We start from the raw sequence: 56,526 nt of genomic DNA, 5'->3' as shown, positions 1-56,526 counted from the left end.
ACGTGATAACGGCGGTATCCCCGCTTTTTTAAACTACGGCGGGTTTCCCTACTCACTCTGCATATCATTAAATGACCAGGTAGTGCACGGTTTCCCCGGAAAACATGTACTGGTAGAAGGTGATTTAGTTTCTGTTGACTGCGGTGCTGTACTGAACGGCTTCGTAGGCGATTCGGCTTTTACATTTGCCATTGGCGAAGTAAGCGATACAGTAAAAAAACTCATGCGGGTAACCAGGGAGTGTTTGGACCTGGGTGTTGCTAAAGCTGTAGCGGGTATGCGGATAGGCGATATAGGTTACGCGATACAGGAACACGCCGAGAAGAATGGCTTTGGAGTTGTTAAAGAACTTGTAGGGCATGGCGTGGGGGTTAAACTTCATGAGAAGCCCGAAGTGCCTAATTACGGTAAACGTGGATCGGGTATTAAGCTTGAAGAAGGCATGGTAATTGCCATTGAACCAATGATAAATGCCGGCCGTGCCGGTGTTAAGTTTTGGGATGATGGATGGACCGTATCAACCGTAGATAAAAAAGCATCGGCTCATTATGAGCATACAGTTGCAATAGGTAAAGGAAAACCCGACATTTTATCAACGTTTGAATATGTTGATAATGTTTTAAAAGAAAAGAATAATAATTAAATAATTTTTATTAATTTTGCATCCCGGTTTTAGGGCGGATAATTAAGTAAAAATCAACAAAATATGGCTAAACAATCTTCGATCGAACAGGACGGTACAATTAGAGAGGCATTGTCAAATGCAATGTTCAGAGTTGAGCTGGAGAACGGTCATGAGATTATAGCCCATATTTCGGGCAAAATGCGTATGCACTATATAAAAATTTTACCTGGCGACAGAGTAAAATTAGAAATGAGTCCGTACGATTTGAGTAAGGGTAGAATAACCTATAGATATAAATAAACAAAGAGATGAAAGTTAGAGCATCCATTAAAAAACGCAGCGCAGATTGCAAGATCATTCGCCGTAACGGGAAACTTTACGTTATTAACAAGAAGAATCCTAAGTACAAACAACGCCAGGGCTAAGAACAATTAATTTTGAATTAGTGAATTAGTGAGTTATTGAATTTAAAAATCATCTCGCACAATCACTAAATCACTAAATCACTAAATAAAGAATATGGCAAGGATATCAGGTATTGATTTACCAAAGAATAAAAGAGGAGAAATCGGACTTACTTACATTTTCGGTATAGGCCGCTCAACAGCTCAAAAGATTTTGACTGAGGCAGGTATCGATTTTAATACAAAAGTACAGGACTGGACCGATGAGCAGTTAGCCTCAATCCGTGGAATCATCAACGATCAGATTAAAGTGGAAGGTTCACTTCGTTCAGAAGTGCAATTGAACATTAAACGTTTGATGGACATTGGTTGCTACCGTGGTACACGTCACCGTAAAGGTTTACCATTACGTGGTCAGCGTACTAAAAACAACTCACGTACCCGTAAAGGAAAACGTAAAACAGTTGCTAACAAAAAGAAAGCTACTAAGTAGTAAATAACGATTGGTTAGCGGCGGGTAGTTATATACTTTAAGCTTACCAGGAATATGTTAATTATACAAGCAGTTAATGGGTCCGAATTATTCACTAATTCAGTAATTCACTAACTCAATAATTCAAAAAATAAAATGGCTAAAAGTAAAAAAGTTACCAAAAAGCGCATTGTGATTGTTGAGCCGGTTGGCGAAGCACACATCAATGCTACTTTTAACAACATCATCATTACCCTTACCAACAAAACCGGACAGGCTATTTCATGGTCGTCTGCAGGTAAAATGGGTTTCAAAGGTTCAAAAAAGAACACCCCTTATGCTGCCGGTCAGGCTGCTGCCGATTGCGGTAAAGTTGCTTATGACTTTGGTTTGCGTAAAGTAGAGGTGTTTGTAAAAGGCCCTGGTGCTGGTCGTGAGTCGGCTATCCGTACTTTGCAAACTGCAGGTATCGAAGTTACCACTATCAAAGACATTACACCGCTTCCACACAATGGTTGCCGTCCGTCAAAAAGAAGAAGAGTTTAATTAACAGATTTTAAAGCTAAGATTCTGCAGCTACAGGCTGTAAGATACTTTAAAAATACACAAAATGGCCAGATATACAGGACCTAAGTCCAAAATTGCACGTCGTTTCCGTGAGCCGATCTTCGGTCCGGATAAAGCGTTAGAACGTAAAAACTATCCACCGGGAATGCATGGCGCTTCAAAACGTCGTGGAAAACAATCTGAGTATTCAACTCAGTTAATGGAGAAACAAAAAGTTAAATACACTTACGGTGTATTAGAGCGTCAGTTCGAAAACTTGTTTCACCGCGCTTCGGCTAAAGAAGGTATCACAGGTGAAAACTTGCTGAAATTTTTAGAAGCCCGTTTAGATAACGCTGTTTATCGTTTAGGTATATCACCTACACGTTCAGGCGCCCGTCAGTTGGTTAACCACAAACACATTAACGTTAACGGTGCTGTTGTAAACATCGCATCATATGCATTAAAAGCTGGTGACGTTATCTCTGTACGTGAGAAATCTAAAACATTGGAAGCTATTACTACATCAGTAGCAGGTAGAAGAATCAACAAATACAGCTGGTTGGCTTGGGATGCAAATGAATTAACAGGCACATTCCTTAACTATCCTAACCGCGATGAAATTCCTGAAAACATTAAGGAGAACCTAATCGTCGAGTTGTATTCAAAATAATAAAAATAATTATCCAGGGGATGGTTGGCATATTCTGTCAATCATTTTCGTGGTTAAAATCATTTCAATTAGTAAACAATAAATAAAGGATATAAATGGCAATTTTAGCATTTCAAAAACCAGACAAGGTTATCATGCAAAAAGCAAATGATTTTGATGGTACGTTTGAATTTCGTCCGTTAGAACCAGGTTTTGGTGTAACCATTGGTAATGCTCTGCGTCGTATCTTACTTTCATCACTCGAAGGTTATGCAATTACTTCAGTACGTTTTTCGGGAGTAACGCATGAGTTTTCAACCATCAAAGGTGTTGTTGAAGACGTAACCGAGATCATCTTGAACCTTAAACAGGTTCGTTTTAAAAAGACTGGTGAATCTGGCGACAGCGAGAAAATATTTGTTATTATAAATGGCCAGGATGCTTTTAAAGCCGGAGACATTACTAAATTCTCCAACAACTTTACAGTATTAAATCCTGATCTGGTTTTATGTAACATGGACTCATCAGTAACGCTTGAAATTGAGCTTACAGTTGGTAAAGGCCGTGGTTACGTGCCGAGCGAAGAGAACAAAAATCCTGATGCAAATGTTGGCGTTATCGCTATCGACTCGATCTATACGCCGATAAAGAACGTTAAATATACCATCGAAAACTATCGTGTTGAGCAAAAAACCGACTATGAAAAATTAGTATTGGATATTGCTACTGATGGTTCTGTTCATCCTGAAGATGCTTTGAAGGAAGCTGCAAAGATCCTTATTCAGCACTTTATGTTGTTCAGCGATGAAAACATGATGCTTGAAGCACAGGCTAAAGAAGAAACTAAAGAAGTTGACGAGGAAATTTTGCACATGCGTAAGATCCTTAAAACCGAATTGGTTGATCTTGACCTTTCTGTGCGTGCATTAAATTGCCTTAAAGCTGCAGATATCCGCAGCCTGGCCGATTTGGTATCGTACGATGTTGCTGATATGTTAAAGTTCAGGAACTTTGGTAAAAAATCATTAACTGAAATCCAGGACCTGGTTAAATCAAAAGGTTTATCTTTTGGTATGAACCTGTCTAAATTTAAGTTAGACGAGGAATAATAAAAAGAATCAAGAGTCAGGAATCAAGACACAAGAAAAGTCCTGATTCTTGACTCTTAATTCTTGAATCTAAAATAAAAATAGCGAAGGCATAATTCCGAAGGCTTGAGTAAATCGCCGGACGGTATGCACGTGAAATAATTTAAAACAATGAGACACGGAAACAAAAACAATCACTTAGGCCGTACTACCAGCCATCGCAAGGCGATGCTGTCGAACATGGCGACTTCGCTTATCTTACACAAGCGTATTACTACAACATTAGCTAAAGCAAAAGTTTTACGCGGTTATATCGAACCACTTTTAACTAAATCAAAAAGCGATACTACTCACTCTCGTCGTACAGTGTTTAGCTACCTGCAAGATAAAGATGCTACAACTATCCTTTTCCGCGAGATTGCTGAGAAGATAGCTAACCGCCCAGGTGGTTATACCCGTATCATCAAGTTAGAAAACCGTTTAGGTGATAACGCCGAAATGGCGATCATCGAGTTAGTAGATTATAACACTGTTTACGGTGTTGATACTGCTGCGGTAACAAAAAAATCAACACGTCGTCGTGGTGGTTCGGCTAAGGCTAAAACAGCAGCACCAGTTGCAGCTGAGGAAGCAGTAGTTGCTGAAGAAGTTAAAGAAGCGCCGGTTGCAGAAACTGAAGCTCCTGCATCTCCTGAAGCTGAAGAAAACGCTGAAAAAGGAGAATAATTAATTTCTCTTTTAAATATTAAAAACGCCCTGTTCATTTGAGCAGGGCGTTTTATTTTGACATGATTTTCTGAATTGAACAGGATTGAAAGGATTCTATCTGTCAGATGGTGATCTGTCAAGTCTATAGGTCAACAATCCTTCTACATTCTCCACTTGCTCAAATTGGCATTTATCCAGTAAGCGGCACGATGGCAGGTTATCGGCATAAGTATGCACAATGATGGCTTTTACAAATTGGTGGGTAAATGCCCATTTGATCATCACCTTTAAAGCCTCGGTGGCAAACCCCTTGTTGTGATGATTTCCATCTATCATATAGCCTATTTCCGCTTCGCCGTTTTCGTTTGGATAGCCCGCGAAGCCCATGCCGCCGACGGGGGTGTTTGTACTTTTAAGCACCAGTTCCCAATCGGTATACCATAGGTATTTATCGCGGTAGGTGAGGGTATTGGGTAGCCAGAAGTTATCCAGCGCATCGGTAATTTCATTATTGTACAACGGGTCGACCAGCATATTTGATGGGGTTAGCCCGATAGAGATTTCCAATAGGGCACGGTTTTGCCGTAGCAGCAAGAGTTGCTCGTGTGTTAACGGTATCAGTTTTAACCGTTCAGATTCGATAAAAAACATTTGATTTGTTTGGAATTAAATAACAATAGTAAACCAGTTCTCTTTTTGAACAGTGAATGTTAAGCTTTGCTTGCAAAGCTTTTGTTATACAATTCCAGGCGAAGTAATTAGCCTGATTTGATTTATGGGTAACAGAGGCGTTTTGTTTGTTGGGATAAAGATGGGAATTTAGTTTGTAAATAACTAATGATGGAAAGGTTGTTGGCGACGCAGAATTTGCGTTAGGGGTAGCAGCGGGTACCGGCTTGAGCTTAAGGCCTGTGCAGTATGAGCGGATGACCCGGCCGCAGGCAACGCCCTTGTTGGTTTCTATTGGTAATGGCCTTTAAAGGAGTAAATAATTATTATGTCATCAATTACCTCGTAAACAACACGATGTTTAACATCAATTCGTCGTGGCCATTTACCTGAATATGCATATTTCAGCGGTTCCGGCTTACCTATACCGGTGAAAGGTGTTTCTTTGATAGAGGAGAGAAGTTGTTCAATTTTCTTTACAATATTCGATTGGCCACTTTTTAAGAAAAATTTAATGTCTTCTTTTGCTGCATCAGTTATTCTAAGTTCCATATATCAGCAGGTTCTATTTTTGTAGTCCGGCCCGCTTTAAAATCTGCCTCACTTTTCTCCATTTTTGCAATAAACTCTGGGTTGTACGATTTATCTTTGCTTTTTTCAGTTTTAAAGTCAACTTTAAGCGCTTTCATAATTGCCTTTAATGTTGCCAGCTGTTCTTTATCTTTAGGTAGTACTATTAAAGTTTCCATATACAAATTTACATTTTATTAAATAAAATTCCGAGACCGTTTTTGACTAAAGGATACCTCTTTCTCCTTTACATTTCACCACAGACCATCACTTTTCTGCCAACCTGTCACCATAGTTTATGACTTTTCTGACGCTGTAATTGTCATGATGACTATATACGCTGACAAATGAATATTGGCACAAACGTTGATAAATAGCTGTTGTAGTAAAATTTAATAAATCAGAAAAAACAATCATATGTCTAAAATAATTGGAATCGACTTAGGAACAACCAACTCCTGCGTGTCTGTAATGGAAGGTAACGAACCTGTAGTTATAGCAAATAGCGAGGGAAAACGTACTACGCCATCCGTTGTAGCTTTTATTGATAACGGCGAGCGTAAAGTTGGTGATCCGGCTAAACGTCAGGCAATCACTAACCCTACAAAAACCATTTCGTCTATCAAGCGCTTTATGGGTAACCAGTTTAACGAAGTTACCAACGAGGCTGCACGCGTACCTTACAAGGTAGTTAAAGGAGATAACAACACCCCGCGTGTTGAAATTGGCGACCGTAAATACACTCCGCAAGAGATTTCGGCCATGATCCTTCAGAAAATGAAGAAAACTGCCGAAGACTTTTTAGGAACTGAAGTTACTGAAGCCGTTATTACTGTACCTGCTTACTTTAACGATGCACAACGCCAGGCAACTAAGGAAGCCGGTGAAATTGCTGGTTTAAAAGTTCGCCGTATTATCAACGAACCTACTGCTGCTGCCTTAGCTTATGGCTTTGATAAAGCGCACAAGGATATGAAAATTGCGGTATTTGACTGCGGTGGTGGTACACATGACGTATCTATCCTTGAATTAGGTGATGGTGTATTTGAAGTAAAATCAACCGATGGTGATACACACTTAGGTGGTGACGACTTTGACCAGGTAATTATTGACTGGTTAGCTGACGAATTTAAAAGCGACGAAGGTATTGATCTGCGTAAAGATCCAATGGCTTTACAACGTTTAAAAGAATCGGCCGAAAAAGCTAAAATTGAGTTGTCAAGTTCTGCACAAACAGAAATTAACTTGCCATACATTACCGCTGCCGATGGTATGCCTAAGCACCTGGTTAAAACGTTAACCCGTGCTAAATTTGAGCAACTGGCAGATAGCCTGATTAAACGTACTATTGAGCCTTGCAAAACAGCGTTGAAAAATGCAGGTTACAGCACATCAGATATCGACGAAGTTATCCTGGTAGGTGGTTCAACCCGTATCCCTGCTATTCAGGAAGCTGTTCAGAAATTCTTTGGCAAAACGCCTTCAAAAGGTGTTAACCCTGATGAGGTTGTAGCTATCGGTGCTGCTATTCAAGGTGGTGTATTAACAGGCGAAGTTAAGGACGTGTTGTTGTTAGATGTTACCCCGCTTTCATTAGGTATCGAAACTATGGGTGGTGTAATGACCAAATTAATTGAATCGAACACTACTATCCCTACTAAAAAATCTGAAACTTTCTCAACTGCCAGCGATAGCCAGCCATCTGTTGAGATCCATATATTGCAAGGCGAGCGTCCGATGGCTGCGGGTAACCGTACTATAGGCCGTTTCCACCTGGATGGTATTCCGCCAGCACCTCGCGGTGTGCCACAAATCGAAGTAACATTTGATATTGATGCAAACGGTATATTGCATGTATCTGCTAAAGATAAAGCAACAGGTAAAGAACAAAAAATCCGTATCGAAGCTTCTTCAGGCTTAACTGATGCCGAGATCAAGAAGATGAAAGACGAAGCTGAAGCTAACGCCGATGCCGACAAAAAAGCACGCGAAGAAGTTGAAAAATTGAATGGTGCCGATGCCCTGATCTTCTCGACAGAAAAACAATTGAAGGAGTATGGTGATAAAATATCTGCCGACAAAAAAGCTCCGATTGAAGCCGGTTTGACTAAGCTGAAAGAAGCTTATGCTGCTAAAAACTTTGATGCAATTGATGCTGCTCAAACTGAATTGAACGCTGCATGGGCTACTGCATCTGAAGAGATGTACAAAGCTGCAGGCGACGCTCAAGGCGGACAACCAGAAGGTAACGCAGGTGCAGGTGCTCAGGACAATGCCGACACCGTAACCGATGTTGACTTTGAAGAAGTAAAAGACGAAAAATAATCATCAAGTTTCGTTAACTATATAGTAAAGCCCGGTTGGAGAAATTCAGCCGGGCTTTGTTGTGAGGCTATTGCTTACGGGCGAGTAGGGGGCACCTACGGAGCCCACTCTTTTTTCTTTATCTTGCTACAAACACGAGACTCCTCCGGAGTCAAGCTTCATCGATTTGTATCTTTCTAAAAAGGCTGCAGGTTTTAATATAATTCTGTTATAAATTTGCAGGTACGATATTTTAGGCTCCAGCGGAGCCCCGTGTTTATAGCTAATTTGACATGTGCTTTTGGCTCCGTAGGTGCCTCCTATAAAATTATACATGCCTACTCAATAAACTCGAATAGATATTGTTCCTCAAAGGGAATTTCGAATTTGGTCAGCAATTCTAAATACTCGTCTTTGAATGATCGCTTTTCATGGTGTTTTTCTTGATTCAAAACATACTTAACAACAGCATCGATATGTGAATGTGAATAGGAGAAAACGCCGTAGCCTTCTTACCAGGCAAATTTACCTTTGACCCAATTTTTACTATTGATAAACTCGTTACTCTCCACTTTTATCTCTTTAACAAAATCTGAAATAAGGATGGTGGGTTTAAATCCAACAAATACATGTGTGTGATCGGGCATACAATTAATAGCCAGTAATTTTGCTTTCCTAACTTGAACCAGGGAAGTAATATACTTGTGTACCTCTTCCTTGTTGTTTTTAGATATCAAGCTTTGTCTGTCTTTTACGGCAAATACAAATTGAAGATAAATTTGAGAGAAAGTATTTGCCATTGTGATACTGATGTATATTATCGACCAATTTATGTAAGATCGGCAGCATTTCAAAGTAGGTTTTAGTATAAGTTTATAGCACTGTCTGTCATAAATAATCTTATTTTTACTCCATAACTAAAGGCAAATAAATATCAATGTCAACAAAACCAATAGTAACCGGCCTGATGGCCTATGGCATGTCGGGCCGTATTTTTCACGCGCCGTTTATAGCAACTAATCCCGGCTTTACTTTTAAAGCTATTGTAGAGCGCCATGAAAAAAAGGCCGGCAAAGTATATCCGGATGTAATCAGCTATAACACTATTGAAGAATTGCTGAATGACGCTGAAATTGAGTTGATTATTGTAAATACACCAAACGATACACACTTTGATTACGCGGTGCGGGCGTTAAACGTCGGTAAACATGTGCTGATAGAAAAACCGGCGGCAGTTACTTCGGCAGAAGTAAAGGCACTATTTGATTTGAGCAGGCAACTCGGTAAAAAAGTAATGATCTACCAAAACCGCCGGTACGATAGTGGTTTCATCTCTGTAAAAAAGGTGATTGAAAGTGGCCGCCTTGGCGAACTGATAGAAGTGAATTTCAGGCTCGACAGGTACCGTATGTCTATCGGGACAAAGCAATTTAAGGAGACTAAAGAAACGCCGGGTAACGGCTTAACGTACGATTTGGGCGCGCACCTGGTTGATAACGCCATTAGTATTTTTGGCCGGCCGTTAAGTTATGTGAAAACTACAGCCGCACATCGTCCCGGCTCGCAGGTAGATGATTACTTTCACATTCACTTAAGTTATCCAAATCAACTGAACGTATACCTGACATCCGGCCTGCTTATTGCCGAGCATCTGCCGGGCTTTGTTGTACACGGTACATTGGGCAGTTTTGTAAAGTTGCGTACCGATGTGCAGGAGGCTCAACTGGATACCGGAATGATGCCGGATGCAGCAGGTTTTGGTGTTGAGCCCGAAGGTAGCGAGGGTAAACTGGTGTTGATGGGGCCTGATAATGAGAAAACAGTAGAGTGGGTTCCGTCAGACAAGGGTAATTATAATGGTTTATTTGATGCTGTGTATCATACTGTACGCGAAAATGCGTTATTCCCGATAACTGAGGAACAAATAGCCTGGCAGATTGAATTGCTGGAAAGCTAAAAATATCGTAACTATGCTTTAATGAAATATTATATCAACATAATGAAAAGAATATGTTTGTTGTTTTGCCTTATTGTAGCCGCGGGCTGCAGCCAGGCCCAAACCATACCTGCCAATAGCAAAATTGCCCCATATCATATATTAACCACCGACAGTGTTTATGTTACCCCCGCCGACCTGAAAAAAAACAAGCCGGTAATGGTAATCTATTTCTCGCCCGATTGCAGTCACTGCCAGCACTTGATGTATGATTTAAAACCCGAACTGGATAAGCTGAAAGGGGTGCAGATTGTAATGATCACCTTTGTGAACCAGTTGAAGGCCATACAGGTATTTCAGCGCGATTTTGATTTGGCTAAATATCATAACATCATTATAGGTACCGAAGGGTATACTTATGTTGTGCAACGCTATTACCACGTGCAAACCACGCCGTACATTGCCATTTATGATAAAAACGGAAAACTTGCCCAGGCTTATGATAAAGTGCCAAAAATTCCGGTACTGATGGATGCGATTAAGAAAGTGTAACTTTTGATTTGAAAATTTGAAGATTTGAGAATTTGAAAATGGTTTATTAACTAAATCTTCAAACTATTTTACGCTCATAACAGTGTGCCCAAAATCGATATTAAGCGAATTGAAAATGCCCTTATAATTCAATCATAAGGGCATTTTCAAATCTTCAAATTACCAAATTTTCAAATTGTTATTGTTGTTGCTGTTGTTGTTGCTGAATGATCTCCAAATGCCTTTGATAGCTGTTTTTAGGGGTACTATCTGTGGTACGATGCAGCAATTCGTTATCATGATGGGCTTTATGATCTATACTTGTAAAAGTATTTTCGTCGTCATCTACACTCACGGCTACTTCCAGTTTATGGCCCGATGAGCCTTTATAAACACCCTTTACCGGCGAGCAATCCGAAAAATTACGGCCAACAGCCAAACGCACGTGGGTTTCGTTGGCGATACAGTTATTGGTAGGGTCGATGCCCAGCCAGCCATAATCGGGTATGTAAGCCTCGGCCCAGGCATGGGTGGCGCCTTCGCCGCGCATGGTGCTGCTATTGGTGCAAATGTAGCCGCTTACATAACGGGCTGGTATTTTTAGCAAACGCAGCATCACCATTAAAATGTGTGCAAAATCCTGGCAAACACCAGCTTTCAGCTTCCAAACCTCATCAAGCGTGGTTTCAACGCTGGTTACTCCTTTAATGTATTCAAAATTTTGGTACACGTAGCCGCAAAAGCGCAACGCTATCTGGAACGGGGTATCATCCAATGCTCTTTCCTGCTCAACAATAACCTGTAGTTCGGGCAGGCCTTCAAAATATTCCTGCTTCAAAAAGTCGATATAAGGCACCATGTATTGAATATGTTTAAGATATTCCCACTGCTGATCGGGAAAAATATCTGTAACAGGTAGTGGTCGTTGCCTGGTTGTAACGCTTAATTTTGAATTGATAACCATTACAGAATGCGGTTCGCTGTAGGTGAAGCTGCCTATTTCATTGCCATAATAATCAATATGGGTATCTACAACCGGGCTGCCGGTTATAGATAACTCATGGTGTGTTACATCCTGGTACTCGTCCTTTATCGGGTAAAGTACAATCTGGTTGGCGCTGTCGCGTACCATCCCTTCATAGCTGTACTTGGTAATATGTTGTATCTTAAAGTCGGGCATGTTTTTTTGAATTAGTTAATTTGAGGATTTGAAAATTTGAAAATGACCTCTTAGTCAGTTAATCCAGTCTTCAAATCACTCCTTATTCTTCATCTTCAAATTTTCAAATTCTCAAATCTTCAAATTATTAAGAGTTTGCAAAGTAATATTCATTTAATGAGTTACCAATGCCATAAAGTTCTTTCCTGGTTTGCGTTAAAAACAAATGCAGGCCCTCATCGCGGATGCTTTTTACCGAACTGTACTTGATCCGGCTTTGCAACCTGCCTATCTGGAACGACATTTCGCGGAAGGTATCTACATTGCTGTCATTTTTCAACCTGTCAAAATACCGGTGTATGTTATTTACCGAATAGATAACCGAGCGGGGGAAGTCGTTATTCAAAGCAACCTGCTCCAGTACGTTTTCGGCCTCAAAACCCTCGCGGTATGTTTTCAGGTACAACTCATATCCGCCTAATGAAAGTAAAAGATGTTTCCAGTAGGTAGTGTCTGTCAGCAAATCGGGATTATCGCTTACCGAACTGAATTTGGTATCCAAAATATCCACCGATTGTATGGCCCGCTCCAGGTACTTGCCAATATTCATAAAGCTGCGGCCTTCGCCACGCTCCATGGTGATTTCGGCTGTGCCGTAGTAAAGCATTACTTGTTTTATCAAGATATCAAGCACGCCAATAGGGTCCTCGCGCTGTAAGGAACGCTCCAGGCGCGAATCTTTTACCGTATGGTAATACTCGTTAAGGCATTGCCAAAGGTCCTTAGAGATGTGCTCCTGCACGCCACGGGCATTTTCCCTGGCCAGGGTTATAATGTTCAGTATCGAGTTAGGATTGTTTTTGCCCGTAACCATGTATTTTAAAACTGCCCGGCTATCATTTTCCAGTTTGTCAATTTCCGCCTCTTTAATTCCGGCAAAAATCCTGATCACCGGCTCCCAGGTAAACTCCTGTACGGTATCCTGCGATGAGGCATAATTAATTTTGAGCATCCGCAGCATACCATCGCTGCGCTCAATGTAACGGCTTAACCAATAAAAACTTGCTGCAACCCTGCTTAACATATTAGCCCCCTAACCCCCTGAAGGGGGAATGATTTTTTAATAATGAATATCGAATGTCCAATATCGAATGATGAATTAAATTATTAATGAAGATAGGTTTTACTTCGATGTTCATTATTCAAAATTCGATGTTCGGTGTTAATAGTCCTTTTTTCCTTGTCTTTTTATACTTCGTCCTAACCTACGCCAGCACCCACGTATCCTTACTGCCTCCCCCTTGCGAGCTATTTACTACCAGTGAGCCTTCTTTTAAAGCCACACGGGTTAGGCCGCCAGGTACAATCTCAATGCCATCGGGGCCATACAATGCGTAAGGCCTTAAATCAATGCGGCGGGGCTTTAACGAACCCTGCATATAACACGGCGCTGCCGAAAGGCTGATGGTAGGCTGGGCTATAAAATTACGGGGATCTTTCAGGATCTCTTTTTTATACTCTTCAATTTCTTCTTCCGATGCCGCGTGCCCCATCAGCATGCCGTAGCCGCCGCTGCCGTTGGTTTTTTTAACTACCATTTTATTCAGGTTTTTAAAAACATGCTCGCGCTCGTCGGGGTTGCCCAACTGGTGGGTAGGTACGTTTTTCAGTATCGGCTCTTCGTTCAGGTAATAACGGATCATATCCGGCACGTATACATAAACCGCTTTATCGTCGGCCACGCCGGTGCCAATAGCATTTACAATAGCTACATTGCCTTTGCGGTAAGCCCCCATGATACCCGCTACACCCAGCATACTCGCGGGGTTAAATACCAGCGGATCTAAATACTCATCGTCAACCCGGCGATAAATTACATCTACCTGCTGTAAGCCTGTGGTAGTTTTCATATAAACCTTATGGTTGTTTACCACCAGGTCGCGCCCTTCCACCAGTTCAACGCCCATCAGCCGGGCCAAGGTGGTATGCTCAAAATAAGCCGAGTTATAAATTCCCGGGCTCAATAATACTATAGTAGGATTGGAGATTTGCCTTGGCGATAGCGCCAGCAAATTTTTATACAATATCGTTGGATACTCTGTAACACTCCTTACACCGCACTGGGGCAGCAAATCGGGGAATAAACGTTTGGTTATTTCGCGGTTTTCCAGCATATAGCTTACGCCCGACGGGGTGCGCAGGTTATCTTCCAGTACATAAAAAGTACCATCTTCATCGCGGATCAGATCGATGCCCGAGATATGTACATAAATATCATAAGGTACCTTCAGTTGGTACATCTCGCGTAAAAAGTGCGGGCACGAGTAAATGATATCAATAGGCACAATACCATCCTTTACAATAAACTGGTTATTGTATATATCCTTCAAAAAATGGTTTAACGCAGTAAGCCGCTGTTTAATACCCTTCTCTACAAAAGCCCATTCGCTTGCGGTAATAATGCGCGGGATAATGTCAAACGGAAAAATCTTTTCAATGCCTTCGCCACTGTTGTACACGGTAAAGGTGATACCCTGGCTCATAAAAAGACGCTTGGCCAGTTCYTCTTTTTTGTTCAAATCGTCGGCCGATTCCTGCGAAATATATTCTATTACCTTACGATAATGCTCGCGAACATTGCTGTCCAGGCCATACATTTCGTCCCAAACACCACTTATCGGGTTGTATTTATCAAAATAAGCTGATTCCTGCATATGAAATTGTGAAGATTTGAAGATTACTAATCAGTTATTTTTTAAAAATGTAATTTATGAAGTGTTTTTGATAAAAAAGCAAATTATTTTGAATTTTTTGCGATTATTTTAATTGATTTTTCATTTTTAACAAAGTTTATGTATTGATATGGTAATTTAATTGATAAAAGTTGTTTTAAACACCTGATTGTCTTTGTCTAAAATATCAATCATCAGCATTGTATCTTTGCATAAACCTTATACAATTATTCATGTTATCTCAAATCATTAAAAAGTATGGCCTGTTGTGTGGAGCACTATTGCTGCTGCTCCCGGCTTGCGACAATAACAAACGGTCGAAGGGCTCATTGCCTGCTAAAGCAGCAGCCAAGGTCAACGCAGTTAATACTGCGTCAGAAAGTTTCAATATATTCTTCAATAGGTTTAGCACCGATTCTGCGTTTCAAATATCAAGGATCGAGTTCCCGCTAAAGTTAACGATAATTGGCGGCGAAGGTGAAGGCGATACCACAAAATTTCTCCAAAAAAAAGATTGGTGGTTTCAGGATCCGCAAAAACAAAAAGATATAATAGTAAGACCTCAGCGGATTGACAAAACGACTGTGGCCGTCCATCTGCTAATAGATGAAACAGGATTTTCGGTTTATCGCAATTTTGTAAAGCGGAAAGGAAAATGGTGGATGACTTCAATTAGAGACGAATCTGATTGAAGTTTTATGTTTTATGGCGTTTCAGCCGCTGGTAGAAGCGGCTGCCGGGCTATTCATTGCAAGTCCTCGCAAGCCTTCGCTCACATCCCTGCCATGCTCCGGGCTTTTCATTGCTATCCCTAACGCTTAATAATTGATGGCAACGATACCTTTGCTTTGTTAAATAATATTCCAATTTCGGGCATATCAAAAATATTCTGCTTAATTTGGTGGTAAGCTTACAATAAAGCCTGCCATATTTAAACTAACCTGCTTCGGGATTTTCGGTTTTTGAACATGAAAACTATTTTAGGTATCATTATTTTACTGGCAAGTTACCAGGTTACATTGGCGCAAACTTCTGTTTTGGCGGATAATGCCGACGACGGCTGTAAAATAAAGTTCGAAAAGATTAAATCAAAAATTGATGCCCGGCGAAAAAAATACGAATTCAATGTACAGGAATACAAGGACGGCCTGTTTTGCAGCGAATGCGGCCGTACCAAAAGCGAAATTGAAGAACGCGCCCATCTAAGCTTTAGCCAGCATATCCGGGATGGAGCCACCCATAACCGCCGCGCCCTTATTGCTACAAAACAGCTGTATCATGACCTTTATAATGATTACCTCATCGATTTTAATGATCTTAAAAAGGAATATGACGATAAGTATAACGATTGCGGAGGCGATAATTCATCGCTGGCATTACAAACGATTACCGATCAGCAGTTTCAATTATATGCACTTGAACTTAATGGGAACATAGTTCAGTATAATACACAGTCGGAATTGATGTGGATTGATTATAATTTTTATTATGCCTGGGTAATGCGAATCGATATTATCAGGTGGCAAACAGTTACAATTAGAACAACCTCATTTGCCTGGAACAACCATAAGGTTAAGTCCGGCAATGCCGGCGATGCTATTTCGCAGGCAGGTAATATGTTAAATAATTATATACAAACATTGGTTGATAAACAACGTGCTATTTTCCTGGGACAAGGTGCCCGGTTTTCTTTAACCCAGGGTAATGTGTTTGCGATTAAACAAGAGAAATAAGGGGCTTGTCCGCTTGCAACTTTGTAAACTAAAAACAATATATCTCAATTTTTTTCAAGACGGGTCAAAGTGTTGCGTTGCGCAACAGGTGAAACAGTAAAATATGGCATCTGTATAACAATCAGTGCGTTATCAATTGTCATGATTTACAAACCGCAACAAAATCGCAACACCTGGGCGGACCGGCCTTAAAATCAGCTCAAAAAAAGGCCCGGCAGAAATCCACCGGGCCCTTACTATATTCAAGCATATAGCTTAGTGTTTTACTTCATTTACTTCTTCTTCCCTGAACAATTTAGCGCTAAAGAAATCATTGTTCATGCGGGCAATGTTAGTAAGCTTAATTTCTTTAGGGCATTCGGCTTCGCAGGCGCCGGTGTTGGTGCAGCTGCCAAATCCTTCTTCATCCATCTGCGCTACCATTGATTGTACGCGGCTGTAACGCTCTGGCTGACCCTGGGGTAATAAACCCAATTGGGTTATTTTGGCAGATACGAATAACATAGCCGAAGCATTTTTACATGCTGCAACGCAGGCACCACAGCCAATACAGGTAGCCGAGTTAAATGCCTCATCGGCGATAACTTTAGGGATTAGCAGTGCATTACCATCGGTAGTTACGCCGGTATTTACTGAAACATAACCGCCGGCCTGCTGGATCCTGTCGAACGCTGAACGATCAACAGCCAAATCCTTCACAACCGGGAATGCCGAAGCGCGCCATGGTTCAATGGTGATGGTTTCGCCATCATGAAATGTGCGCATGTGCAGCTGGCAGGTGGTAACACCCCGCTTTGGCCCGTGCGGGTGACCGTTGATATATAACGAGCACATGCCGCAAATACCTTCGCGGCAATCGTGGTCAAAGTTAATAGGCTCATCACCTTTATGGGTCAAACTTTCGTTAACAACGTCAAGCATTTCCAAAAATGACATATCAGGCGAAATACCTTCAGCCTTGTAAGTCACAAATTTGCCCGATGTCTGAGCGTTTTTTTGACGCCATACTTTCAGCGTCAGGTTCATATTTCCGTTACTCATCTTTTATTAGATTTGAGATATGATTTAGTGAGTATCAAGTCGCAAGTATCAAGTATCAAGATTTTTTTGTTTTCTGTCTTGATACTTGATACTAACTACTTGCTACTAAGCATAATTTCGTTGCGATAAATGAACTGCTTCAAATACCAGTTGTTCTTTGTGTAATTCTTCCGGTTGGTTTTCGCCTTTAAATTCCCAGGCTGCTACAAACGCGAAGTTTTCATCGTCGCGCAATGCCTCGCCATCTGGTGTTTGCGACTCTACCCTGAAGTGGCCGCCGCATGATTCGTTGCGCATTAACGCGTCGTCAACCATCAATTCGCCAAGCTCGATAAAGTCGGCTATACGACCGGCCCTTTCCAATGAAGCATTTACCTCTTCGTTTTCGCCCGTTACAATGGCGTTAACCCAGAAATCGGCTTTCAATGCCTTAATTAAATCTTTGGCTTTTGTCAAACCTTCGGCTGTACGCGCCATACCGCAATATTCCCACATGATGTGGCCAAGCTCGCGGTGATACTCGTTTACAGTTTTGTTGCCTTTTAAAGCGAGTAATTTATTGATATAAGTAACTACATCCTTTTTAGTAGCTTCAAATGCAGGGTGGGAGGTATCAACCTTTTTAGGGCCAATTTTAGCCAGGTAATCGCCAAGGGTATAAGGAATCACAAAATAACCATCAGATAAGCCCTGCATCAAAGCCGAAGCACCCAGGCGGTTTGCACCGTGATCGCTGAAGTTACATTCGCCCAAAGCATATAAACCAGGTACGGTTGTGCTCAGGTTATAATCAACCCAAAGGCCACCCATGGTATAGTGCACCGCGGGGTAAATACGCATTGGCTGTTTGTATGGGTTTTCATCTGTAATCTGGATGTACATATCAAACAGGTTACCATATTTGGCCCTAACGGTGTCTTCGCCCAAACGTTTGATGGCATCGGCAAAGTCAAGGAATACAGCGAAGCCTGAGCCACCTACACCTTTACCTTCTGCAACCATTTCTTTGGCGTTACGTGAGGCCACATCGCGTGGTACAAGGTTACCAAAGGCTGGGTACTTACGTTCCAGGAAGTAATCGCGGTCGTCCTCTTTTACCTGGTCGGCTTTGATGGTTCCTTTGCGTAATTGCTCGGCAATCTCAACAGTTTTTGGCGCCCAAACACGGCCATCATTACGCAACGATTCAGACATCAGCGTAAGCTTTGACTGGTGATCGCCGGTTACCGGGATACAGGTCGGGTGAATTTGGGTATAGCAAGGGTTACCAAAGAAAGCGCCGCGTTTGTGGGCCCTCCAGGCAGCCGTTACATTTGAACCTATAGCGTTTGTCGACAGGTAGAAAACGTTACTGTATCCGCCTGTACATAATAATACCGCGTGACCGGCGTGAGTATCGATAGAACCGGTGATCATGTTACGGGTTACAATACCCTTAGCATGGCCATCAATAGTAACCACATCAAGCATTTCGGTACGGGTGTACATTTTTACTTTGCCGGCGTGTATCTGGCGGTTTAATGCCGAGTATGCACCTAAAAGCAATTGTTGTCCGGTTTGGCCACGTGCATAAAAAGTACGTGATACCTGCGAACCACCGAATGAACGGTTATCCAGTAAGCCGCCGTACTCGCGTGCAAAAGGAACTCCCTGTGCAACGCACTGGTCGATGATATTTACCGATACTTCGGCAAGGCGGTACACGTTACCTTCGCGGGCACGGTAATCGCCACCTTTTATAGTGTCATAAAACAAACGGAAAACACTGTCGCCGTCGTTTTGATAGTTTTTTGCAGCATTGATACCACCCTGCGCCGCAATTGAATGCGCCCGGCGTGGGCTATCCTGGAAACAAAAAGCCTTTACGTTATAACCAAGCTCGGCCAATGAGGCTGCTGCTGCTGCGCCTGCCAAACCGGTACCTACAACAATGATATCGTATTTACGCTTATTGGCCGGGTTAACCAGCTTCAGGTCAAATTTATGCTTGCTCCATTTTTGGGCTAATGGGCCTTCTGGAATTTTAGCATCTAAACTCATTTCTTTTATATTTTATATTAGTGAGTGGTTGGTTTGGTGAGTTGTGAGTGGCGAGTTGTGAGTGGTGAGTTTGAAAGGGTGTTTACTTTCCAACTTAATCAATCACTTAACTTAATTAACCATTCAACTTAATCAACCTAATCAACTCATTTAACTTAATCAACCTTTAACTACAAAATAGTACCATACCGGCATGGCGGCAAATCCAAGCGGGATAATAACCGCGAAGAACCAGGTACCAATGGCATATACTATAGGTGTGTATTTACGGTGTACCCAGCCCAGTGTGCGGAAAGCACTCTGGAAACCATGTAACAGGTGGAACGATAAAGCCCCCATAGCAATCACGTAAAATACCACATACCACCACTGGCTAAAGCTGTATACTACCCGTGCATGCAAATCTTTTACCCTTACAACTTCTACATTGTTTTCTACTGATACCGAATGGCTGAAATCTTCTGAAACCGGTGTGTAAGCAGATTCGGTTGTTTTACCTGTTGCCAGGTCAGTACGGTACTCCTTAAAAGCAATATCGTTGGTGTATTTATACTTGAACCAAAAATCGCTCATGTGGATAACGATAAATAACAACAGGATAGAACCCAAAAGCCCCATGTTTTTTGACGACCAGGTAGCATCAGATTTTGGCTGAATTGCATAACCTACCGGGCGTGATTTGCGGTTTTTAACCGTAATAATTAATGCGTAAAGCGCATGTACCGCCATAGACAGGTATAGGATATACGCAATTACTTCAATTGGTGCAAAATGTGTAAGAAAGTTGGCATACACATTAAAACCAAAACCATTATCGCCGCTAAATAGCAACAGGTTGCCCCCAAGGTGTACAATAATAAAAGTACACAAAAACAAGCCTGTTAAAGCCATGATCAGCTTTTTGCCCAGCGATGAGTTAAAGGTTTGTTTAATTTCGCTCATTATGAATTAGATTTATTTTGGCAAAAGTATCTATTATATGCCAAAAGATATAAATGCATCCGGCTTATTAACTGCTAAAAAGTTATTTAGAATCAATCTAAGAAATTGCAATATGATTACACAAAATCTGTGCTTTAAATGAAGGGCAAGGAGCAGAATATCAGGCTATCGCTACTACTTTATCTTTCAATACCGCGAAAATTTTGTCGGCCTGCCGGCTGCGGATGGCTATTTTGCCGGTGAATTTACCAAATGATGGAAAGATTGCCTGCCTTTTACCAAACGCAAAACATGGCAGGGTAATGCTTTGCCTGCCTTTGCCGCTCAGGTTTACCCCGGGGTGGATGTGACCGCAAAAAACGTAACCCGCCGCAGTTTGCAACTTATCATCGGGCAGGGGATGGTGCAGCATCAGGAAGGGGCCAAGCAGTAACTCATCATGCAGTTCGATATTGAGTTTTTGATAGTTACTGTCGGCTATTATATCGTGGTTGCCTTTTATCAGGATGATTTGCAAGCCGGGGAACTGGCTGCGCCAAAGGATAAACCAATCCCAATCGTTATTCATATCGCTATGAAATAAATCGCCAAGGAAAAGGAGTTTTTCGGGCTTGTATTCGTGTACCAGGTCTGATAAGGTGGCCAAATCACTTTGTTCCATATCGCGGGGTACGGCAATGCCCGCCTTGCGGAAATGCCCCACTTTACCAAAATGCACATCGGCTATAATTAAAGCCTTTTGCTGCTGCCAGTAAATAGCTTTTTGAGGCAGTAATAAAAGATCCTGGTTGAGTAAATTAAAGGGGGTAGCCACACTGATCATCATAACAGGAACAAAGTTAAAATTTATTTTTCGAGATGTAGTCAGTAAGTGCTTAGGAGGTACCCGTGCAAAAACACGAAGCATTGGTTTATTTTAAGATAAGATCGCTTTATGTTTTCTTTGCCTTAGTATCTGCTATGATGAAATTTGTTTAATGCGCTGTAACACAATAGTCACGGTTGTCGTAATTGTATAAAATCAATATGATGAAATCTTATAACCTCGTAGCTTTATTATTTTTTGCTGTAATGGTAAGCAATTGTTCAAAAGATAAAACTAACCTTGTAACCGAGCAAAAGTTACAGGGCAATTATACAGGTTGGGTTGTTAGCGATGGTATAGAAACAACCACCATTATCGGCAATGTTAGCGTTCAACTATCGGGCGGCAATTACCAGTCGGCCTTTACAAGCTCGCCATTCCCGACGGGCAGCAGCAAGGGAAGCTTTACGTTAAATAATAACCAGGTTATTTTTGTTGATAGTTTGGCGCATACGGCAAATTTTGACTGGGGCGTTTTACTGAACGGAACTTACGCAGCTCAATTTAAAGGCGATAGCTTGATATTGATTAAAGGCAACAAGCTTCGCTCTTATGCTTACAGGTTAAAAAAGCAATAGCCTGATATAGCGCATATTTTCCGGTCTTTAATTTAAGCTATCTTATTGTATGTTAAGCAATGTTAACAGATGGCATTGGTTGATGGCAGTGTAATTAGTTTTACCTTCATCAATCAAATTAACATGAAAAGAAAACTTAAGGTCGTATTATTTTTAATTGCACTGTCACTTACCGGGATCATTATTTTTCAGGGGTACTGGAGTTTTAATGCGTACAAGGAAAACAAAAAACTATTTGAAAACAAAATAGATGCGGCCATGCAGCGGGCGCTGGATAGCTGCAAACGGGATTACTTTGATTCGCTAAGAACGGTATTAGTAAAAAGACTTTCTGAAAGCGCCACAGCAATAAAAATTGATAGCCCATCACAAATAAATACTGCTGCTGCCAGCGGTGGTTCTACTTTCAGTACCGGCCCGTTAGTTACACCGTATGCTATCCGGATATCTGTTCATGGCTCAAGAAGCAGCGCCTCTTTTCAAACAAGTTCTAAGATATATAATTACTACAAATCGAAAATAAAACATACTAATCCAACCGTGCCGGAGGTACTTACAGAAATGTCTTTTTATGTTCCGCCTTTGATGACCGAGGTGATTCAGGATTTTTTTATTTACGACGGCATGAACCCACCGCCGGCTGTAAGGGCATATATAAACGCCAATTACAATAAGCCAGGTTTTAAATACCCGATTACCCAAAATGGCATCTTTGAACAGCCACGCAATTATAAACAGGCAGATAGTTTAAAGATAGGGAACTACTTACGCAGAGAATTGGACAAAATGCATATCAACGCGCGTTTTGTAATAAAGCTAACCAGCAAGCCCACAGCATCAAAATCAGATAACGTTTTTCTTAGCGAAACTAACGAATACAAGTACCAATACCATGGGTTCACGTTTTTATTAACTAACTATACACTGCAGTATCGCTATACTTTATACGCCAGGGCCGCTTTTCGTAATCCACAGTATGTGATTATGAAGGGCATGCTGGTAACACTTGGCCTATCTGGTTTGTTAATATTGTTCACCATTTTCTGTTTCCATTATATTATAAAAACCCTAAATCAGCAAAAAGCACTTGGTGAGCTCAAGGACGATTTTATCAATAACATGACCCACGAGCTGAAAACACCAATAGCTACCATTACTGTGGCTATTGAGGGGATGCAGAAGTATAATGTATTAAACGATCCTGAAAAAACAAGACGTTACCTGGAAACCTCGCGCAATGAATTGAGCCGTTTAAACGAACTGGTAAGCAAAGTACTTGATGTGGCCGCTTTTGAGAATAAGGAAGTGAAACTTATCAAAGAAAAAATTAAGATTGACGAGCTTGTAAATGAGTTGATAACGGCAGAAAGATCAAAAACGGATAAAGCTATAACCATTACTTATAAAAACGAAGCAGGCATAATTGATATTACTGCTGATAAGCTGCATTTTAAAAATGTATTGATCAATATTTTGGATAATGCGGTGAAGTATAGCTCCGAACCTGCCGTTATCAACATAACCCTAACCAAAAGTAATAACATGGCGGTATTTACTATTCAGGATAATGGTATAGGTATAGCGGCCGCCCATCTTAACAGGATTTTTGAAAAATTTTACCGGGTGCCTACAGGTAACGTACACAACGTAAAAGGTACAGGCCTTGGCTTAAACTACGTTAAATATATTGCAGAGGCCCATGGCGGCAGCGTAACCGTAAAAAGTGAAGTAAATGCAGGCAGCGAATTTATAGTATCAATACCTTTATAAAATGGATAAAACACGCATCCTGTTTGCAGAAGATGAACTGGCGTTGGCGCATATTGTACGTGAAAGCCTTGAGGAGAATGGCTTTGAGGTTAACTTGTGCGCCAATGGCGAACAAGCGCTGCAAAAGTATAAAGGCAGCAAACCTGATATTTTAGTACTTGATATTATGATGCCAAAAATGGATGGCTTTGAGGTTGCCAGGCGGGTACGCGAAACAGATAAACATACACCCATTATCTTTTTAACGGCACGTTCGCAACCGAAAGATGTGGTGGCCGGGTTTGAATCGGGCGCTAACGATTATTTAAAAAAGCCATTTAGTGTAGAGGAATTGATTGTGCGTATCAAAGTGTTGTTAAGTGATAACCGCTTGCTTAAAACCACCCGCTCGTTAAACGAAAGTTACCAGGTTGGGAGTATTACTTTTATACCTGTAAAAAACAGCATCAGGAAGGGTATCTATAACCGGCAGTTAACAAGCAGGGAAAGCGACATTCTGAAACTGTTATGCAAAAGCGGGCACCAGGTTTTGGCCCGCAAACAATTGCTGGATGATATTTGGGGCGACGACAGTTTTTTTAATGCCCGCAGCCTTGATGTATTTATCAGCAAACTGCGCAGCCATTTAAAAATTGACCCGAATGTGCAGATCATTACCGTGAGGGGATTGGGATACAAATTGGTTTGGTAAATAATATCGAACACCAAATGTCCAATATCGAATAATGAAGAAAGAACTTCGATGTTGGATATTAAAAATTCCGTTCCCTCAGGGTCTCTTTGAAAAAGGACCCTGAGGGGATTGTCGTTTCACATTCCATCCCCATTGGTTATTATTCCACCTTTCTTATTACTTTTACAATGTATGAGTAATACCTTTAACCGACCCATCCGAGTTCTTGTTGCCAAGGTAGGGCTTGACGGCCACGACCGTGGTGCACGCATCATAGCTACTTCGCTGCGCGATGCCGGCATGGAAGTAATTTATACCGGCCTGCGCCAAACACCCGAGATGGTGGTGAACACCGCCCTGCAGGAAGATGTAGATGCTATTGGTATCTCCATACTATCCGGAGCGCACATGACGGTTTTTCCTAAGATCCTGAAATTGATAAAAGAAAAACAGATGGATGATGTGCTGGTTACCGGCGGGGGCATTATACCCAACGACGATATGATTGCACTGAGAGAGCAGGGGGTAGGTGAGCTTTTTCCGCCCGGGACAAGTACGCAGGACATTGTAAAATATATTACCGATTGGGTGCACCAGCACCGCAATTTTTAAATAGTTATACCAATGGGATTTGAAACCATATTGACTGAAACGAAAGATAGAATACAGTATATTACTATAAATCGTGAAAGTAAGCTTAATGCCCTTAATAAGGCTACCCTCGCCGAACTGCATACCGCGTTTTTTGATGCATTTAACGACCCTGCTACCGGCGGCATTATTATAACCGGTGCCGGGGCTAAGGCCTTTGTTGCGGGCGCTGATATCAGTGAATTTGCAAACCTGGATGTTGCCGATGGTACAGCCCTTGCCCGCGATAATCAAACCCTGGTATTTGATTTGATAGCTAATGGCAACAAACCCGTTATTGCCGCTATAAACGGTTTCGCCTTGGGTGGCGGATTGGAACTGGCTATGGCCTGCCACATCCGCATAGCTGCCGAAACAGCCAAAATGGGTTTGCCCGAAGTTACCCTTGGCCTGATACCTGGTTACGGGGGTACCCAACGCCTTGCTCAATTAGTGGGTAAGGGGAAAGCTTTAGAAATGATACTTGCGGCCGATATGATCACCGCTGATGATGCATTACAATATGGCCTGGTTACCCATGTAGTTGCCCAGGAATTGTTATTGGCAAAAGCCGAAGAACTGATGCTTAAAATAATATCAAAAGCGCCATTGGCGCTCGCCGCCGCTATTCGCTCGGTAAACGCCGGTTTAACCGATGGCACTAATGGATACGAAACCGAGATTGACGAATTTGGGAAATGCTTTGGCACCGAAGATTTTAAAGAAGGTGTTGCTGCTTTTTTAGAAAAGCGCAAAGCGGAGTTTAAGGGGCGATAATAGATGTGAGATGTTAGATATGAGATTTGAGACAGGCTTTTCCAGCGGCCGTGTCTCCACGGCCCGCTATTTCACATGTTATACGCAAACGGATAGCATATTGGAAAGATGACTGTGAGGACACAGTCATCGGGCATGGATCTTAAAATCAAAAATCCAAAAAATCTGATAAATCTGACGAATCCCGGTTCAGATAAGTGCATTAGGGATCGTCGCGGATACCGGCCAATGTGGCTAAGGCCTGTGTAGTATGAGCATAGAGCCCGGGCCGCAGGCAATGCCCGGAAAAAGAGTCAAGATATTAGAGTCAAGAATCAAGAAGTTTAAAACGCCGGAAAAAGAGTCAAGATATTAGAGTCAAGAATCAAGAAGGTTTAATTTGACTTTTTTCCGCCAATGCTGCATTTTACGCAGAAAGTACCTTTCTGCCACCCCAAACCCCATGTTAACCCAGTATTAATTCTGACAGTAAAAAAGCAATTGGCTAGCTATTTTACAGTGTCCTGACCATTGTACAGTATTGGTCAAAAAATAAATTATTGTCAATCAAACGGTTAAATACTCATGACTTTTGGATGAAAAATCATATATGTTTTGGTGCTTTAATTTGCCTTGTGTTTAAAACAAAACAAAATCAAAACACAACAATTGTTATGAAAAATTCATTCAAAATTTCAGCTTTAATTTTAGCATTTGCCGGTTTAGGCCTTGGCGCATCGGCTCAAACAACACCTACCACAACAACTTCTACTACTACAACCCCAGGGGGTATTCGTTACAGCATTGGCGTTGATGCGGGTGTTCCTGTAGGTAGCTTTAAAGATAACTACAAATGGAATTTAGGCGGGTCGGTACAGGCAGATATCCCGGTTTACAAGCAACAGTTATTTGTAACTATCAATGCGGGTTATAACAATGTTTTTGGTAAAAAAGATATTGGCGGTGTTCCAAATCTTGATGCTACTGATTTTCATTTAATACCTGTAAAAGCCGGTTTAAAATTCTTCCCTATTGAAAACTTTTATGTACAGGGTGAAGCAGGTGCTGCGTTTTTGTTAAACAAATCTGATCTTGGCGCCAACAAATCAACAGCGTTTGTTTATGCACCGCAAATTGGTGTTCAGTTCCCGGTAAGTGCAAGCAGCTTTATTGATGCAGGCGTGCGTTACGAAGCAACCACCAAATATGCAACCGGTGTTGATGCAAGTAAAGTAAACTTTATAGGTGTACGCGTAGCATACGGTTTTTAATATCGATCCTACTTTTACCTACAAAACAACAAAAGGGACGGCCATTATGGCCGTCCCTTTTGTTGTTTTGGGATATTTTTTTTAACTATGGTGACAACTATAATTCAATAAAAATCGTACAATAGCTACATTGTTTGTAATTTAACAACTTTATACATTTTACCACCCGTAGTAACCGATATGAAAAAAATCCTCATCATTGATGATGAAGTTAATGTAGCCTTACTGCTATCTAAATTTTTAACGCGCAATGGCTTTGATGTAAGCACAGCATCAAGCGGTACCGGAGGGATGGAAGCGCTTAAAGTTGGTGATTATAACCTGGTACTGTGCGATTTCAGGCTGGAAGATACCGATGGGCGCGAAATGCTTCGCAATATTAAAACACATTACCCTAAAACCGGGGTTATTATTATAACCGGCTACTCGGATATAAAAATGGCTGTCGAACTTATTAAAATGGGCGCGTATGATTATATCACCAAGCCGCTATATCCGGATGAAATATTAAATACCATCAATAAAGCATTTGAAACACACTATGCTTTAGTTGAGGCCGCCGAAACCACCACCGGAGCTGTAAACGCCGATAAATCAAAAAGTAAGGAAGCTAAAAAGCAGGTATTTGCCAGCGAATTTGTGGCCGGCACCAGCAAAGCGTCAAAGGAGTTACTGCGGCAAATTGAGCTTGTAGCGCCCACTAATTACAGCGTAATTATTTTAGGCGAAAGTGGTACCGGTAAAGAGTCGGTTGCTAAAAGTATCCATCTGAACAGTCCGCGCCACAATCAGCCTTTTATCGCTATGGATTGCGGCTCGTTAACCAAAGAACTGGCAGCGAGCGAATTTTTTGGGCACGAAAAGGGCTCGTTCACCGGTGCTTTGTATACCAAGATAGGCCACTTTGAAATGGCCAACGGCGGTACATTGTTTTTGGATGAGGTGGGCAACCTATCATACGAGATACAGGCCGCCCTGCTACGTACAGTACAGGAGCGCAAGGTTAAACGGATTGGCAGCACAAAGGAGATTGATCTTGACGTGCGCATCATTATAGCCACTAACGAAAACCTGCAGGATGGTATAAGCAAGGGCAAATTCAGGGAAGATTTATACCACCGCTTTAACGAGTTTACCATTTACATGCCGCCACTGCGAGATCGTGGTGCTGATATCATGTTGCTGGCCGAACATTTTTTAAGGATAGCTGCTAACGAATTAGGCCGCAATGTAGAGTCGTTTGCTCCTGAAGTTATTGATTGTTTTATGAACTATCGCTGGCCGGGTAATATCCGCGAGCTTAAAAACGTGATCAGGCGGGCCGCATTACTGGCCGAAGATAGCGAGATTACCATGAAGGCCCTGCCGCTGGAGATCTCGAACTTTAAAACGCCATCGTTTGAGCATTCGAATCATTCGTCGCCGTCATCTTTTGATGCGCCGGAGGCTAAAGAAAACCGGCATGATTTGAAAAATGCCGCGCTTGAGGCCGAGTATGAAACAATCATCCGCGTTTTACGGGAAGTGAATTTTAATAAAACCAGGGCAGCCGAGATATTAAAGATTGACAGGAAAACCTTGTACAATAAAATGAAGGCCATCAACTTAAAGTAATACGATGGATTTGCATGAACAGGAAAAAGATGGGGAAGATGACCAGCTGCGCAAGCTGAAGCACGATATAAGAAACCAGCTTTCAAACGTGCACCTGGCATTGGAACAATTGAGGTACGAGCTGCCGCATTTAAACGAGGAGGGTTTGTTTTATATAGAAATGATTGACACAAGTGCCAAAAAGATAAACGACCTGTTAAATGATGCGGAGTAAACAGGTTACAGCCAAAATACTTTTTCGAAACGCTGAAACTTTTTAGCGCTTTTTTTGTCTCAATTTTAAGAATAGAATCAAGAACCAAGAGTCAGGAATCAAGACAACAGTTTGCGATTTTCCTTTCTTGACTCTAATATCTTGATTCTTATCACCAATGTCAATTTTTAACTACAAGCAACGTAACAACATTATTTTGGCCAGTATAATAGTGCTGGGATGTTTTTTGCTGTATGCGCTTAGCGATTTATTCAGCAGTATACTTGGCGCTGTTGTATTGTACGTTATTTTCAGGCCGCTTTATGTTAACCTGGCCGAGAAGCGCGAATGGCCAAAATCGCTGGTGGCCCTTATTATTATTTTTACGTCGTTAGTAATTATCGTTATACCCTTCCTTATCCTGAGCATTATGGTGGTAGGGAAGATATCCAGCATTAATATTAAAGACCTGCCTATTGACCAATGGACTACAAAAATTGATGCTTTTGCCGCGGCTAACCTTAATCAGCCCCATTTTGCCGAAGATACGCTGCAAAAATTAGGTGCTTTTGGCACCAGCCTGTTCCCATCTATACTCAGCAGCGCGGCAAGCATTATACTTACCCTGCTTGTTTTGTACTTTATTTTGTATTTTATGCTTACGCAAATGCGTGAGTTTGAAGCAGGTTTGTTAAAATACGCGCCTTTCAGAGAACAGCATGCACTAAAATTTGCAGCTGCCCTACGCGATTCTACCTATTCCAACGTTTTAGGACAAGGGATAATAGCCATTACGCAGGGAGTGCTGCTGGCCAACGGGTTTTTAATATTCGGCATTCCCGACCCGGTTTTTTGGGGAGTTATAGCCATATTTATTTCGTTTTTACCAGTTGTAGGTGCGCCTACATTGTGCATACCGGCCAGTATTTTATTGTTTGCGCAGGGGCATAACTGGCAAGGGGTTGCGTTGCTTGCTTATGGGTTATTATTTATAGGCAACGTTGATAATTTTTTACGGATGATTATCAACAAGCGGGTGGCCAATACGCACCCTATTATATCTATCATCGGCGTTTTTATTGGGCTGCCGCTTTTTGGAATATTAGGCCTGGTTTTTGGTCCGCTTTTGTTATCTTACTTTTTATTATTGCTGGAGATATATGAAACTAACCGTATGGCTGCCGATAGGCTGGAACGTATTAACACAGCAGCAGAAAACTGACAGGTATTGAATAGTTTTGTAAACACATAGCCAAAAAATAACTGACAAAAAGACTATTTACAAACAATTAGCGTACAAATAATACAATTAATGATATTTGGCAAGGTATTAGTATTAATGAATCAAATGTTCAACTTTAAATTTATATTACAATGAATGATAACACAAAAGTAGTTGTTGCATTGCTTGCGGGCTTGGCAGCAGGGGCGGCTTTAGGCATTTTATTTGCACCCGACAAAGGTGGAGAAACTCGCGACAAGCTTACAGAATCATTAAAAAATCTTGGCGATTCGATTAAAGAAACAGCCGCGGCCGAAATTGACAACCTGGTTGGCCTAAAAGACAAGGTGGTTGAAAACATTAAATCAAAAATCCGCGGTGCCGAAGAAGAGTACCAGGACGATTTGGAACACGCATAATTTTAAATCGCCCGGATAATTCATGCTGATGCGTTATCCGGGTTTATAAAATTATAAAACAAACAACCTATGGAAGCCGAAAAAGAGACCCCACCACCATTACCACCAATTATTGACCAGTTAAGGGAATACGCCGAAACACGGTTTAAACTTTTAAAATACGAGGCCATTGAAAATGGTACGTCCATTTTGGCAAGTGTTATTACCGATGTTGTTGTGGTGATAGGTATGGTGCTGTTCTTTGTATTCGCCAGCCTTACGTTGGCATTTTACCTGGCCGAATTATGGAACTCCAACTGGATGGGCTTTGGATGCGTTGCCCTTATTTATTTAATTATCGCCATCATTATTAAGTTGAATAAAGGCCGCATAGAAAAGCCACTGGCTAATATTTTTATTCAAAAAATATTTAAAAGGTAAACATCATGAGCTACCAGATAAGAAGTATAAACGATTTACAGGACGAGATTTTCCGGCTCAAAGCATTGGAGAGCCAGCAAAGCGTGGCTTTAAAAGCGAGGGTCAGCAGCCCTTCGGCCATATTTTCATCTGTTATGTCGTTGTTTCCGCGTTCTGTTGATAGCGATGGCATTCGTAATCCAGGCCTTTTTCATCCCGATATTATAAACCTGGTATCAAGGTTTGTCATCCCGCTTGCTTTAAATAAAACGTTGTTTAGGAAATCTAATTTTTTGGTTAAAGCCTTAGTGGGCCTGGTATCGCAAAAAGCGTCGAATTACGTTAATGAAGATTCTGTTTCGGGCGTTTGGGGCACAGTAAAAGGCCTTTTTGAAAAGTTTACTAAAAAGAAAAGTAAGGACGATTATAAACCCGAGCCTTATAAAAAGCCTGCTGCCGGCGCAGTAGTGTAAAGCTATTTTAAACACCATCCCACTCAATTAACAGAAAAACCTATTTTTGCACTTTATTTTATAGAGTGGGAAAAGATAAGTTAAAACGATTTGCAGAGATTGATACCTTTAGCAATGTATTACAGTTGGATGCCGGCAAGCCTTTTAAAGGTGAATGGAGCAACGGTTTTTTTAAGAACAATAACCCGGTAGTTTTGGAGCTGGCCTGCGGTAAAGGCGAATACACGGTAAACCTGGCACAGCTTTTTCCCGATAAAAATTTTATTGGCATTGATTATAAAGGCAACCGCATTTGGCGTGGCGCCAAAACCGCTATTGAAGATGGTGTGCCCAACGTAGCCTTTTTGCGCATCCAGATAGAAAACCTGCTGGATTATTTTGCCCATGGAGAGGTAGACGAAATCTGGATCACTTTTCCTGACCCTCAGCCGCAGTTAAGCCGCGAAAAAAAGCGATTAACCTCTCCACGCTTTTTAAATAAATATATCGAAATTCTGAAACCCTCCGGATGCGTAAATCTTAAAACCGATAACGATGGCTTGCATGCCTACACGGTCGAGAAGATTGAAGAGTTAAAATTAAAACTACACATCCGCACAGAAGATCTCTATCATTCGCCCTATGCCGATGAAGTGCTATCAATAAAAACCTACTACGAAAAAAAATATTTGAAGGATAACAAGAACATTAATTACCTTAAGTTTTCGTTTGAATAGCGTTTAAAAGCTAAAAGCTTAAAGCCGAAGGCCTAAAGCTTTGAAAGCCAAAATGTGCCAATAATAATACCAGGTGACTTAAAGCTTTTAGCCTTAAGCATTCGGCTCTAAGCTTTTTTAAAATGGACGATATTAATTTTTTTGATAAAGTATACCAGGTTGCAAGGCTAATACCTAAAGGCAGAGTAACATCATATGGGGCTATCGCCGCTTATTTAGGCACCAAAGGTTCATCGAGGATGGTTGGTTATGCTATGCAGGCTGCAGGCAGGGCTAATCCGCCGGTACCGGCACACAGGGTTGTAAACAGGCAGGGCTTACTTACCGCAAAATTTCATTTTGGCGGTAATACGATGCAGGAAATGCTGGAAAGTGAAGGTGTGAAAGTGGCTAACGACCAGGTGCAGGATTTTAAAAAAGTGTATTGGGACCCGAATATTGAGTTGGCTTTATAGGTTAATGGTTTGAATTATGATGTAATAGACCCACAGTATGGTAAAAAGCTCTATAACAGGAATTATAATTGCCATTACAGGATTGTTTTTTCCCTTCAACCATTTGTAAGTTAACCAGCAAATTCCGACTGGAATAATGATGCTAAATATAGAGGCAAACAGAATCAGTGTGAAATCGAATTTGGCTTGTCTGAAACTGTGGCTCATAATAATATTATTTAACCATCTCCAATAATTCTATCCTGTTCCCAAATGGGTCTATAAAAGAAAACCGTTCCCTGCCGGGGATTACGGGTTCTTCCATAAATTCTACGTTGTGACTTTCTAAATGCTTACGTGCCGCAGCAATATCGGTCACCTCGAAAGCGTTGTGCCTTGATGTGCGGGGCATGGCCTCTTCGGTACTTAAATGTAGCTGAATATTGGCAATGTTAAACCAATACCCTTTCGATCTGAACTTGGGCCGCTCAATGAACTCAAGGCCAATAATATCGGTATAAAAAATCCTTGCCTCCTCCAGCCTTTCGGGCGGAACGACAATCTGGAAATGGTCGGCACGTTTAAAATTAATCATTGAATATTCAGAAAGGGTATCATTTGGCGTAGGCTAATTGCTCTTATTATTCGGACTGGCTGCGTGGCAATCGCTTACAACCAAAAATCGGCTAAAAATTGTAAACAGCCAACTCCTTGTTAAAATTGGCCTTTATTTTGCTTTGGTTAAAATATCTATCTAAAAGTAAATGTTATGGCAAAGTATTCAGAAAAAGCAGGTGAAAAAGTGGAGAAAACCATGCACGAAATGAAAGAGGGTAAACTTAAGAGTGGCAGCGGTAAAAAAGTGACCAGCAAAAAGCAAGCCGTAGCCATTGGTTTATCAGAAGCACGTAAAGAGGGCGCAAAGGTGCCTAAAAAGAAAAGCTGATATTTAAAAACAACAAAGCCATCAACTGTAAAGATTGATGGCTTTGTTGTTATAATTGATTAAAATGGCTACTTAAAATCGGTAGCTATCCAGCTGGCCAGGTTGCCTTCTTTATTAATCTCTATCAGTTTTTCAACGTCCTCATCCTTTTTGTGCGATTCTTCTACGCTGTATTTGGATAGCATTGCTCTTAATGCTACCAGGTTGGCCGTGTTTTTATCAAAATCGGTTTTATGCTGTAAAGCAAATTTGGCGTATTGCGAAGTGTAAGTAAATAACAGTTCGGGATTAAGATCGCTAAGGCTATTTACAGCTTTATTGATGGATACCGAAACGCTGTGCGAGCCCTGTACCCAGGCTAAAATAAATAAGCGGGCCGCCTGCCTTTTTTCGCGTTTGTCTTTCCAGCCGGTTTGTTGCAGCCAGTCGGCAGTGTTTATAACCTGTTGCTCGTACATGTCAAAGTCGGCGTCGGTTTGTAGTTCGTAATGCATGGGCACATCAAATTTTTGCGCCGTTGCTGTAAGTGTAAAAGCTGTAATAATGGTAACCAGAGACAGAATTCGTTTCATATTTTAATTGCAGTGTTTAATAAATGAACATAGTACTTATGTTCAAACTTCCTTATAAAGGATTTATTGCTCATTTAGTTTTAGTGAATGAATCCATAATGTCCATTAAAGTAACAGCCTCGTCAATGGAGCAGGGGTTAGGGCCTTCGTTTTTAAAGTAAGCCACAACTTTTTCGATCATCGGCTGCTGAATATGTTGCGGGTGCTTAAAAGTTACGGTTTCATCTTCTGTATCCGTTTTCCAGCTCACATAATTGCCAAAAAACGGGAAAGTTATTTTCCCTTTTGTGCCGATGATCTCGCAGGTATCGGTGGTTAAACTCTCGGCTACGTTAAAGCACCAGGAGCCATTGACTACCACTTTATTTTTAAACTGGATTTGGCCGCAAACATGATCGTCGGCCGGTGATGATGCCGATTGGTTGAGCGAGAAGCCATGATATTTTTCAGGTTCGCCCAAATAATATAGCATCAAGTCTAGCTGGTGCGGGGCAAGGTCATGAAAATAGCCACCGCCCGAAAACTCGGGCTGCACTCTCCAATTAGCTTCGCTTTCGGCAATCAGTTTTGGCTTGCGGCTTTGCCACATCCGGATTTGCACTGTGCGTACATCGCCAATTTTTTGTGTATCCAGCAAATCCTTCACCATTAAAAACATAGGCACCGCCCTGCGGTAATGCGCTACGGTAAGTTTTGAATTGCTTTGTTTTACGGCAGCAGCCATAGCCCTGGCTTCATCGGCATTACGGGTAACAGGTTTCTCCACATACACATTAAAACCTTTTTCCAGGGCAGCTAAAGCATACTCCAGGTGCGACGACGGGGGAGTAGCAATGTAGATGGAGTTTGCACCGGCTTCGGCCATCATTTTATTAGCATCACTGTACCATTTGCCTACCAGGTGGCGACTGGCATAGTCGGCTGCTTTTGCCGCATCGCGCCGCATAACGGCTATCAGGTCGCTGTCGGCCACTTTTTTAAATGCCGGCCCGCTTTTAAGTTCGGTTACGTTGCCGCAACCAATTATACCCCAGTTAATAGTTGCCATAGGAATCCCTCTCTGTCCCTCTAACTCTCCCCTTTATAGGCTACTGTGTGTACACATCTTTTAGGATCGTATCACTAAATGAAAACGTTGTCATTTCGAACGAACAGGCAGGGCTTCTGAGCGCTGGCGTGAGGAGAAATCTTATACGTCATGCTTGCCAACTTGCGCGGTACGATGCAAATCGTATAAGATTTCTCTTTCGCTCTCCCGCACAACCCCGCACATGCTCTATCGAAATGACAATTTTCTTTACTTAGAGAGATGTGTACACACAGTAGCTTCAGAGGAGGGTTTTAAGAAACTATATTTTTAATTAATAATCTAATTATTGTTCCCCCTTCAGGGGGTTAGGGGGCCTATAATATAGCCTCTATCTGCGCCAGTTCATCGGCCGAAAAAACAATATTGTCCAGCGCCTTTAATGAATCGGCCAGTTGTTCGGCGCGGCTTGCGCCAATCAGTACCGATGTAACGCGGTTATCTTTCAGCAACCAGGCCAATGCCATTTGGGCCAGTGTTTGGCCGCGCAGCAAGGCAAGGTCGTTAAGGCGTTTTATCTGGTCCAGGCGTTCGTCTGTTAATTGCGATGCCTGTAAAAAGCCTGTTGATTTTGCCGCCCTTGAATCTTCGGGGATGCCGTGTAAATATTTGTTGGTTAACATCCCCTGTGCCAATGGCGAAAAAGGGATACAGCCCACACCTTCGTTGCCCAGCACATCCATTAAACCACCCTCAACCCAACGCTCAAACATGGAGTATTTGGGCTGGTGGATAAGGCATGGTGTGCCTAATTCTTTTAATATTTTAATGGCTTTAGCTGCAAGATCGGCAGGGTAGTTGGAAATACCTGCATATAAAGCTTTCCCCTGGCGAACGATGAGATCAAGCGCTGCCATAGTTTCTTCCAGCGGTGTTTCAGGATCGGGGCGGTGGTGGTAAAATATATCCACATACTCCAGGCCCATACGTTTAAGGCTTTGGTCAAGACTCGCCACTAAATATTTTTTTGAACCCCAATCGCCATAAGGGCCATCCCACATGGTGTAGCCGGCTTTGCTGCTGATGATCATTTCATCGCGGTAGCCGCGGAAATCTTCTTTTAAAATACGGCCAAAATTCTCTTCGGCTGAGCCAGGCGGCGGGCCGTAGTTATTGGCCAGGTCGAAATGGGTAATGCCGCTATCAAAAGCCAGGTGCAAAATTTTTCGATAGTTTTCGGTAACATCAACGTGCCCGAAATTGTGCCACAGGCCCAGCGAAATAGCCGGTAATTTAATGCCGCTATTGCCGCAGCGACGGTATTGCATTTTTTTGTATCTGTCTGCAGATGGTAGATATGTCATATATATAAAAGGTAAGGATAGAGATGGTTTTATCAGGAGTAAAAATAGAATTTTAATCAGAATATTTTGTCTGGATCAGAATTTGCAGGATTTAAGAATTTTCAGAATCATTTCTGTTTCAAGCTGTTGTGTTGTGCAACAAGTGAAACAGGGGGAATATTATCTATCTGAAAATCAGTAAATTACGAATTGTCATATTTGAAAAATCGCAACAGGAAAGAAGAATTAACCCGCCATATTGAGTTGAAAAAAATCGTGAAATTCTGGAAGCGGGAATGATGGCGAAAAGAGGGCTGTCATTATAAGCCCGTTGAACAATAGCGGGCAAAGGTCTTTCCACGCGAGTCTTCGACAGACTACCCATGACAAGTTGTAAAACGGAAGTCATCCTGAACTTGTTTCAGGATCCCACAGGACAGGTGGCCCGCATGGAGTAAACTTAGCATGTGGGGTGCCGAAACAAGTTCGGCATGACATTGGGGATTAAATCGTTATCATTTCCCCTTTCAGAATTTTGCGAAATTTTATCATTCAGCCTGACAGGCTCGGGGACTTCGGCTAGTTTTTATATTCTGTAAATTTTCAAATTCTGCAAATTCTGAATCACACAACCTCCGCTACCACAAAAGTACTCCCACCCACAAAAACCAGGTCATCATCGCCCGCGTTATTTTGAGCGACCAGTAGCGCCTCTTTAACCGATATATATGCTGATCCCTGCAAATCAATGCTTTCGGCCTTGAGCTTTAAGCTTTCAGCTTCCAATCCCCTTTGGATATCAGGCTTGCAAAAATAGTAGGTGGCATTTTTGGGCAGCATGGTTAGCACCTTGGTGGTATCCTTATCATTCACCATGCCTATCACAAAATGCAAGTGTTTGTAATTGACAGATGCAATGTTTTGTAAAACCTCCTGTATGCCATCGGGGTTGTGGCCGGTATCGCAAATGGTTAGGGGTTTTTCGGTTAATGTTTCCCAACGGCCATGTAAGCCCGTGAGAGTTTTTACTTGCGATAAGGCTGTACGAGTATCATCATCACTAATATTAAAACCCTGAATACGTAGCTCATCAATAGCAGTTAACACAGTCTTTACATTTTTGAGCTGATATGAGCCGGTAAGATCGAGCTGGATGGCGAGTTGTGAGTTGTGAGTTGTGAGTTGTGAGTTTTTTGTGGCGGTTAAATCGAGCAGGTTTTCTTTTTGACTTTTGATTTTTGAGTTTTCAATTTCCCAAATGTCAGATGCAAATAAAATATCAGTACCGGCTAATCGGGCTTTGTCGATAAAGATTTGCGCCACTTCTTGCTGATTTTCGCCGATAATAACCGGAACGGCAGGTTTAATAATACCTGCTTTTTCGGCTGCTATTAGTTGCAGCGTATTACCCAGGATATTCATGTGGTCCCAACCGATGTTGGTGATAATGGAAAGTAACGGGTTGATAATATTGGTCGAATCCAACCGGCCTCCCAGTCCAACTTCAATAATGGCTATATCTACCTGCTCTTTTGCAAAAACGTCAAATGCCAGTCCTACGGTCATTTCAAAAAAAGAAGGTCGGATGTCGTCAAAATCGGGTTTATGGTCGGCCACAAAATCAATTACCGTTTGCTCACTTATCATTTGTCCGTTAATGCGGATGCGTTCGCGGAAATCTTTAAGATGGGGCGATGTATACAGGCCTGTTTTATAACCCGCGGTTTGCAATACGGCAGCGAGCATGTGCGATGTAGAGCCCTTACCATTGGTACCGCCAACATGAACGCTTTTGAATTTGTGCTGCGGATTTTCCAACCGTTTACAAAGCTCGATGGTATTATCAAGGTTAGCTTTATATGCCGAAGCCCCATCGCGCGTAAACATGGGGAGCTGGGTATATAGGTATTGGATGGTTTGCTGGTAGTTCATTTGTGTAGTTGGCAGTTATTGGTTAGCAGTTTGCAGTAAGTTTGGGTACAGTAATTATATCTGCTGCAAAACTATTAATTGGAGGTGCGAACTGCAAACTGCCTGCTGCAAACTGGAAACTGGAAATCAATTTACCTTAAACACAAAAACAACCGTGCCCTGTTGAGTATCAGGTGCCGAATCGAGGGCATTTAGCTTGGAGTTTTTTACAGCGTCTTCACATTTTTGTAATAGCGCTGCATCGGTAATGGTGGTGCCTCGGGCGCCGGCGCGGGCGTATACCACGTTGCCATCTTTATCAACCCTTATATCAACCATAATTTTGCCTGTTTGGCGATTGTCGTCGCTTACGGATGGGCGGCTTACAAAGTTACGCTGGGCCATGTTAAGGTTGCCGCCGTTACCAGATCCTGTTCCGTTATAATTGTTAGTTAGCGTAGTGCCCGTGGTTTTACCCTGGTTGCCCGGTTTATTGCCTGTTCCGTCGCCTTCGCCGGTGCCGGTTGTGGCTTTGCCTTTATAAAGGGCATTTTGGTTCACTACAGGTTTTGCAACCGCTTTAGTAGGTTGTGGCGTAGCCACAGCAGTTGTTGGTTTTTTTGTTGGCGCGGCAACTTCGGGCGCATCCTCAGTGTTTTGGGTAACTACAGTTTTTTCGCTGGCCTGCGGCGTTGGCTTGTCCTCGGACGGCGGGGCAGGAGTAACCTTATCCGGTTTGGTATGATTAGCTTTTTCGGCCACAGAAGGCTCTTCGGTGCTCATATAATCATTGCCCATACCTTCATCAACAGTACCGTAATTTACCAATATCCCGCCCGTGCCATCTTCTGGTTTTGGCGGGTTTTTAAACACGATAAAATAACATGCCGCCATCAGCACAGCCATAATAATGCCCGTTGCTAAAAACGCCTTTGGATAGTTATTTTGCTCTTCCCTGTATTCCATTTTAGTATCAAGTATTTAGTATCAAGTATCAAGACAACGCTTTGTTAGTATCGGGGAAGTATCAGACTGCTACAATATTCATTGTATGCCAATTAAAAAAGTCTTGATACTTGATACTTACTACTTGATACTATCTATCCCTTCGGTTCCGTTGCTAAAACCAGTTTTATGTTTAATTTTTGTGCTATATCCAATACTTGTACCACATCTTGTATGGCTACTGTTTTATCTACCGATAAAACAATGGTTAATTCTTTTGCCATCGATTTATAGGTTGATAACTCGTCCATCAGTTTATCTACCGGGACGACCTTTTTATCAACGGTGTATACCAAATCTTTGGTAATGGCTACGTTGATTGTTTTTTTGGAGATAGACTGCCCGCTTGATGATTTTGGTAAAACCAGCTTAACCACATTTGGATTGGTAACCGTTGACGCGATGAGGAAAAACAAAAGCAGGAAGAACATGATATCGTTCATAGCCGAGGTGTGTACCTCGGCCGATGCGCTTTTATGTCTTTTTCTTAAATTCATTTGCTTGGCTCCTCTAACAGGTCAATAAATTCAATGGCATCAGTTTCCAGTTTCAGGATCACCTTATCAACCATCATATTTAAAATATGGTAGCACACATAGGCCACAATACCCACAAATAAACCGGCGGCAGATGTTACCATTTTTACATATAAACCACCAGATATAACACCCATACTGATGTTATCTGTTTTAGAAATATCGTAAAAAATTTTAATTACCCCGGCAATAGTGCCCAGGAAACCAAACATCGGCGCTATACCTGCTACAATGCCCAAAATACCAATGTTTTTTTCCAGTTTGGATACTTCCAGTTTGCCAATGTTTTCTATGGCGCCTTCAATATCTTTTATCGGGCGGCCAATGCGCAGCAGCCCTTTTTGCAGCATGCGGCCCAATGGTGTATTGCTGTTGCGGCAAATAGCGATGGCCGATTCCAGGTTGCCCGAATGGATGCTCGACCGTACCTGTATCATCAGGTTCGACTCATTCCGGGATGCTTTGCGGATGGTGAAATAGCGTTCAAAAAATATAACAAGCCCCAGTACAGCCAGTATGCCTATAGGTATCATAACCCAGCCCCCTTTTATCAGCAGGTCGCCAAAACGTAAATCTTCTGCGGGCTGCGTTAATTGAGTGGCTGCGTGGTTAGCGGTATCTGCTAAGTGTTTTGCTGTATCTGTTACTGCCTGTATTAATAATAATGTCATTTTTTAGGGTTGTATGGTTGTATTGTTATTTTATCGTCGCTTATTTTTCCGGTAGAAACAATTTTTTGTTTAGCATCAACAGCTTCGTCCCGTACAAAATAAGTACCTAAACTTAATTTAAAAAGCCTGCCCGGCACATTTTCAAGTATGTGGGCAGTAAATCCTAATTTTTTATATTGAATAATAGTCTTTTGAGCATCAGCCTTTTTCTTGAAGGCACCGGCTAAAAGTTCATATCGTACACGAGTAAGGGTATCATTAACCGGTGCTGCCGCTTTACTTAACGCCGAATCAGGTTTTAAAATTGCCTTCCCTGTAGTGTCGGCCGTTTGTGCCGTTTTTTTTACAGAATCGGTATCGCTTTTTGTAACAGGAGTTGCCTTTGGTTCCGGTTGCAGTTGCGTTTCCTGGCCCTTGTTCAGATGCAGCCACTGTGGTTTAAATTTGTAAACAGTTAAAGCGGCGCTGGCCAAAATGATTATAACTATCAATATAATCGCCCAGGCGCTTATACCGCGCCGTGGTTCCGGCTCGTCGTCAAAATATTCTTCGGGTTGATTAACAGTTTCCTCCGATAGGATTTCACGGATTGGCCGCGGCAGTGGCATGGGCTCTGGAGGCAATGCCGAATCATCGGCAGGCACTTGTATGGGCGGCATTGGCGGCACCTGAACAGGTTCGGGCGTTTGAACCGGAATTTCGGTTGCTTCGGGCTGGTTTATCTTTTTTATGCTGATAGGTCCGTACCCATAAAAAGAAGCGTTATCGGTGTTGCTTACTTTTGATTTAAAGGCTATTTTGCCTTTATCCATAAAAAACCAACCCAAATCGGCAAAAGGTACTTCCTGTAAAGCTGCCTCTTGTTTTAAAGAGCTGATGTATTTATCGGTAAAGTATTTAGATGACGCCAGCGAAATTTTTTTCTTTTCGGCTATATATTTTGTTAAGGTATCATCACCATCGGCAACTTGCGGGTCAAACTGTATTTTATAACCAGGCGGGTAAAACTTACGCTCGGCATCGTTATACCAGGCACTTACACGTACATGCACAAAATGGCCAAGGCCAGGCACGCTTATCTCGCCCTGCCGGCCTAATAGTTCGCTTAAGTAATTGGCTATATCCATTTGCTAAAATACGGTTTACTACAAGTTGATATCTTAAAACGAGAAACCAACGCCGCCAAAGATATTAAATCCGTAGTTAGGATAGTATATCCAGTTTTGATAACCTGAGTTTAAAATGTTATTTGCCTGTGCAAACACGGTAATAACCGGTGTTACACGATATTCAACACCGCCATTTAAATCAGCAAATGACGCAATTTCGCGATTTTTCATTAACAGGGTTGTATTTGGCGTTGGAGTTCCCAACGGCCCTGGTGTTATGCCGAATGGCCTGTCATAGGCGGTTCCCCTTATCAATAATGAGCCGGTAATGCTTACTTTGTTGTTAATATGGATGGCGGTACCTGCCGTCAACAAAAACTTAGGCAGGTTCCAGGCTTGTTCTTCTGTCGCCATTTTATAATCCTTAAACTCAACACGGCCAAAAATGTTTACATCTTCGGTTGCTTTAAAGTCAAGCTCGCCATTAAAACCGCTTACACGCGACCGGCCTTTATCATATATCACATCAAATTTATAGCCTTGAGCGGTTTGGGTGCTTACAAATAAGGCCATATCTTTCACGCTGTTGCGAAATATAGCCGCTTTGAAGCTAAGCCCCGGCGCCAATGTGCCTTTTAAGCCCGCGCTGATGTCCAGCTGATCCACCGAATTTTGAAGTTTTATATTTTGGTTGATATATGGGTTCACATTTGCAAAATCGCGTAATGATGCGCGGTTTACATCGCCCTTGGCCTCAACAAACAAGCGCACATATTTGGGGATTACCTGGTATTCCAGTTTTGCGGCCGGGAATACAAAAAAGCGGTCAAAATCGCCAAATTCTTTAGCTATCGTTACACCCGCGTCTATTTTATAATTGGTGCCCTGGAATTTGATATAAGGGTTTAACCGCAGGATACTGTTGTTTAAGTTGTAAGCACTATCTTTTGGATTGGCCAGATCAACCGAAGCGCCAAGGCCGGTGTAAAACTGTTTAATAGTTTGGTTTACAAAGCCCGAAAGCATAATATTACTCTCGCGCGCTTTAAACGCATCGCCAAATGAATAACCGTTTAGTTTTACCGCGTAGGTAAAGTCGTTTTCAACATCCTTAAAGTTTTTGACCAGTTCAACTTCGCCGCTGATATCATTAAAATATTGTTTTTGCGGGTTAAAAGTTAAGGGAATAGAATCGGGATGGCCATAAAAATAAACACCACGGCGCTTATAATTGATACGGCCGCTAATGGTATTTTCTGAATTGATGCTTTTGATAAACACACCAACTTCGTCTTTACTTTCGGTTTGCTTATCCCATGAGCCCGATTGCGAAAGGTGTTTCAGGAAACCGCCAACCTGCAGGGCCTGGTCGCGGCCATTGCCAAAATAGGCCTCTCCAAACAAGGTTTTCATGCTGCCAATGCCTGCTTTAACATAGTTGTTAAGCAATACCGAATCCTGCTCGGCGGGTCTTTTTTGGGCATCAAGGCGCTTAATTTCCGAATCCTGCTCCAGTTTTTTATCCAGCGGGGCATAGGCTAAGGGCGCTTTAAAAGGTACTTTATCCTCCAGGTCGGGGTTGCGGCGAATTTTTACCGCATCGGCCAAAACCGGTTTATAAGCTGTGGTTACCACAATCTCTTCTGATAAGCTGCCCCCGTTTGCAGGGTTATTGGCGTTGGCGCCGCCTTTTTTGGTAGTATCCTGGCTGGCTTTGCTAACCACATTGCCTGGTTTTTTTGTTCCGGCATCTGTAGATTTTTTAACCGTAGGTTTTGCTGTAGCTTTTTTTGCAGGCGCCTTGGCTTTGGCGGTTTTTACTGTTGCCTTTTTAGCGGGTTTCTTTGTTTGCGCTTGTGCAGGAACAAAGTATAATGCTATTATTAAGGTAAGCAGCGTATAGGTGTATCTTAAGTTCATTGCTTGTCTTCTTTTATATTACTCTTCGTTATCCTGTTAGTTTTGAGCCGGCGTTTTGGTGGTATCTGCCGGCGCTGCTTTATCATCGCTGGTATCAGGTACTACAGGCGCGGCGTTTTTGCTTGCTTTGCCACCATTTAGTACATCCAGTTTTTGCTTGGCCGTTGGCAGTATATCATCATCTGCCTTATAATTATCAATAATACTTTGCAGGGTTGCTTTGGCCTGGAAGTTATCTTTAAGCGCCCTGTAGTTATCGGCCAATAAAATATAAGTTTTAGCTACCCAGTAATCATAGTTCGGCATTTCCTTAGCCAGGTCAAAACACATTTTTTGCGATGTTTTGTACCTGCCTTTTAAATACTCAACCAGTGCTACATTATATTTAGCTTCGGCTGCGGCAACTGTTTTGGTATTGGTTATGGTGTAGTTTAATTCCTTAATGGCGGTGGTTGTATCGCCCCTTTGCAAATAAGCCTTACCTGCGTATAAACCTGTACGGAATTTATCTTCCTGGGCGGTTTTATCATTTTCCCTAACCAGTTTCACATAGTTTAGCGCATCATCCGGCATTTTCATTTCGGCGTAGCATAGCAGCAGGTTATTAATAGCGAAGGTGTAATCGGCCTTATATTCTGAATTGGTTTCCAGCCGTTTCAGGAATACTACTGCTTCGTTATATTTTTGCTGGCTGATGTAGAGCTTGGCCATTGCTATTAATGATTTTTCGCTGTATGCGCTTGTCCAGTCGTTTAATATCAGGTTATAATCCACTACGGCTTCCTGCGTCCTGTTCAGGTTGGTTAAGCTTTGCGCCCTTATAAATCTTGCCTGCTTTTCGTAAATCTGTTTGCCCGGGAACTTATCAAAGTAAGCGTTTACGGCACCTAAGGCACCTTGCCAGTCGTTTTTTAAATAAAGGTTGTTGGCAGCAGTTATCATAATGCTTTCCTGGTCGGCCGCGGTATAGTTACCTATTGGCGTGGTAGCCGCATAGCTAATAAATGTTTGGGCATCACCTTTATCTGTATAAATTTTTTCTATTTGCTTAAGCGCCTGTTTAGCCTCATCGGTCGATGAATAATCCTGGATCACTTTTTTAAATGATTCAACTGCCAGGTCATCATTACCGGCATTGTAATCAATTAAACCAATAGTAACCAGCGCCCGCGGAATATAGCTGCTGCGCGGATATTTCTGGATCATCGCCTGCAAATCTGTCTTCGCTTTATCCCCGTTTGTTTTCAGGAAATAAGTATAAGCTATCTCGAACGACGCATCATCGGCATAGTCAGAATTTGGGAATTTGTTCAGCACATCGTTCAGCGTGCTTATCTTGGTATCCAACGAGCCTTGTAACCCCTGGATCATCCCACGCTGAAACAATGCGTAGTCTTCGCCCTGGTTATGCCTGGCAATAATGCGGTTGTAATAATCAAGCGCTTTGCCATAGCTTTTAAGCACAAAGTAGCTATCGCCAATACGGGTTACCGCATCGTTTTGGGTGCTCTCATCTTTTACGTCGCCGGCCAAAAACTTTTCAAAATAGTTAGCGGCTTTTTTATACTGCTCGCCATAAAAAGCGGCATAGCCAACGGCGTAGTTGGCATAGTTGGCCACTTCGGTTTCCTTAGCCTCGGGCATATCCAAAAACTGCTCAAAGGTTTCAACAGACTCGGCATATTTGCGTACTTCGTACATAGCCTCGGCCATCCAATAAGTGGTAAGGGCCGCGGTTTTTGGGTCGATAGGGTTTTTCAGCGAGCGGAGGAAAATACCTATGGCGTTTTCAAAGGCACGCTCGTTATAAAATTCCAATCCCCGGTAATAGGTAACTTTTTGATAAGCTATTTGTGCGCTTTGCGATTTATTAGGAATAGGCTCTAATATTTCGACTGCCTCTTTGTAATTGCGGGAGTTTAACAATTCTTCGCCCAATAATACCTTCATCTCATCAATGCGGCGCGAGCGGGGATAGTTTTTAAGGTATAAACGCGTAGCGGCAAGGGCGTCGGTATTAAAGTCGAGCTCGTACGATAGCTTGGCGTACTCGTACAACGCATCCTCCTGCAGTTGCTTATCATAATTAAGCTTTGATGCGTTAAGGAAAGCGTTGCGTGCGCTTTGCTTGTTGTTCATCTTCAGGAAAACATCGCCTAAGGTATAGTTGCCGTTTTGGCTGTATACATCTTTTTGCTCCACCAGTTTTTCAAGCTCGCTTGCGGCCTGGCCGTAATTGCCTACTTTGTACAGGGTGTAACCTATCTGGTAGCTGTCCTGGGTGTTTTGGGTGCGGCCCTGGTCGCGGTCCTGGAAACGGCCATAGTATTTAACGGCATTGTCAAAATTGGCCTTAGCAAAGTACGATGCAGCAATAATGCGCAGCATTTCGGTCTCGTTTTGCTGGTGGGTGTTGTTAACAATTGGTACCGCGTAGCTTATTACATCATCATAGCGCTTGTCTAAAAAATAAACTGCCGAAATGTAATAGGGATAGCTGTTTTCGTATTTCTTTGATTTTTTTAGCCGCTCAAAGTTTACCAATGCCAGGTGATAATCTTTGTTAAGATAGGCTATGTAAGCAAAGTAATAAGTAGCATCTTCGGTAAATTCGGTTTTTTTGGTTTTTACTTCCGCAAAAAGCAATTGGGCTTCTTTATAATTACCTAACGAAAAATAAGCATAGCCTTTGCGGAACTTGTACTCGGTATTATCATGGCCGTTAAGTTCGCCGGCCTGTACTTTATCAAACCATTCAATTGATTTTTCGTAGTTGCCCTGTTTAAAATATGATTTCCCTATCTGGAAATAAGCCAGTTTGGTAAGCGGGTTTTCGGGATGCTCTTTGATGAAACGCTGAAACATGCTTTCGGCATCATCATTATTAAGATTAAGGGCGCAAAAGGCTTCGTAATACTGGCTGTTTTCTTTTACCAGCGACAAATCCGACTCGAACTTGGGCTGGTTGGTAGTTTTAAGCCTGGCAGTCTCCAATAGCCGGAATTGCTCGGCGGCAGATGCATATTTTCCTTTACTCATCAGGTCGATGGCGGTATGGTAAGAGCGGTAAACCTGGGTAGATGGATTTTGCTGTGCCAGAGCGGTTGAAGCTATAAAAACAGGAATTAGCAGGGGGATGTATCTTTTTTTGATCATAAAGCGCATACTAACGATGGTGCTAAAATAGCGAAACGAAAATGGCTAATTAACACAAGTAGTTAACAAATGTGGAAAACACGTTTATAAAACGAAGGTAATACTAAAGATGATATGTGTGTGGAAAACTTTAAAATTGTTGATTGATCCACAGCCACGGATGTTGAACCAAAAATAACCAATTAGCATAAGTAGCCGCAATTTTTTTAAATTTTAAACGTGTTGAATAATATGTTTGTGTGTGTATGTTGTTTGGTTTTGGTGCCGATTGGGATATATCGGTTTGTAAGTAAAAAGATTAACCTGTTAGCCATTTTGTTTTTTCCGTTGATTTGTAATGCACAAAAAATAAACGGGCCAATTGTTTTAAGCAGCGGGCAATTTTTGTTGCCCGCCAACGAGTTTTACATTGCCGGGGTGGTAGATGACCGGGACGACCGCAGTGCTGTAGCCAGGCTTTTACCTGCTACGCGGCTAACCCCGGCCACACCCAAATACATGGCCGACCTGGAAGGAGGCACGCTATCGGCAGTTAAAGAATATGTAAGCAAAAGCCTGCCGCCCGATAAAACATTAAGGCCGGTTATTATCCACATCAAAAAATTAATGGTAGATGAAACTTTGCAGCCCGGAGGTAAAGTTGAAGGCAAATTGAGTATTGTTTTATCATTTTGGTTAAAAAAGGAGGATGATGACCTGCGGCTGATTGATTACCGCGGAGGTACAAACTATACCAGGGGCACAGGGCAGCAAATGGATGTAGGCGGTTTGTTAAGTAATTCGTTACGGGCAGGCCTGCTGTATTTTAATAGCTGGATAAATAAGCAGGCTGGTGGTAATATTAAGCTGGCCAAAGGAGTAAAACTTATTTTTAGCGATTATACCGAGCAGCCCGAAGGCGACACCATTTACTACTCGGCTAAGCGGCGTTTAACATGGGACGATTTTCAGCAAAGGCCCCTTGCCAGTAAATATGAAGCCGAAGTTTTTCCAAGTATAGCTTATGGAGAGCATGTGGAGGTTGTTAAGGGAATAATTAACGTGCACATAAGCCTAAAACCATATTTGCCCAAAAGCGCTTGCTGGGTAAAGGATGGAGGCCGTACCCCTTATAATTTAAATCACGAACAAAGGCACTTTGATATAGTAAAGCTGGTGATGGAGCATTTTAAGCAACATTTGCTCAAAGAAAAACTTACGGTCGACAATTATGACGGGCCGATTAACGTGGACTACCTCGATTCGTTCAGGGAAATGAACGACCTGCAAAAGCAATATGATGACGAAACAAACCATGGGCTTAATGTAAGCGTGCAGGAGGAATGGAATAAGAAGATTGATAAAGAGTTTTTAAGTATCAAGTCGCAAGTATCAAGTATCAAGATTTTTTGAGGTAGTTGGTAACCAAACCCTGCAACTCAATGCAACTGTCTTGATACTTGATACTAACTACTTGATACTGCCTTCCGTTTCATTTATTTTTGAAAGTTTAAAAACTTGTCTATATTTGTGCATGGAATTGGCAGAAGCGAAGCTTAAATTTATTGAAGCCTGGGGAAAGTTGGGTTCGGAGTGGGGCATAAACCGTACTATGGCGCAGGTGCATGCCTTGCTGATGGTATCGCCCGAGGCTTTGACAACCGAAGATGTGATGGCCGAACTGAGCATATCGCGTGGCAATGCCAATATGACCCTGCGCGATTTGATTGACTGGGGCCTGGTTGAAAAACAACACAAAACCGGCGAACGGAAAGAGTTTTTTTATGCCGAAAAAGATACCTGGGTAATTGCACGCCGTGTGGCCGAAGAGCGTAAGAAACGCGAGCTTGACCCGGTGCTGAAGATCCTGGCCCAGCTAACCGAAGTTAAAGGCGATGAAAAAGATCCGGCCTATAAAACCTTTAAAACATCAATAAACGACATTAATAAATTGGCCAAAAACGTAAATACAACCTTAGATACCATGCTGAAAGCCGAAGAAAGTTGGTTTTTTGGGTCGATATTTAAAATGTTCAAGTAACATTTTTTTTGAGATCAAATTTCAATTTATCCTGAAAATACAATAAATAATATACACAGTAAATCACAAAATCATGAACTACTTTATTTTAACTTACCTTGTTTACCTGCTGGTAAGCATTGCATTAACCGTTTGGGTTGCCAAAGTGCTTTTTAAAAATGGGCGTATTTTTTTGGTGGATATTTTTCACGGCAATAATGAATTGGCCGACTCTGTAAATAAACTGCTCGTAGTTGGCTTTTACCTTGTTAATATTGGCTACATGAGCCTGGCATTGAAAGAAACAGGAAGCATAGGTAGCACGCAGGTGGTAGTGGAGGTGTTAAGCTATAAGTTGGGATGGATAATTTTAATTTTGGGCGGCATGCACTTTTTAAACCTGGTTGTGTTTTTTAAACTACGTAACCGTGCAAAAAGGGATAAGGCTTTTAATGTAAATATTCAATAAATATAATGGAAACAGGTGCTTAAGCATCATGTATACTTGTTATAGCAGGGCGCCATTGGCTAACCTGCTATTTTGCAATTAAGCCGCTTGGTTAAGCTGTGCTTTCACGCTATGTAACAATACATCTATGTCAAAGGGTTTGGCTATAAAGTCATCCGGGCCGCCGTTGGTCTGGAGCGACCTGTCAGAAACATTGTGGCTTGCCGAGATCAGGATAACCGGAATGTTATGGGTTTCTTTCATGGCTTTAATGTGTTTGCATAACTCGCGCCCATCTAAGCCGCCCAACATAATATCAAGTAAAATCAAGTCGGGATGATGCTTCCTGATCCTGTCAAAAAGGTAATGACCATCTGAAAGTGTTTCAACCTCATAGCCCGATTCTTCAAGTATGTATTGTAAAACCTCCAATATGTCCTTATCATCATCAACCGCTAATATCCGTCTCATGGTATCGTCTTTTAGTATCTTCAAAAACTGCTATTAATCATTAATTAATAACTTTACGTTGAAGACAAGCAAATGTTATACCAAATTAGCCTGATAAGTGGTTTTAAATCAATGTAATATTATGCTTATACTCAAATTAATGTAAAATGAGCATAAAAGCACCCGGTATGACGAAATAAAAAGATAAGTTTTGTTGTGAAAACAGGAATAATTTGTACTGAACCTGGTATGATTTACAATTAGCCTTCAGCCGAAAATTTTGGTTCTAAGTAAGAAACCGATAAAATTTGACTTGAATTTCCGATTAAAGACTTAAAACTAATCTTCATCCTGCCTGGCAAAAATATAACTTGCCTTTTTACACTTAGCACAGAAATACTTTTTTATGGGTAAAAAAAACAAAACCCTTTTTGTAAACCAGCCACGGCGCATTTTAAAGTGGAAAGGACTTCCACATTTTGAGCAATAATATACTTTTCTTGGTTTTACGCTAATGTTTTGATCTTCTGCCATAGTAATATAGGGAAGCCAATTTACAACATAGCCTATATAAAACAGTAGTCTCCTTCTAAATAATACCAATAAGTCAGTTTTGATATCCTATTGGTTATTTTTTTTAACCAAATCAATAAAGTACATGTCTTTTGCGTTGGCACCTATAGCAAATGTATCTTTTGATAGGAAGGAAAAATAAAAAACGCCTTGCAAAAAAACCTCTCGGGATCCTGTCTTCGAGTTCTGCCTTGCATCTTGGGCACAGCAGCTTCTTTTTTTGTGGTGCTTTTGCACCTTGCTGAGGATTTATTTGTACAACCATAATACAATCAGGGGTTTATTGTATTTATTTATCGTTTAGTTTTTTACTATCACAAAGATATGATTGTTATCAATATTTCAATCATTCTGGGTCTTTATTATTGTATTTTTATTTTTATGCTATAAAAATGATTTTTTTTCAAAAAGGATCTTGGTTTAAACAATCTTTTTAAATTCTTGTTAAAACGCGAAAAAAAAACGAACGGGAAGCTGCGGGGTTTCGGTTAAAGTAGCGAACTGCAAGGCGTAATAGCCGGGCAATTATTTTATCAGGTTGTTAACTTTTTCTACAAGTTCAGCCAGGTCAAAAGGCTTATTGATGATGCCGTCGCAACCGTAATTTAAAAGGTGATCGTCATTACTTAAGTAAGCCGAAAATATAATAACGGGAGTGTTCCCAAACTTGGGATGAACTTTAATGGTTTTGCAAATTTCACCGCCGTTTGTGCCGGCCACGCGATAGTCCAATATAACAAGGTCGGGGGCAAACTCTTCTATCAGTGGCAATACATCTTCACTGTTTGAGGTACTGCGTACTTCAAATTGTTCGTACGTGAGTGTTTCATGAACAATTTCTAAAATGTCCTGATTATCATCCAATACTAAAATACGCTTTGACATAGTAAACGTTAAAAGTGAAGGGGGCCTAAATGTATTAAAGTATCTTTTACTAATGCTGTAGAATAATTACGGAATAACAGTAGGGGCCTATTATTTAACGGTACGCCAGCATACAAACCTAAGCATTTTTTATAGAGTGACATAAAAAAAGAACAAGGCTTTGGTTTTTTTTGTTTTAATTAAATTATTTAAGAAAAAGAAGGTGTCTGTTTTTTTTGCCGGTTTTTAAACAAATAATTAAAGGCTGTTATCTTTATAAATTTATCAGTTTGCATAAAAGCTTAAATCAAATAATGTTGTTACTTTAGTCGGACAGCATTTGGCCTGAGTGCCAATTAACAGTTTAATGTAATGGTATTAGCAATTATCCTTATTTGTATTATCCTCCTTATTTTATTGGTAAGCTGGGGCAAGGTAAATCCTTTTGTAGCTTTTCTTATGGTTGCTATAGCCGCTGGGTTAATGCTGGGCATCCCGATAAATAAATTGATGGCATCGGTACAAAAAGGTATGGGCGATATCATGGGCAAATTGCTTATTATCATTTGCCTGGGCGCCATGTTGGGCAAGCTTGTTGCAGTTAGCGGGGCAGCCCAAAAAATAGCCGAGGTATTGGTTAAGGCCGTTGGCGAAAAGCATATACAATGGGCGCTGGTTTCGGCGGGTTTTATCATCGGCATCCCGCTTTTTTATGGAATTGGTTTTGTATTAATGGTACCACTTATATTTTCGGTAGTTTACAAATATAAACTGCCCGCAGTTTATATTGGCCTGCCTATGCTGGCCTCATTATCGGTTACGCATGGTTTTTTACCGCCGCATCCGTCGCCGTCGGCATTGGTAGCCATGTTTCATGCCAACATGGCCACAACCTTTCTTTATGGGTTAATGATAGCCATACCGGCCATTATAATTGCCGGCCCTTTATTTGCCCGTTTTTTAAAAAAAATACCCTCCGAACCCCTGGCCACCTTCAGGGCCGATGAGTTGCCGGCAGAAAAGCTGCCTGGTGCTCTAAATAGTTTTCTTACTGCCTTACTGCCGGTAATATTGTTAATGCTCTCGGCTTTGTTCCCGTACCTGGGTATCAAGGATGTTTTTGTGGTAAAATTGATAGCTTTCCTTGGCGATCCATCCATCGTGATGCTGATTGCGCTTCTCGTGGCTACTTTTACGCTGGGCATTAAGCAAGGAAAAAAAATGAGCGCCCTGGCCGGTAATTACACTGATGCTGTTAAGGATATCGCGCTCATACTGCTTATTATCGCCGGCTCGGGGGCTTTAAGCGAAGTTTTAACCGCCAGCGGCGCCAGCGATCAGATTGCCGATCAGTTAAAGGCCCTGAACCTGCCGCCATTGCTTTTAGGCTGGGTTATAGCGGCTATTATTCGTGTTAGTTTAGGATCGGCAACGGTGGCCGGGCTTGCAGCGGCGGGCATTTTGGTAAAATTGGTAACCAAAAGTCATGTTGATCCTAATTTAATGGTGCTATCTATAGGCGCAGGCAGCCTGGCGTTTTCGCATGTTAATGATTCGGGCTTCTGGCTTTTTAAAGAATATTTTAACATCAGTATAAAAGATACCATAAGGTCATGGTCGGTAATGGAAACGTTGGTTTCGATAACAGGCCTGGCAGGAGTATTAGTTATTAACCAGTTTGTAAAGTAACTTTAGGCAATGAAAAAGCTTAAGAAATTAATAGCTGTATTGTTAATAATACTGACCCCTGGCCTTGCCTGTTTTGGGCAGGAAACGGCCGGGAACTTTTATACAGCGACCGACGGTGTAAAAATTTATTACGAGGTTAAGGGCGACGGTCTGCCGGTTGTGCTCATTCATGGGTTTTCGGGCACCGGCCAGGGCTGGAAAAACGGGCATCTTTACCAGGATTTGGTTGCCGCCGGTTATAAGGTGATCCTACTCGACCAGCGGGGCAACGGACGGTCAGACAAGCCGCATACCGATGCCGGTTACGCAGATGATGCTGAGGCTAAAGATATAATGGGACTGGTAAGCAGCCTGGGCATCAAAAAATATAATGTGGTGGGCTATTCGCGCGGGTCTATCATCGCATCGCGGTTACTGGTGTTGGATAAGCGGGTACAAAAATTGGTAATGGGCGGTATGGGCGATGCTTATACCAATCCCGAATGGCCAAGACGCGTTCATGCATATAAAGCTTTGATGGGCGATACCAGTTTTCATGATGTGGATGGTATGGTAAAATATATCCACAGTAACCCAGCTTTTGATGTACCGGCGCTGGCTTTGCAACAAAAATATCAGCCTTCAACAAGTCCGCAGGAATTAGCTAAAGTGAAAATTCCGGTATTGTTGATAAATGGCACAGAAGATCATGACGGTGGATCTGAAACAGCATTACATAAAATGATCAAGACATCCAAACTGAGTTATGTGCCTGGCGACCATAACGCTGCTTCAAAAACGATACAGTTCTCGGCCAGTGTAATGGAGTTTTTTAAGTGAACTTTGAGTAGTGCACTACTGACTACTGAAAGAGCGGATAGGGTTTGGCCGGTGCTAAAGGGATTGTTATAATACTGATTTTTTTTTTGGCTATTTAATTTTGTGAGGATTGTTCGATTTGTATTTTTCAAGACAGTTCAGGACGCCCAAATAAAAATATCATTTTACATTGCAGGTTGTACATTAAGCGTATGCTTTCAGTAATATTTACCCATGATTTTGCTAAAAGCTTTTACTGCTTTTATAAACCGAATAGTCCTCTTTAATATGAAACAATCTTTACGCAAACCTGCGCTTTACATTGCTTTATTGTTTATTTGTTTGTTTAAAATTTCGGCGGTTGCGGTTGCACAAATGCCCGTAACTACAGGCCTGAAGTGCGAATACCTGGTTGCACCTATAGGTATCGATGCCAAACACCCGCGCTTAACCTGGCAAATGGCTGATACCCAGCAGGGCGCCGCCCAAACCGCATATCAATTGGTGGTAGGCGCCGATTCGGTGGCCGTTGCTGCGGGCAGAGGAGATAGCTGGGCAACGGCCAAAGTGGTTTCGGCCGCCAGCCTGGTTACCTACAACGGCAAGGCACTGCAGCCATTTACCAAATATTTTTGGAGGGTGGTGTTGTGGGACAAGGCCGGTAAAAAACTACGGCCATCGGCAATTACCAGTTTTGAAACCGGTATGATGGAAATGCGCAACTGGAAAGGATCGTGGATAAGCGATAACAAAGGTATTGCGGTTAACCCGGCACCATATTTCCGTAATACGTTTAAGGTGGGCAAAGCCATCAAATCGGCAAGGGCGTATATTGCGGTGGCCGGTTTATATGAGCTTTACATCAATGGTAAAAAAATAGGCAACCACCGGCTCGACCCAATGTATACCCGGTTTGACAGGCGCACGCTGTATGTAGCATATGATGTTACCGCTAACATGCAAAATGGTAAAAACGCAGTGGGTGTATTGCTGGGGAATGGCTGGTACAATCACCAAAGCACGGCAGTATGGTATTTTCACCAGGCGCCGTGGCGCGGCAGGCCAGCCTTTTGTATGGATTTAAGGGTAACCTATACCGACGGCACTACCGAGACCATATCATCCAATACCCGGTGGAAAACATCCCTGAGCCCCGTAGTATTCAACAGCATTTACACCGCCGAGCACTACGATGCCCGCAAGGAGCAGCCCGGATGGAATACCCCCGATTTTATCGACTCGGCCTGGAAAAACGTAATCAACCGCTCAGCCCCATCAGCAAATATTGTGGCGCAAAGCTTGCAGCCTATCCGCAATGTTGAGGAGATACCTGCCAAAACCATTACCAAAATTGATGACAACCTGTGGGTTTTTGATATTGGCCGTAACATATCCGGCGTAAGCCAGATTACTGTTAAAGGCGATTCGGGCACTGTAATCCGCCTGAAACACGCCGAACGCCTCAACAAAAATGGCCATGTAGATCAATCTAATATCGACCTGCATTACCGCCCAACTGATGATAAGGACCCTTTCCAGACAGATATTTTTATCCTTGGCGGCAAAGGCGAAGAAACCTTTATGCCTAAGTTTAACTATAAAGGGTTTCAGTATGTGGAGGTAAGCAGCAGCAAGCCCATCCAGCTCACCAAAGAAAGTTTGAAAGCTTACTTTATGCACAGCGATGTACAGCCGGTAGGCCAGGTAAGCTCATCAAACCAAACCCTCAATCAAATTTGGAGTGCCACCAATAATAGCTACCTGAGCAACCTGTTTGGCTACCCGACAGATTGCCCACAACGCGAAAAAAACGGCTGGACAGGCGATGCCCACATAGCCAGCGAAACAGGCCTGTATAATTTTGATGCCATAACCATTTACGAAAAATGGCTGGCCGATCACCGCGATGAGCAACAGCCCAACGGCGTATTGCCCTCTATTATACCAACCGGCGGCTGGGGCTACGAATGGGGCAACGGCCCGGATTGGACAAGCACCATCGCCATCATCCCCTGGAATATTTACTTGTTTTATGGTGATAGCAAGCTACTTGCCGATAGCTATACTAGCATCGAAAAATATGTAAACCATATTGACGAATTGTACCCAACGGGCCTCACCTCCTGGGGCCTTGGCGATTGGGTGCCCGTGAAATCTGTTTCGCCGGTTGAGCTTACCTCATCGGTTTATTATTACACAGATGCCAATATTTTGGCCAAAGCAGCTAGAATTTTGGGTAAACAGGCTGATTTTGTGAAATATACAGCCCTCGCTACAAAAATAAAAAATGCCATCAATGCCAAGTACCTCAATGCGCAAACCGGTATGTACGGACAGGGTCTGCAAACAGAGTTGAGCGTTCCGCTATTTTGGGGCGTAGTGCCCGATAATTTAAAAGGCAAAGTAGCTGCCAACCTGGCCGCCCGTGTTGCAGCCGATAATTACCACCTGGATGTAGGTATTCTTGGCGCTAAGGCCATTTTAAGCGCACTGAGTGATAACGGTTATCCCGATGTAGCCTACAAAATAGCATCGCAGGAAACCTTCCCTTCATGGGGTTGGTGGATGGTGAACGGAGCAACTACGCTATATGAAAATTGGCAGATTGATGCCAAATCCGACATTTCCCTTAACCACATTATGTTTGGCGAAATTGGCGCCTGGCTGTACAAAGGCATTGCAGGCATTCAGCCCGATGCAAATCAGCCCGGCTTTAAAAACGTGGTCCTGGCACCGCATTTTGTGCCTGGTTTAAATGAGTTTACCGCCACGCATGATGGCCCTTACGGCAAAATTTTATCATCATGGAAACGGGAGGGGAGCAGTGTTACTTATAAAGTAATTGTACCGGCAAATTCAACGGCAAGTATCACCTTCCCTGCGGGTAAAGTTACCTTATCAGGTAAATCCATTGGCAAGGAATATAAGGCGGTGGCAGGTAGCTATGAGTTTAAAATAAGTCCCGCAGTACTCTAATTGTCATTTCGAACGAGCCTGCGGTGGAGTTGTATGGGCGGGGTGAGGAGAAATCTTAGACACCTTGCATTCCACCAAGTCCATCGGAATGCAAGGCGCCTAAGATTTCTCCTCGTACCTCGTTCGTATTCTAGGTTTAGCATAATTCCAAATTTAATTCAAAAAAGATTTTTTAGGCTGCCCTTTTATAGTTTTCCACATATTTTACGCCTCTTTTCACCAGGGAAAACATTCGTAAGATCAGCTTGAATTTTATATTGTTCAATACCAATCCGTAATCCTTACTTTTCATTTTTCGCTCTGCATATGCCCTTATCTCTGGATCATATTGCATTGCCGTTTTGGCTGCCTGGTTAAGTTCCTGTTTT

At 42.1% G+C, this 56,526-nt stretch carries 58 protein-coding genes and 1 pseudogene (1 of these 59 only partly in view); 34 read left to right on the top strand and 25 right to left on the bottom strand.

What is annotated here, in order from left to right; genetic code table 11:
• The 8 genes from map to rplQ form a co-directional block, all read left to right on the top strand.
• Nucleotides 1-643: the 3' portion of a type I methionyl aminopeptidase gene (map, locus tag AC1DXF_RS18325; RefSeq protein WP_477450168.1), read on the top strand. 149 nt of this gene lie to the left of the window's left edge; only the last 643 of its 792 coding nucleotides appear in the window; its start codon lies off the left edge, out of view; it ends in the stop codon at nucleotides 641-643.
• Between the two features lie 63 nt (nucleotides 644-706).
• Nucleotides 707-925 (top strand): translation initiation factor IF-1, encoded by a 219-nt coding sequence (gene infA / locus AC1DXF_RS18320; RefSeq protein WP_090643449.1) that lies wholly within the window; start codon nucleotides 707-709, stop codon nucleotides 923-925.
• Between the two features lie 8 nt (nucleotides 926-933).
• On the top strand, nucleotides 934-1,050 hold the full coding sequence (gene rpmJ, locus AC1DXF_RS18315; protein ID WP_074487407.1) for a 50S ribosomal protein L36: 117 nt from the start codon (nucleotides 934-936) through the stop codon (nucleotides 1,048-1,050).
• Nucleotides 1,051-1,144: 94 nt separating this feature from the next.
• Nucleotides 1,145-1,522: a 30S ribosomal protein S13 gene (rpsM, locus tag AC1DXF_RS18310; RefSeq protein WP_090643454.1), complete on the top strand. Its 378-nt coding sequence runs from the start codon at nucleotides 1,145-1,147 to the stop codon at nucleotides 1,520-1,522.
• A gap of 135 nt (nucleotides 1,523-1,657) precedes the next feature.
• Nucleotides 1,658-2,047 carry a 30S ribosomal protein S11 gene (gene rpsK, locus AC1DXF_RS18305; protein ID WP_090643458.1) on the top strand — a complete coding sequence of 130 codons (390 nt, stop codon included), beginning with the start codon at nucleotides 1,658-1,660 and terminating at the stop codon, nucleotides 2,045-2,047.
• A 64-nt stretch (nucleotides 2,048-2,111) separates the two neighbouring features.
• Nucleotides 2,112-2,720 carry a 30S ribosomal protein S4 gene (gene rpsD / locus AC1DXF_RS18300; protein WP_477359167.1) on the top strand — a complete coding sequence of 203 codons (609 nt, stop codon included), beginning with the start codon at nucleotides 2,112-2,114 and terminating at the stop codon, nucleotides 2,718-2,720.
• 95 nt (nucleotides 2,721-2,815) lie between these two features.
• Nucleotides 2,816-3,808, top strand: coding sequence for a DNA-directed RNA polymerase subunit alpha (locus tag AC1DXF_RS18295; RefSeq protein WP_090643464.1), 993 nt, complete (start codon nucleotides 2,816-2,818; stop codon nucleotides 3,806-3,808).
• 150 nt (nucleotides 3,809-3,958) lie between these two features.
• Nucleotides 3,959-4,513 carry a 50S ribosomal protein L17 gene (gene rplQ, locus AC1DXF_RS18290; RefSeq protein ID WP_477450167.1) on the top strand — a complete coding sequence of 185 codons (555 nt, stop codon included), beginning with the start codon at nucleotides 3,959-3,961 and terminating at the stop codon, nucleotides 4,511-4,513.
• 96 nt (nucleotides 4,514-4,609) lie between these two features.
• Here rplQ and AC1DXF_RS18285 read toward each other — a convergent pair whose 3' ends face one another.
• The 3 genes from AC1DXF_RS18285 to AC1DXF_RS18275 form a co-directional block, all read right to left on the bottom strand.
• The gene (locus AC1DXF_RS18285; RefSeq protein WP_477450166.1) at nucleotides 4,610-5,146 is read right to left on the bottom strand and encodes a GNAT family N-acetyltransferase; all 537 of its coding nucleotides are present in this window, start codon (nucleotides 5,144-5,146) and stop codon (nucleotides 4,610-4,612) included.
• Nucleotides 5,147-5,455: 309 nt separating this feature from the next.
• A complete protein-coding gene (locus AC1DXF_RS18280; RefSeq protein ID WP_477450165.1) occupies nucleotides 5,456-5,716 on the bottom strand; it encodes a Txe/YoeB family addiction module toxin in 261 nt (86 codons plus the stop codon).
• Nucleotides 5,701-5,913: a DUF2683 family protein gene (locus tag AC1DXF_RS18275; RefSeq protein WP_477450164.1), complete on the bottom strand. Its 213-nt coding sequence runs from the start codon at nucleotides 5,911-5,913 to the stop codon at nucleotides 5,701-5,703. The genes AC1DXF_RS18280 and AC1DXF_RS18275 overlap by 16 nt, the downstream gene beginning before the upstream one ends.
• Before the next feature lie 238 nt (nucleotides 5,914-6,151).
• Between AC1DXF_RS18275 and dnaK the strand changes: the two genes are divergently transcribed.
• On the top strand, nucleotides 6,152-8,059 hold the full coding sequence (gene dnaK, locus AC1DXF_RS18270) for a molecular chaperone DnaK (protein ID WP_477450163.1): 1,908 nt from the start codon (nucleotides 6,152-6,154) through the stop codon (nucleotides 8,057-8,059).
• A 491-nt stretch (nucleotides 8,060-8,550) separates the two neighbouring features.
• On the opposite strand, the gene tnpA is transcribed toward dnaK, so the two are convergent.
• Nucleotides 8,551-8,838, bottom strand: a complete 288-nt coding sequence (tnpA, locus tag AC1DXF_RS18265; protein ID WP_477450162.1) for an IS200/IS605 family transposase — start codon at nucleotides 8,836-8,838, stop codon at nucleotides 8,551-8,553.
• Nucleotides 8,839-8,975: 137 nt separating this feature from the next.
• Here tnpA and AC1DXF_RS18260 point away from each other — a divergent pair, with 137 nt between their 5' ends.
• Together AC1DXF_RS18260 and AC1DXF_RS18255 are read left to right on the top strand one after the other, a co-directional pair.
• The gene (locus AC1DXF_RS18260) at nucleotides 8,976-9,995 is read left to right on the top strand and encodes a Gfo/Idh/MocA family oxidoreductase (protein WP_477450161.1); all 1,020 of its coding nucleotides are present in this window, start codon (nucleotides 8,976-8,978) and stop codon (nucleotides 9,993-9,995) included.
• A 42-nt stretch (nucleotides 9,996-10,037) separates the two neighbouring features.
• Nucleotides 10,038-10,526: a TlpA family protein disulfide reductase gene (locus AC1DXF_RS18255; RefSeq protein ID WP_477450160.1), complete on the top strand. Its 489-nt coding sequence runs from the start codon at nucleotides 10,038-10,040 to the stop codon at nucleotides 10,524-10,526.
• A gap of 178 nt (nucleotides 10,527-10,704) precedes the next feature.
• Here the strand turns inward: AC1DXF_RS18255 and AC1DXF_RS18250 are convergent, their stop codons facing one another.
• The 3 genes from AC1DXF_RS18250 to AC1DXF_RS18240 all read right to left on the bottom strand — a co-directional run bounded on the left by AC1DXF_RS18250 (nucleotide 10,705) and on the right by AC1DXF_RS18240 (nucleotide 14,378).
• A complete protein-coding gene (locus tag AC1DXF_RS18250) occupies nucleotides 10,705-11,685 on the bottom strand; it encodes a transglutaminase family protein (RefSeq protein ID WP_477450159.1) in 981 nt (326 codons plus the stop codon).
• A 127-nt stretch (nucleotides 11,686-11,812) separates the two neighbouring features.
• Nucleotides 11,813-12,748: an alpha-E domain-containing protein gene (locus AC1DXF_RS18245; RefSeq protein WP_477450158.1), complete on the bottom strand. Its 936-nt coding sequence runs from the start codon at nucleotides 12,746-12,748 to the stop codon at nucleotides 11,813-11,815.
• 181 nt (nucleotides 12,749-12,929) lie between these two features.
• A complete protein-coding gene (locus AC1DXF_RS18240) occupies nucleotides 12,930-14,378 on the bottom strand; it encodes a circularly permuted type 2 ATP-grasp protein (RefSeq protein WP_090643501.1) in 1,449 nt (482 codons plus the stop codon).
• A 251-nt stretch (nucleotides 14,379-14,629) separates the two neighbouring features.
• Here AC1DXF_RS18240 and AC1DXF_RS18235 point away from each other — a divergent pair, with 251 nt between their 5' ends.
• On the top strand, nucleotides 14,630-15,088 hold the full coding sequence (locus AC1DXF_RS18235; RefSeq protein ID WP_477450157.1) for a hypothetical protein: 459 nt from the start codon (nucleotides 14,630-14,632) through the stop codon (nucleotides 15,086-15,088).
• 276 nt (nucleotides 15,089-15,364) lie between these two features.
• Nucleotides 15,365-16,129, top strand: coding sequence for a hypothetical protein (locus tag AC1DXF_RS18230; RefSeq protein WP_477450156.1), 765 nt, complete (start codon nucleotides 15,365-15,367; stop codon nucleotides 16,127-16,129).
• A 255-nt stretch (nucleotides 16,130-16,384) separates the two neighbouring features.
• Here AC1DXF_RS18230 and AC1DXF_RS18225 read toward each other — a convergent pair whose 3' ends face one another.
• The 4 genes from AC1DXF_RS18225 to pdeM all read right to left on the bottom strand — a co-directional run bounded on the left by AC1DXF_RS18225 (nucleotide 16,385) and on the right by pdeM (nucleotide 20,978).
• Complete coding sequence (locus AC1DXF_RS18225; protein ID WP_477450155.1) at nucleotides 16,385-17,170, bottom strand: succinate dehydrogenase/fumarate reductase iron-sulfur subunit; 786 nt, start codon at nucleotides 17,168-17,170, stop codon at nucleotides 16,385-16,387.
• 105 nt (nucleotides 17,171-17,275) lie between these two features.
• The gene (locus tag AC1DXF_RS18220; protein ID WP_477450154.1) at nucleotides 17,276-19,210 is read right to left on the bottom strand and encodes a fumarate reductase/succinate dehydrogenase flavoprotein subunit; all 1,935 of its coding nucleotides are present in this window, start codon (nucleotides 19,208-19,210) and stop codon (nucleotides 17,276-17,278) included.
• Nucleotides 19,211-19,369: 159 nt separating this feature from the next.
• Complete coding sequence (locus AC1DXF_RS18215; protein WP_477450153.1) at nucleotides 19,370-20,152, bottom strand: succinate dehydrogenase cytochrome b subunit; 783 nt, start codon at nucleotides 20,150-20,152, stop codon at nucleotides 19,370-19,372.
• Between the two features lie 160 nt (nucleotides 20,153-20,312).
• Complete coding sequence (gene pdeM / locus AC1DXF_RS18210; RefSeq protein ID WP_477450152.1) at nucleotides 20,313-20,978, bottom strand: ligase-associated DNA damage response endonuclease PdeM; 666 nt, start codon at nucleotides 20,976-20,978, stop codon at nucleotides 20,313-20,315.
• A gap of 200 nt (nucleotides 20,979-21,178) precedes the next feature.
• Here pdeM and AC1DXF_RS18205 point away from each other — a divergent pair, with 200 nt between their 5' ends.
• The 14 genes from AC1DXF_RS18205 to AC1DXF_RS18140 all read left to right on the top strand — a co-directional run bounded on the left by AC1DXF_RS18205 (nucleotide 21,179) and on the right by AC1DXF_RS18140 (nucleotide 32,186).
• Entirely contained in the window at nucleotides 21,179-21,595 is a 417-nt protein-coding gene (locus AC1DXF_RS18205; protein ID WP_477450151.1) for a hypothetical protein, read from the top strand.
• Between the two features lie 123 nt (nucleotides 21,596-21,718).
• The gene (locus tag AC1DXF_RS18200; RefSeq protein ID WP_477450150.1) at nucleotides 21,719-23,365 is read left to right on the top strand and encodes a sensor histidine kinase; all 1,647 of its coding nucleotides are present in this window, start codon (nucleotides 21,719-21,721) and stop codon (nucleotides 23,363-23,365) included.
• Between the two features lies 1 nt (nucleotide 23,366).
• Entirely contained in the window at nucleotides 23,367-24,056 is a 690-nt protein-coding gene (locus tag AC1DXF_RS18195) for a response regulator transcription factor (protein ID WP_477450149.1), read from the top strand.
• A gap of 174 nt (nucleotides 24,057-24,230) precedes the next feature.
• Nucleotides 24,231-24,650 carry a cobalamin B12-binding domain-containing protein gene (locus tag AC1DXF_RS18190; RefSeq protein ID WP_477450148.1) on the top strand — a complete coding sequence of 140 codons (420 nt, stop codon included), beginning with the start codon at nucleotides 24,231-24,233 and terminating at the stop codon, nucleotides 24,648-24,650.
• Nucleotides 24,651-24,662: 12 nt separating this feature from the next.
• Nucleotides 24,663-25,445: an enoyl-CoA hydratase/isomerase family protein gene (locus tag AC1DXF_RS18185; protein ID WP_477450147.1), complete on the top strand. Its 783-nt coding sequence runs from the start codon at nucleotides 24,663-24,665 to the stop codon at nucleotides 25,443-25,445.
• A gap of 653 nt (nucleotides 25,446-26,098) precedes the next feature.
• A complete protein-coding gene (locus AC1DXF_RS18180) occupies nucleotides 26,099-26,695 on the top strand; it encodes a hypothetical protein (protein ID WP_477450146.1) in 597 nt (198 codons plus the stop codon).
• Nucleotides 26,696-26,875: 180 nt separating this feature from the next.
• Nucleotides 26,876-28,309, top strand: coding sequence for a sigma-54-dependent transcriptional regulator (locus AC1DXF_RS18175; RefSeq protein WP_477450145.1), 1,434 nt, complete (start codon nucleotides 26,876-26,878; stop codon nucleotides 28,307-28,309).
• A gap of 4 nt (nucleotides 28,310-28,313) precedes the next feature.
• A complete protein-coding gene (locus AC1DXF_RS18170; protein ID WP_477450144.1) occupies nucleotides 28,314-28,523 on the top strand; it encodes a histidine kinase dimerization/phospho-acceptor domain-containing protein in 210 nt (69 codons plus the stop codon).
• A gap of 157 nt (nucleotides 28,524-28,680) precedes the next feature.
• Nucleotides 28,681-29,724 (top strand): AI-2E family transporter, encoded by a 1,044-nt coding sequence (locus AC1DXF_RS18165; protein ID WP_477450143.1) that lies wholly within the window; start codon nucleotides 28,681-28,683, stop codon nucleotides 29,722-29,724.
• 152 nt (nucleotides 29,725-29,876) lie between these two features.
• A complete protein-coding gene (locus AC1DXF_RS18160; protein WP_147052900.1) occupies nucleotides 29,877-30,143 on the top strand; it encodes a YtxH domain-containing protein in 267 nt (88 codons plus the stop codon).
• 69 nt (nucleotides 30,144-30,212) lie between these two features.
• Entirely contained in the window at nucleotides 30,213-30,563 is a 351-nt protein-coding gene (locus AC1DXF_RS18155) for a phage holin family protein (protein ID WP_477450142.1), read from the top strand.
• A 5-nt stretch (nucleotides 30,564-30,568) separates the two neighbouring features.
• Nucleotides 30,569-31,015: a hypothetical protein gene (locus AC1DXF_RS18150; protein WP_477450141.1), complete on the top strand. Its 447-nt coding sequence runs from the start codon at nucleotides 30,569-30,571 to the stop codon at nucleotides 31,013-31,015.
• A gap of 65 nt (nucleotides 31,016-31,080) precedes the next feature.
• A complete protein-coding gene (trmB, locus tag AC1DXF_RS18145; protein WP_477450140.1) occupies nucleotides 31,081-31,731 on the top strand; it encodes a tRNA (guanosine(46)-N7)-methyltransferase TrmB in 651 nt (216 codons plus the stop codon).
• A gap of 122 nt (nucleotides 31,732-31,853) precedes the next feature.
• On the top strand, nucleotides 31,854-32,186 hold the full coding sequence (locus AC1DXF_RS18140; RefSeq protein ID WP_477450139.1) for an MGMT family protein: 333 nt from the start codon (nucleotides 31,854-31,856) through the stop codon (nucleotides 32,184-32,186).
• A 214-nt stretch (nucleotides 32,187-32,400) separates the two neighbouring features.
• On the opposite strand, the gene AC1DXF_RS18135 is transcribed toward AC1DXF_RS18140, so the two are convergent.
• Complete coding sequence (locus tag AC1DXF_RS18135) at nucleotides 32,401-32,760, bottom strand: VOC family protein (RefSeq protein ID WP_477450138.1); 360 nt, start codon at nucleotides 32,758-32,760, stop codon at nucleotides 32,401-32,403.
• A 174-nt stretch (nucleotides 32,761-32,934) separates the two neighbouring features.
• Between AC1DXF_RS18135 and AC1DXF_RS18130 the strand changes: the two genes are divergently transcribed.
• A complete protein-coding gene (locus AC1DXF_RS18130; protein ID WP_167516215.1) occupies nucleotides 32,935-33,111 on the top strand; it encodes a DUF6496 domain-containing protein in 177 nt (58 codons plus the stop codon).
• Between the two features lie 68 nt (nucleotides 33,112-33,179).
• Here the strand turns inward: AC1DXF_RS18130 and AC1DXF_RS18125 are convergent, their stop codons facing one another.
• From AC1DXF_RS18125 to AC1DXF_RS18080, 10 genes are all read right to left on the bottom strand, one after another.
• Nucleotides 33,180-33,683, bottom strand: coding sequence for a hypothetical protein (locus tag AC1DXF_RS18125; RefSeq protein WP_477450137.1), 504 nt, complete (start codon nucleotides 33,681-33,683; stop codon nucleotides 33,180-33,182).
• A gap of 70 nt (nucleotides 33,684-33,753) precedes the next feature.
• Nucleotides 33,754-34,731 carry a Gfo/Idh/MocA family protein gene (locus tag AC1DXF_RS18120; protein ID WP_477450136.1) on the bottom strand — a complete coding sequence of 326 codons (978 nt, stop codon included), beginning with the start codon at nucleotides 34,729-34,731 and terminating at the stop codon, nucleotides 33,754-33,756.
• Nucleotides 34,732-35,087: 356 nt separating this feature from the next.
• Nucleotides 35,088-36,074, bottom strand: a complete 987-nt coding sequence (gene mgrA, locus AC1DXF_RS18115; protein ID WP_477450135.1) for an L-glyceraldehyde 3-phosphate reductase — start codon at nucleotides 36,072-36,074, stop codon at nucleotides 35,088-35,090.
• 603 nt (nucleotides 36,075-36,677) lie between these two features.
• Entirely contained in the window at nucleotides 36,678-37,985 is a 1,308-nt protein-coding gene (locus tag AC1DXF_RS18110; protein ID WP_477450134.1) for a bifunctional folylpolyglutamate synthase/dihydrofolate synthase, read from the bottom strand.
• A 126-nt stretch (nucleotides 37,986-38,111) separates the two neighbouring features.
• The gene (locus AC1DXF_RS18105; RefSeq protein WP_477450133.1) at nucleotides 38,112-38,930 is read right to left on the bottom strand and encodes an energy transducer TonB; all 819 of its coding nucleotides are present in this window, start codon (nucleotides 38,928-38,930) and stop codon (nucleotides 38,112-38,114) included.
• A 134-nt stretch (nucleotides 38,931-39,064) separates the two neighbouring features.
• Nucleotides 39,065-39,466: an ExbD/TolR family protein gene (locus AC1DXF_RS18100; protein WP_477450132.1), complete on the bottom strand. Its 402-nt coding sequence runs from the start codon at nucleotides 39,464-39,466 to the stop codon at nucleotides 39,065-39,067.
• Nucleotides 39,463-40,176 (bottom strand): MotA/TolQ/ExbB proton channel family protein, encoded by a 714-nt coding sequence (locus AC1DXF_RS18095; protein WP_477450131.1) that lies wholly within the window; start codon nucleotides 40,174-40,176, stop codon nucleotides 39,463-39,465. The genes AC1DXF_RS18100 and AC1DXF_RS18095 overlap by 4 nt, the downstream gene beginning before the upstream one ends.
• Nucleotides 40,173-41,303 (bottom strand): HU domain-containing protein, encoded by a 1,131-nt coding sequence (locus AC1DXF_RS18090; RefSeq protein WP_477450130.1) that lies wholly within the window; start codon nucleotides 41,301-41,303, stop codon nucleotides 40,173-40,175. Before AC1DXF_RS18090 ends, AC1DXF_RS18095 begins: the two co-directional genes overlap by 4 nt.
• Nucleotides 41,304-41,336: 33 nt before the next feature.
• A complete protein-coding gene (locus AC1DXF_RS18085) occupies nucleotides 41,337-43,205 on the bottom strand; it encodes a porin family protein (RefSeq protein WP_477450129.1) in 1,869 nt (622 codons plus the stop codon).
• 36 nt (nucleotides 43,206-43,241) lie between these two features.
• Nucleotides 43,242-46,361 (bottom strand): tetratricopeptide repeat protein, encoded by a 3,120-nt coding sequence (locus tag AC1DXF_RS18080; protein WP_477450128.1) that lies wholly within the window; start codon nucleotides 46,359-46,361, stop codon nucleotides 43,242-43,244.
• A gap of 315 nt (nucleotides 46,362-46,676) precedes the next feature.
• On the opposite strand from AC1DXF_RS18080, the gene AC1DXF_RS18075 reads away from it, so the two are divergent.
• From AC1DXF_RS18075 to AC1DXF_RS18065, 3 genes are all read left to right on the top strand, one after another.
• Nucleotides 46,677-47,753, top strand: coding sequence for a hypothetical protein (locus tag AC1DXF_RS18075; protein WP_477450127.1), 1,077 nt, complete (start codon nucleotides 46,677-46,679; stop codon nucleotides 47,751-47,753).
• 121 nt (nucleotides 47,754-47,874) lie between these two features.
• A complete protein-coding gene (locus AC1DXF_RS18070; protein ID WP_477450126.1) occupies nucleotides 47,875-48,381 on the top strand; it encodes a GbsR/MarR family transcriptional regulator in 507 nt (168 codons plus the stop codon).
• A gap of 73 nt (nucleotides 48,382-48,454) precedes the next feature.
• Nucleotides 48,455-48,829 carry a hypothetical protein gene (locus AC1DXF_RS18065; RefSeq protein WP_477450125.1) on the top strand — a complete coding sequence of 125 codons (375 nt, stop codon included), beginning with the start codon at nucleotides 48,455-48,457 and terminating at the stop codon, nucleotides 48,827-48,829.
• A 78-nt stretch (nucleotides 48,830-48,907) separates the two neighbouring features.
• Here the strand turns inward: AC1DXF_RS18065 and AC1DXF_RS18060 are convergent, their stop codons facing one another.
• Nucleotides 48,908-49,279 (bottom strand): response regulator, encoded by a 372-nt coding sequence (locus AC1DXF_RS18060; RefSeq protein WP_477450124.1) that lies wholly within the window; start codon nucleotides 49,277-49,279, stop codon nucleotides 48,908-48,910.
• Between the two features lie 1,077 nt (nucleotides 49,280-50,356).
• Entirely contained in the window at nucleotides 50,357-50,716 is a 360-nt protein-coding gene (locus AC1DXF_RS18055; RefSeq protein WP_477450123.1) for a response regulator transcription factor, read from the bottom strand.
• A gap of 351 nt (nucleotides 50,717-51,067) precedes the next feature.
• Between AC1DXF_RS18055 and AC1DXF_RS18050 the strand changes: the two genes are divergently transcribed.
• The 3 genes from AC1DXF_RS18050 (at nucleotide 51,068) to AC1DXF_RS18040 (ending at nucleotide 56,158) form a co-directional block, all read left to right on the top strand.
• Nucleotides 51,068-52,384, top strand: a complete 1,317-nt coding sequence (locus tag AC1DXF_RS18050) for a GntT/GntP/DsdX family permease (protein WP_477450122.1) — start codon at nucleotides 51,068-51,070, stop codon at nucleotides 52,382-52,384.
• A 9-nt stretch (nucleotides 52,385-52,393) separates the two neighbouring features.
• Nucleotides 52,394-53,203: an alpha/beta fold hydrolase gene (locus tag AC1DXF_RS18045; RefSeq protein ID WP_477450121.1), complete on the top strand. Its 810-nt coding sequence runs from the start codon at nucleotides 52,394-52,396 to the stop codon at nucleotides 53,201-53,203.
• Nucleotides 53,204-53,470: 267 nt separating this feature from the next.
• The gene (locus AC1DXF_RS18040) at nucleotides 53,471-56,158 is read left to right on the top strand and encodes an alpha-L-rhamnosidase (RefSeq protein WP_477450120.1); all 2,688 of its coding nucleotides are present in this window, start codon (nucleotides 53,471-53,473) and stop codon (nucleotides 56,156-56,158) included.
• Between the two features lie 172 nt (nucleotides 56,159-56,330).
• On the opposite strand, the pseudogene AC1DXF_RS18035 reads toward AC1DXF_RS18040, so the two are convergent.
• A pseudogene (locus tag AC1DXF_RS18035) lies at nucleotides 56,331-56,526 on the bottom strand (IS110 family transposase); the annotation flags it as partial.

It is taken from the genome of Mucilaginibacter sp. P2_A5 (assembly GCF_056404995.1).
This window is presented reverse-complemented; position numbering and strand designations above follow the sequence as displayed.

Excerpts from the sequence above, each read along its gene's own strand:
- AC1DXF_RS18155 (WP_477450142.1), top strand. The coding sequence starts at position 30,213 with ATGGAAGCCGAAAAAGAGACCCCACCACCATTACCACCAATTATTGAC.
- rplQ (WP_477450167.1), top strand. The coding sequence starts at position 3,959 with ATGAGACACGGAAACAAAAACAATCACTTAGGCCGTACTACCAGCCAT.
- AC1DXF_RS18215 (WP_477450153.1), bottom strand. The coding sequence starts at position 20,152 with ATGAGCGAAATTAAACAAACCTTTAACTCATCGCTGGGCAAAAAGCTG.
- AC1DXF_RS18205 (WP_477450151.1), top strand. The coding sequence starts at position 21,179 with ATGATGAAATCTTATAACCTCGTAGCTTTATTATTTTTTGCTGTAATG.
- AC1DXF_RS18285 (WP_477450166.1), bottom strand. The coding sequence starts at position 5,146 with ATGTTTTTTATCGAATCTGAACGGTTAAAACTGATACCGTTAACACAC.
- AC1DXF_RS18110 (WP_477450134.1), bottom strand. The coding sequence starts at position 37,985 with ATGAACTACCAGCAAACCATCCAATACCTATATACCCAGCTCCCCATG.
- AC1DXF_RS18120 (WP_477450136.1), bottom strand. The coding sequence starts at position 34,731 with ATGGCAACTATTAACTGGGGTATAATTGGTTGCGGCAACGTAACCGAA.
- AC1DXF_RS18060 (WP_477450124.1), bottom strand. The coding sequence starts at position 49,279 with ATGAGACGGATATTAGCGGTTGATGATGATAAGGACATATTGGAGGTT.
- AC1DXF_RS18260 (WP_477450161.1), top strand. The coding sequence starts at position 8,976 with ATGTCAACAAAACCAATAGTAACCGGCCTGATGGCCTATGGCATGTCG.
- AC1DXF_RS18100 (WP_477450132.1), bottom strand. The coding sequence starts at position 39,466 with ATGAATTTAAGAAAAAGACATAAAAGCGCATCGGCCGAGGTACACACC.
- AC1DXF_RS18070 (WP_477450126.1), top strand. The coding sequence starts at position 47,875 with ATGGAATTGGCAGAAGCGAAGCTTAAATTTATTGAAGCCTGGGGAAAG.
- infA (WP_090643449.1), top strand. The coding sequence starts at position 707 with ATGGCTAAACAATCTTCGATCGAACAGGACGGTACAATTAGAGAGGCA.
- AC1DXF_RS18150 (WP_477450141.1), top strand. The coding sequence starts at position 30,569 with ATGAGCTACCAGATAAGAAGTATAAACGATTTACAGGACGAGATTTTC.
- AC1DXF_RS18105 (WP_477450133.1), bottom strand. The coding sequence starts at position 38,930 with ATGGAATACAGGGAAGAGCAAAATAACTATCCAAAGGCGTTTTTAGCA.
- dnaK (WP_477450163.1), top strand. The coding sequence starts at position 6,152 with ATGTCTAAAATAATTGGAATCGACTTAGGAACAACCAACTCCTGCGTG.
- AC1DXF_RS18095 (WP_477450131.1), bottom strand. The coding sequence starts at position 40,176 with ATGACATTATTATTAATACAGGCAGTAACAGATACAGCAAAACACTTA.
- AC1DXF_RS18295 (WP_090643464.1), top strand. The coding sequence starts at position 2,816 with ATGGCAATTTTAGCATTTCAAAAACCAGACAAGGTTATCATGCAAAAA.
- AC1DXF_RS18130 (WP_167516215.1), top strand. The coding sequence starts at position 32,935 with ATGGCAAAGTATTCAGAAAAAGCAGGTGAAAAAGTGGAGAAAACCATG.
- rpsM (WP_090643454.1), top strand. The coding sequence starts at position 1,145 with ATGGCAAGGATATCAGGTATTGATTTACCAAAGAATAAAAGAGGAGAA.
- AC1DXF_RS18220 (WP_477450154.1), bottom strand. The coding sequence starts at position 19,210 with ATGAGTTTAGATGCTAAAATTCCAGAAGGCCCATTAGCCCAAAAATGG.
- AC1DXF_RS18125 (WP_477450137.1), bottom strand. The coding sequence starts at position 33,683 with ATGAAACGAATTCTGTCTCTGGTTACCATTATTACAGCTTTTACACTT.
- rpmJ (WP_074487407.1), top strand. The coding sequence starts at position 934 with ATGAAAGTTAGAGCATCCATTAAAAAACGCAGCGCAGATTGCAAGATC.
- AC1DXF_RS18195 (WP_477450149.1), top strand. The coding sequence starts at position 23,367 with ATGGATAAAACACGCATCCTGTTTGCAGAAGATGAACTGGCGTTGGCG.
- AC1DXF_RS18170 (WP_477450144.1), top strand. The coding sequence starts at position 28,314 with ATGGATTTGCATGAACAGGAAAAAGATGGGGAAGATGACCAGCTGCGC.
- AC1DXF_RS18245 (WP_477450158.1), bottom strand. The coding sequence starts at position 12,748 with ATGTTAAGCAGGGTTGCAGCAAGTTTTTATTGGTTAAGCCGTTACATT.
- AC1DXF_RS18160 (WP_147052900.1), top strand. The coding sequence starts at position 29,877 with ATGAATGATAACACAAAAGTAGTTGTTGCATTGCTTGCGGGCTTGGCA.
- AC1DXF_RS18255 (WP_477450160.1), top strand. The coding sequence starts at position 10,038 with ATGAAAAGAATATGTTTGTTGTTTTGCCTTATTGTAGCCGCGGGCTGC.
- AC1DXF_RS18190 (WP_477450148.1), top strand. The coding sequence starts at position 24,231 with ATGAGTAATACCTTTAACCGACCCATCCGAGTTCTTGTTGCCAAGGTA.
- AC1DXF_RS18065 (WP_477450125.1), top strand. The coding sequence starts at position 48,455 with ATGAACTACTTTATTTTAACTTACCTTGTTTACCTGCTGGTAAGCATT.
- AC1DXF_RS18140 (WP_477450139.1), top strand. The coding sequence starts at position 31,854 with ATGGACGATATTAATTTTTTTGATAAAGTATACCAGGTTGCAAGGCTA.
- AC1DXF_RS18185 (WP_477450147.1), top strand. The coding sequence starts at position 24,663 with ATGGGATTTGAAACCATATTGACTGAAACGAAAGATAGAATACAGTAT.
- AC1DXF_RS18180 (WP_477450146.1), top strand. The coding sequence starts at position 26,099 with ATGAAAAATTCATTCAAAATTTCAGCTTTAATTTTAGCATTTGCCGGT.
- AC1DXF_RS18090 (WP_477450130.1), bottom strand. The coding sequence starts at position 41,303 with ATGGATATAGCCAATTACTTAAGCGAACTATTAGGCCGGCAGGGCGAG.
- mgrA (WP_477450135.1), bottom strand. The coding sequence starts at position 36,074 with ATGACATATCTACCATCTGCAGACAGATACAAAAAAATGCAATACCGT.
- AC1DXF_RS18250 (WP_477450159.1), bottom strand. The coding sequence starts at position 11,685 with ATGCCCGACTTTAAGATACAACATATTACCAAGTACAGCTATGAAGGG.
- AC1DXF_RS18175 (WP_477450145.1), top strand. The coding sequence starts at position 26,876 with ATGAAAAAAATCCTCATCATTGATGATGAAGTTAATGTAGCCTTACTG.
- rpsD (WP_477359167.1), top strand. The coding sequence starts at position 2,112 with ATGGCCAGATATACAGGACCTAAGTCCAAAATTGCACGTCGTTTCCGT.
- AC1DXF_RS18225 (WP_477450155.1), bottom strand. The coding sequence starts at position 17,170 with ATGAGTAACGGAAATATGAACCTGACGCTGAAAGTATGGCGTCAAAAA.
- AC1DXF_RS18165 (WP_477450143.1), top strand. The coding sequence starts at position 28,681 with ATGTCAATTTTTAACTACAAGCAACGTAACAACATTATTTTGGCCAGT.
- tnpA (WP_477450162.1), bottom strand. The coding sequence starts at position 8,838 with ATGGCAAATACTTTCTCTCAAATTTATCTTCAATTTGTATTTGCCGTA.
- pdeM (WP_477450152.1), bottom strand. The coding sequence starts at position 20,978 with ATGATGATCAGTGTGGCTACCCCCTTTAATTTACTCAACCAGGATCTT.
- AC1DXF_RS18040 (WP_477450120.1), top strand. The coding sequence starts at position 53,471 with ATGAAACAATCTTTACGCAAACCTGCGCTTTACATTGCTTTATTGTTT.
- AC1DXF_RS18275 (WP_477450164.1), bottom strand. The coding sequence starts at position 5,913 with ATGGAAACTTTAATAGTACTACCTAAAGATAAAGAACAGCTGGCAACA.
- AC1DXF_RS18050 (WP_477450122.1), top strand. The coding sequence starts at position 51,068 with ATGGTATTAGCAATTATCCTTATTTGTATTATCCTCCTTATTTTATTG.
- AC1DXF_RS18235 (WP_477450157.1), top strand. The coding sequence starts at position 14,630 with ATGTTATCTCAAATCATTAAAAAGTATGGCCTGTTGTGTGGAGCACTA.
- AC1DXF_RS18200 (WP_477450150.1), top strand. The coding sequence starts at position 21,719 with ATGAAAAGAAAACTTAAGGTCGTATTATTTTTAATTGCACTGTCACTT.
- rpsK (WP_090643458.1), top strand. The coding sequence starts at position 1,658 with ATGGCTAAAAGTAAAAAAGTTACCAAAAAGCGCATTGTGATTGTTGAG.
- AC1DXF_RS18045 (WP_477450121.1), top strand. The coding sequence starts at position 52,394 with ATGAAAAAGCTTAAGAAATTAATAGCTGTATTGTTAATAATACTGACC.
- AC1DXF_RS18135 (WP_477450138.1), bottom strand. The coding sequence starts at position 32,760 with ATGATTAATTTTAAACGTGCCGACCATTTCCAGATTGTCGTTCCGCCC.
- AC1DXF_RS18280 (WP_477450165.1), bottom strand. The coding sequence starts at position 5,716 with ATGGAACTTAGAATAACTGATGCAGCAAAAGAAGACATTAAATTTTTC.
- AC1DXF_RS18080 (WP_477450128.1), bottom strand. The coding sequence starts at position 46,361 with ATGATCAAAAAAAGATACATCCCCCTGCTAATTCCTGTTTTTATAGCT.
- AC1DXF_RS18230 (WP_477450156.1), top strand. The coding sequence starts at position 15,365 with ATGAAAACTATTTTAGGTATCATTATTTTACTGGCAAGTTACCAGGTT.
- AC1DXF_RS18085 (WP_477450129.1), bottom strand. The coding sequence starts at position 43,205 with ATGAACTTAAGATACACCTATACGCTGCTTACCTTAATAATAGCATTA.
- AC1DXF_RS18055 (WP_477450123.1), bottom strand. The coding sequence starts at position 50,716 with ATGTCAAAGCGTATTTTAGTATTGGATGATAATCAGGACATTTTAGAA.